Annotated in this window: 55 protein-coding genes (1 of these 55 only partly in view); 35 read left to right on the top strand and 20 right to left on the bottom strand. The window is 60.9% G+C overall.

The genetic code is table 11. The features are described 5' to 3' along the window. The first annotated feature begins 386 nt into the window (after positions 1 to 386). Together CAF87_RS09755 and CAF87_RS09750 are read left to right on the top strand one after the other, a co-directional pair. On the top strand, positions 387 to 587 hold the full coding sequence (locus CAF87_RS09755) for a hypothetical protein (protein ID WP_007957826.1): 201 nt from the start codon (positions 387 to 389) through the stop codon (positions 585 to 587). A 375-nt stretch (positions 588 to 962) separates the two neighbouring features. After that, a complete protein-coding gene (locus tag CAF87_RS09750) occupies positions 963 to 2,438 on the top strand; it encodes an inorganic phosphate transporter (RefSeq protein WP_085729929.1) in 1,476 nt (491 codons plus the stop codon). Between the two features lie 566 nt (positions 2,439 to 3,004). Here CAF87_RS09750 and ccoM read toward each other — a convergent pair. After that, entirely contained in the window at positions 3,005 to 3,121 is a 117-nt protein-coding gene (gene ccoM, locus CAF87_RS29610; protein WP_007959205.1) for a cytochrome c oxidase subunit CcoM, read from the bottom strand. A gap of 145 nt (positions 3,122 to 3,266) precedes the next feature. Beyond that, positions 3,267 to 3,428, bottom strand: coding sequence for a hypothetical protein (locus tag CAF87_RS29255; protein ID WP_167443762.1), 162 nt, complete (start codon positions 3,426 to 3,428; stop codon positions 3,267 to 3,269). Positions 3,429 to 3,613: 185 nt separating this feature from the next. Here CAF87_RS29255 and CAF87_RS09745 point away from each other — a divergent pair, with 185 nt between their 5' ends. From CAF87_RS09745 to CAF87_RS09735, 3 genes are all read left to right on the top strand, one after another. Then, positions 3,614 to 4,480: a LysR substrate-binding domain-containing protein gene (locus tag CAF87_RS09745; protein WP_085729928.1), complete on the top strand. Its 867-nt coding sequence runs from the start codon at positions 3,614 to 3,616 to the stop codon at positions 4,478 to 4,480. Between the two features lie 89 nt (positions 4,481 to 4,569). Continuing rightward, entirely contained in the window at positions 4,570 to 5,040 is a 471-nt protein-coding gene (locus CAF87_RS09740; RefSeq protein WP_085729927.1) for a RidA family protein, read from the top strand. Further along, positions 5,037 to 6,248, top strand: a complete 1,212-nt coding sequence (locus CAF87_RS09735) for an aminotransferase class V-fold PLP-dependent enzyme (protein ID WP_085729926.1) — start codon at positions 5,037 to 5,039, stop codon at positions 6,246 to 6,248. The genes CAF87_RS09740 and CAF87_RS09735 overlap by 4 nt, the downstream gene beginning before the upstream one ends. On the opposite strand, the gene CAF87_RS09730 is transcribed toward CAF87_RS09735, so the two are convergent. Beyond that, on the bottom strand, positions 6,218 to 6,559 hold the full coding sequence (locus CAF87_RS09730) for an aspartate-semialdehyde dehydrogenase (RefSeq protein WP_085729925.1): 342 nt from the start codon (positions 6,557 to 6,559) through the stop codon (positions 6,218 to 6,220). The genes CAF87_RS09735 and CAF87_RS09730 overlap by 31 nt on opposite strands. A 240-nt stretch (positions 6,560 to 6,799) precedes the next feature. On the opposite strand from CAF87_RS09730, the gene rapA reads away from it, so the two are divergent. Next, entirely contained in the window at positions 6,800 to 9,646 is a 2,847-nt protein-coding gene (rapA, locus tag CAF87_RS09725) for an RNA polymerase-associated protein RapA (protein ID WP_085729924.1), read from the top strand. 67 nt (positions 9,647 to 9,713) lie between these two features. On the opposite strand, the gene CAF87_RS09720 is transcribed toward rapA, so the two are convergent. Then, entirely contained in the window at positions 9,714 to 11,063 is a 1,350-nt protein-coding gene (locus CAF87_RS09720; RefSeq protein WP_085729923.1) for an MFS transporter, read from the bottom strand. 301 nt (positions 11,064 to 11,364) lie between these two features. Here CAF87_RS09720 and CAF87_RS09715 point away from each other — a divergent pair, with 301 nt between their 5' ends. Both CAF87_RS09715 and CAF87_RS09710 read left to right on the top strand, forming a co-directional pair. Beyond that, entirely contained in the window at positions 11,365 to 11,718 is a 354-nt protein-coding gene (locus tag CAF87_RS09715) for a YkgJ family cysteine cluster protein (protein ID WP_085729922.1), read from the top strand. Between the two features lie 164 nt (positions 11,719 to 11,882). Beyond that, entirely contained in the window at positions 11,883 to 14,165 is a 2,283-nt protein-coding gene (locus CAF87_RS09710) for a bifunctional diguanylate cyclase/phosphodiesterase (protein WP_085729921.1), read from the top strand. Here CAF87_RS09710 and CAF87_RS09705 read toward each other — a convergent pair. Beyond that, positions 14,056 to 14,952 carry an NAD(P)-dependent oxidoreductase gene (locus CAF87_RS09705; protein WP_170929613.1) on the bottom strand — a complete coding sequence of 299 codons (897 nt, stop codon included), beginning with the start codon at positions 14,950 to 14,952 and terminating at the stop codon, positions 14,056 to 14,058. The two genes, CAF87_RS09710 and CAF87_RS09705, sit on opposite strands and share 110 nt — an antisense overlap. A 197-nt stretch (positions 14,953 to 15,149) precedes the next feature. Here CAF87_RS09705 and CAF87_RS09700 point away from each other — a divergent pair, with 197 nt between their 5' ends. After that, the gene (locus CAF87_RS09700) at positions 15,150 to 17,351 is read left to right on the top strand and encodes a hypothetical protein (RefSeq protein ID WP_085729920.1); all 2,202 of its coding nucleotides are present in this window, start codon (positions 15,150 to 15,152) and stop codon (positions 17,349 to 17,351) included. A 293-nt stretch (positions 17,352 to 17,644) separates the two neighbouring features. Here CAF87_RS09700 and CAF87_RS09695 read toward each other — a convergent pair whose 3' ends face one another. After that, a complete protein-coding gene (locus CAF87_RS09695; protein ID WP_085729919.1) occupies positions 17,645 to 17,950 on the bottom strand; it encodes a DUF2288 domain-containing protein in 306 nt (101 codons plus the stop codon). Between the two features lie 352 nt (positions 17,951 to 18,302). Here CAF87_RS09695 and CAF87_RS09690 point away from each other — a divergent pair, with 352 nt between their 5' ends. From CAF87_RS09690 to CAF87_RS09645, 9 genes are all read left to right on the top strand, one after another. Continuing rightward, positions 18,303 to 19,430 (top strand): branched-chain amino acid ABC transporter substrate-binding protein, encoded by a 1,128-nt coding sequence (locus tag CAF87_RS09690; protein WP_085712959.1) that lies wholly within the window; start codon positions 18,303 to 18,305, stop codon positions 19,428 to 19,430. Between the two features lie 231 nt (positions 19,431 to 19,661). Continuing rightward, entirely contained in the window at positions 19,662 to 20,585 is a 924-nt protein-coding gene (gene livH, locus CAF87_RS09680) for a high-affinity branched-chain amino acid ABC transporter permease LivH (RefSeq protein ID WP_085729918.1), read from the top strand. After that, a complete protein-coding gene (locus CAF87_RS09675; protein WP_085729917.1) occupies positions 20,582 to 21,838 on the top strand; it encodes a high-affinity branched-chain amino acid ABC transporter permease LivM in 1,257 nt (418 codons plus the stop codon). The genes livH and CAF87_RS09675 overlap by 4 nt, the downstream gene beginning before the upstream one ends. Next, positions 21,835 to 22,602 carry a high-affinity branched-chain amino acid ABC transporter ATP-binding protein LivG gene (gene livG / locus CAF87_RS09670; RefSeq protein ID WP_085729916.1) on the top strand — a complete coding sequence of 256 codons (768 nt, stop codon included), beginning with the start codon at positions 21,835 to 21,837 and terminating at the stop codon, positions 22,600 to 22,602. Before CAF87_RS09675 ends, livG begins: the two co-directional genes overlap by 4 nt. Further along, positions 22,603 to 23,304, top strand: a complete 702-nt coding sequence (locus CAF87_RS09665; RefSeq protein ID WP_003222380.1) for an ABC transporter ATP-binding protein — start codon at positions 22,603 to 22,605, stop codon at positions 23,302 to 23,304. Between the two features lie 160 nt (positions 23,305 to 23,464). Then, entirely contained in the window at positions 23,465 to 23,773 is a 309-nt protein-coding gene (locus CAF87_RS09660) for a DUF2282 domain-containing protein (RefSeq protein ID WP_085729915.1), read from the top strand. Between the two features lie 25 nt (positions 23,774 to 23,798). Beyond that, positions 23,799 to 24,686, top strand: a complete 888-nt coding sequence (locus CAF87_RS09655) for a DUF692 domain-containing protein (protein WP_085730115.1) — start codon at positions 23,799 to 23,801, stop codon at positions 24,684 to 24,686. After that, positions 24,683 to 25,441 carry a DUF2063 domain-containing protein gene (locus CAF87_RS09650; RefSeq protein WP_085729914.1) on the top strand — a complete coding sequence of 253 codons (759 nt, stop codon included), beginning with the start codon at positions 24,683 to 24,685 and terminating at the stop codon, positions 25,439 to 25,441. The genes CAF87_RS09655 and CAF87_RS09650 overlap by 4 nt, the downstream gene beginning before the upstream one ends. Further along, on the top strand, positions 25,438 to 25,911 hold the full coding sequence (locus CAF87_RS09645; RefSeq protein WP_085729913.1) for a DoxX family protein: 474 nt from the start codon (positions 25,438 to 25,440) through the stop codon (positions 25,909 to 25,911). Before CAF87_RS09650 ends, CAF87_RS09645 begins: the two co-directional genes overlap by 4 nt. Here the strand turns inward: CAF87_RS09645 and CAF87_RS09640 are convergent. Next, positions 25,902 to 26,816: a LysR family transcriptional regulator gene (locus CAF87_RS09640; protein ID WP_085729912.1), complete on the bottom strand. Its 915-nt coding sequence runs from the start codon at positions 26,814 to 26,816 to the stop codon at positions 25,902 to 25,904. The two genes, CAF87_RS09645 and CAF87_RS09640, sit on opposite strands and share 10 nt — an antisense overlap. Before the next feature lie 103 nt (positions 26,817 to 26,919). On the opposite strand from CAF87_RS09640, the gene CAF87_RS09635 reads away from it, so the two are divergent. Further along, entirely contained in the window at positions 26,920 to 27,519 is a 600-nt protein-coding gene (locus CAF87_RS09635; RefSeq protein WP_085729911.1) for a short chain dehydrogenase, read from the top strand. Between the two features lie 43 nt (positions 27,520 to 27,562). Here the strand turns inward: CAF87_RS09635 and CAF87_RS09630 are convergent, their stop codons facing one another. Next, positions 27,563 to 27,922 (bottom strand): hypothetical protein, encoded by a 360-nt coding sequence (locus CAF87_RS09630; RefSeq protein ID WP_085729910.1) that lies wholly within the window; start codon positions 27,920 to 27,922, stop codon positions 27,563 to 27,565. A gap of 163 nt (positions 27,923 to 28,085) precedes the next feature. On the opposite strand from CAF87_RS09630, the gene CAF87_RS09625 reads away from it, so the two are divergent. After that, a complete protein-coding gene (locus CAF87_RS09625) occupies positions 28,086 to 28,739 on the top strand; it encodes a COG3650 family protein (RefSeq protein WP_085729909.1) in 654 nt (217 codons plus the stop codon). Positions 28,740 to 28,834: 95 nt separating this feature from the next. After that, entirely contained in the window at positions 28,835 to 30,448 is a 1,614-nt protein-coding gene (locus CAF87_RS09620) for an NAD(P)/FAD-dependent oxidoreductase (RefSeq protein WP_085729908.1), read from the top strand. A 66-nt stretch (positions 30,449 to 30,514) separates the two neighbouring features. On the opposite strand, the gene CAF87_RS09615 is transcribed toward CAF87_RS09620, so the two are convergent. Continuing rightward, a complete protein-coding gene (locus tag CAF87_RS09615; RefSeq protein ID WP_085729907.1) occupies positions 30,515 to 31,609 on the bottom strand; it encodes a PLP-dependent cysteine synthase family protein in 1,095 nt (364 codons plus the stop codon). Between the two features lie 246 nt (positions 31,610 to 31,855). Here CAF87_RS09615 and nhaA point away from each other — a divergent pair, with 246 nt between their 5' ends. From nhaA to CAF87_RS09600, 3 genes are all read left to right on the top strand, one after another. Next, entirely contained in the window at positions 31,856 to 33,043 is a 1,188-nt protein-coding gene (nhaA, locus tag CAF87_RS09610) for a Na+/H+ antiporter NhaA (protein ID WP_085729906.1), read from the top strand. Between the two features lie 121 nt (positions 33,044 to 33,164). Continuing rightward, the gene (locus tag CAF87_RS09605; RefSeq protein WP_085729905.1) at positions 33,165 to 34,388 is read left to right on the top strand and encodes an S-type pyocin domain-containing protein; all 1,224 of its coding nucleotides are present in this window, start codon (positions 33,165 to 33,167) and stop codon (positions 34,386 to 34,388) included. A 7-nt stretch (positions 34,389 to 34,395) separates the two neighbouring features. After that, entirely contained in the window at positions 34,396 to 34,650 is a 255-nt protein-coding gene (locus tag CAF87_RS09600; RefSeq protein WP_085729904.1) for a colicin E3-like toxin immunity protein, read from the top strand. 63 nt (positions 34,651 to 34,713) lie between these two features. Here the strand turns inward: CAF87_RS09600 and CAF87_RS09595 are convergent, their stop codons facing one another. After that, positions 34,714 to 35,178: a glycine zipper 2TM domain-containing protein gene (locus tag CAF87_RS09595; protein WP_024776354.1), complete on the bottom strand. Its 465-nt coding sequence runs from the start codon at positions 35,176 to 35,178 to the stop codon at positions 34,714 to 34,716. A 168-nt stretch (positions 35,179 to 35,346) separates the two neighbouring features. On the opposite strand from CAF87_RS09595, the gene CAF87_RS09590 reads away from it, so the two are divergent. Then, positions 35,347 to 35,583 (top strand): hypothetical protein, encoded by a 237-nt coding sequence (locus CAF87_RS09590; RefSeq protein WP_085712943.1) that lies wholly within the window; start codon positions 35,347 to 35,349, stop codon positions 35,581 to 35,583. A 5-nt stretch (positions 35,584 to 35,588) separates the two neighbouring features. On the opposite strand, the gene pdxH is transcribed toward CAF87_RS09590, so the two are convergent. The 5 genes from pdxH to dinG all read right to left on the bottom strand — a co-directional run bounded on the left by pdxH (position 35,589) and on the right by dinG (position 43,315). Continuing rightward, positions 35,589 to 36,236, bottom strand: coding sequence for a pyridoxamine 5'-phosphate oxidase (gene pdxH, locus CAF87_RS09585; RefSeq protein WP_085729903.1), 648 nt, complete (start codon positions 36,234 to 36,236; stop codon positions 35,589 to 35,591). A gap of 24 nt (positions 36,237 to 36,260) precedes the next feature. After that, the gene (locus tag CAF87_RS09580) at positions 36,261 to 37,364 is read right to left on the bottom strand and encodes an OmpA family protein (RefSeq protein ID WP_085729902.1); all 1,104 of its coding nucleotides are present in this window, start codon (positions 37,362 to 37,364) and stop codon (positions 36,261 to 36,263) included. Positions 37,365 to 37,477: 113 nt separating this feature from the next. Beyond that, the gene (locus tag CAF87_RS09575) at positions 37,478 to 38,623 is read right to left on the bottom strand and encodes a serine hydrolase domain-containing protein (RefSeq protein WP_085729901.1); all 1,146 of its coding nucleotides are present in this window, start codon (positions 38,621 to 38,623) and stop codon (positions 37,478 to 37,480) included. A gap of 94 nt (positions 38,624 to 38,717) precedes the next feature. Then, positions 38,718 to 41,075 carry a beta-galactosidase gene (locus CAF87_RS09570; RefSeq protein ID WP_085729900.1) on the bottom strand — a complete coding sequence of 786 codons (2,358 nt, stop codon included), beginning with the start codon at positions 41,073 to 41,075 and terminating at the stop codon, positions 38,718 to 38,720. A 95-nt stretch (positions 41,076 to 41,170) separates the two neighbouring features. Further along, positions 41,171 to 43,315: an ATP-dependent DNA helicase DinG gene (dinG, locus tag CAF87_RS09565; RefSeq protein WP_047292082.1), complete on the bottom strand. Its 2,145-nt coding sequence runs from the start codon at positions 43,313 to 43,315 to the stop codon at positions 41,171 to 41,173. Between the two features lie 99 nt (positions 43,316 to 43,414). On the opposite strand from dinG, the gene CAF87_RS09560 reads away from it, so the two are divergent. Continuing rightward, entirely contained in the window at positions 43,415 to 43,879 is a 465-nt protein-coding gene (locus CAF87_RS09560) for a CopD family protein (protein WP_085729899.1), read from the top strand. Between the two features lie 50 nt (positions 43,880 to 43,929). Here CAF87_RS09560 and CAF87_RS09555 read toward each other — a convergent pair whose 3' ends face one another. From CAF87_RS09555 to CAF87_RS09540, 4 genes are all read right to left on the bottom strand, one after another. Then, positions 43,930 to 44,688, bottom strand: a complete 759-nt coding sequence (locus tag CAF87_RS09555) for a collagen pro alpha-chain precursor (RefSeq protein WP_085729898.1) — start codon at positions 44,686 to 44,688, stop codon at positions 43,930 to 43,932. After that, positions 44,681 to 44,959: a DUF1145 domain-containing protein gene (locus CAF87_RS09550; protein ID WP_085729897.1), complete on the bottom strand. Its 279-nt coding sequence runs from the start codon at positions 44,957 to 44,959 to the stop codon at positions 44,681 to 44,683. Before CAF87_RS09550 ends, CAF87_RS09555 begins: the two co-directional genes overlap by 8 nt. Before the next feature lie 163 nt (positions 44,960 to 45,122). Continuing rightward, positions 45,123 to 45,845 (bottom strand): OmpA family protein, encoded by a 723-nt coding sequence (locus CAF87_RS09545; protein ID WP_085729896.1) that lies wholly within the window; start codon positions 45,843 to 45,845, stop codon positions 45,123 to 45,125. A gap of 88 nt (positions 45,846 to 45,933) precedes the next feature. Next, entirely contained in the window at positions 45,934 to 46,629 is a 696-nt protein-coding gene (locus CAF87_RS09540; RefSeq protein ID WP_085712933.1) for an OmpA family protein, read from the bottom strand. A gap of 199 nt (positions 46,630 to 46,828) precedes the next feature. Between CAF87_RS09540 and CAF87_RS09535 the strand changes: the two genes are divergently transcribed. Genes CAF87_RS09535 through CAF87_RS09520 form a run of 4 tightly spaced genes read left to right on the top strand, consistent with a single transcriptional unit; the run spans position 46,829 to position 48,533 of the window. Further along, on the top strand, positions 46,829 to 47,326 hold the full coding sequence (locus tag CAF87_RS09535) for a DUF6231 family protein (RefSeq protein ID WP_065261926.1): 498 nt from the start codon (positions 46,829 to 46,831) through the stop codon (positions 47,324 to 47,326). Positions 47,327 to 47,330: 4 nt separating this feature from the next. Further along, positions 47,331 to 47,807 carry a YchJ family protein gene (locus tag CAF87_RS09530; RefSeq protein ID WP_085729895.1) on the top strand — a complete coding sequence of 159 codons (477 nt, stop codon included), beginning with the start codon at positions 47,331 to 47,333 and terminating at the stop codon, positions 47,805 to 47,807. Positions 47,808 to 47,838: 31 nt separating this feature from the next. After that, the gene (locus CAF87_RS09525) at positions 47,839 to 48,324 is read left to right on the top strand and encodes an LEA type 2 family protein (RefSeq protein ID WP_085729894.1); all 486 of its coding nucleotides are present in this window, start codon (positions 47,839 to 47,841) and stop codon (positions 48,322 to 48,324) included. A 5-nt stretch (positions 48,325 to 48,329) separates the two neighbouring features. Further along, complete coding sequence (locus tag CAF87_RS09520) at positions 48,330 to 48,533, top strand: SEC-C metal-binding domain-containing protein (protein ID WP_003198420.1); 204 nt, start codon at positions 48,330 to 48,332, stop codon at positions 48,531 to 48,533. Between the two features lie 78 nt (positions 48,534 to 48,611). On the opposite strand, the gene CAF87_RS09515 is transcribed toward CAF87_RS09520, so the two are convergent. Then, positions 48,612 to 49,169, bottom strand: coding sequence for a cysteine hydrolase family protein (locus CAF87_RS09515; protein ID WP_085729893.1), 558 nt, complete (start codon positions 49,167 to 49,169; stop codon positions 48,612 to 48,614). Positions 49,170 to 49,308: 139 nt separating this feature from the next. On the opposite strand from CAF87_RS09515, the gene CAF87_RS09510 reads away from it, so the two are divergent. The 5 genes from CAF87_RS09510 to CAF87_RS09490 all read left to right on the top strand — a co-directional run. Continuing rightward, complete coding sequence (locus tag CAF87_RS09510) at positions 49,309 to 49,953, top strand: glutathione binding-like protein (RefSeq protein ID WP_085729892.1); 645 nt, start codon at positions 49,309 to 49,311, stop codon at positions 49,951 to 49,953. 144 nt (positions 49,954 to 50,097) lie between these two features. Further along, positions 50,098 to 52,548, top strand: a complete 2,451-nt coding sequence (locus tag CAF87_RS09505) for a penicillin acylase family protein (protein WP_085729891.1) — start codon at positions 50,098 to 50,100, stop codon at positions 52,546 to 52,548. 128 nt (positions 52,549 to 52,676) lie between these two features. After that, on the top strand, positions 52,677 to 53,711 hold the full coding sequence (locus CAF87_RS09500) for a ligase-associated DNA damage response exonuclease (RefSeq protein ID WP_085729890.1): 1,035 nt from the start codon (positions 52,677 to 52,679) through the stop codon (positions 53,709 to 53,711). Then, positions 53,708 to 55,393: an ATP-dependent DNA ligase gene (locus CAF87_RS09495; RefSeq protein WP_085729889.1), complete on the top strand. Its 1,686-nt coding sequence runs from the start codon at positions 53,708 to 53,710 to the stop codon at positions 55,391 to 55,393. Before CAF87_RS09500 ends, CAF87_RS09495 begins: the two co-directional genes overlap by 4 nt. Before the next feature lie 219 nt (positions 55,394 to 55,612). Continuing rightward, positions 55,613 to 56,104 carry the 5' portion of a transporter substrate-binding domain-containing protein gene (locus CAF87_RS09490; protein WP_065259277.1) on the top strand. Its footprint extends 291 nt past the window's final position, so 492 of the gene's 783 nt are visible here — the first part of the coding sequence; its start codon is at positions 55,613 to 55,615; its stop codon lies off the right edge, out of view.

Here is a 56,104-nt window from a genome sequence, read left to right as displayed (position 1 = left end):
TTGCGAGTCACAAAACAATCACACGTCCGGAACCGTTTTTAACTTGGCAAAGATAGTCAATCCCGAATCGGCCGCTATAATGCACCTCAGTGGCGCCGCACTTTTATTGCCGTCGACGCCACTCGCTGAGGCGATGTCCATTGCCTTCAGCCCCGGCCAGCACCTGACGATCATCACCATGCACCGCCAGCGCGCTCGCTGAAACAGGAAACTGATGCTGCGTCAGTTTTAATCTGGTGCCGTAGCCGCCTGTAACATGGAAGTCTTGACCGCCCTGCCGATAACACCGCTGCCTGTTCAGGCCGTGGCTAGTTGGCGAACCGGTTCAATTGATTCGTTGCAGTGCGTTTCACCAGACATTTATCTCAACTCATACAGGTAGCACTGTGACGAAAGACGAACTGCGCGCGGAACTTGAGCGCCAGGAACAACGTTACAAGGAAGTTTACGGCGGGGAAGTCACCACCTACGCCGCCCAGCCCGAACCGGAACGCAAAGCCTGGCGTAAACGCCCTACCGTTCAGGATCAGGTCTTCCAGCAAGAACTGAAAAAAATGGAAGAGGAACTCAAAGCCGAAGAGCCTTGATGCCTTCCTTTGAGACTTTCGAGGGTAAGCGTACTCACCGGGTTACAAGCGCGGTGGGCTGACGATGCCTTGCGCGCCCGCTACCCGCGGGCAGCGGCCAACTCCCCTGTATTGCACAGGTTTGGAGCATGTCAGACACGTTTCTCAGATATTTCATACAAGCTTCTGCCCCCTCCCGCACACCGGTCAATTCATCGGTGCTTCGCATTTTTTTCAATTGAATCAACACCTTGCAAAACCCTGCAAAAAGCTTGGGTAATGCACCTTGATACAAATTAATTTGGCTAAGAAGGTTACCGATGAGCAGGTAGGGGATCGATTTCCAGTCTTTTCTGGCATAATCGCGCCCCCTTATGACCGGGTCAGAAAACCTTCATGATCGATTTATTCAGCGGACTGGATGCCTGGGTGCTTGTGAGCCTCCTGCTCGCCCTGACATTTGTCCTCGCCTTCGAGTTCATCAATGGATTTCATGACACCGCTAACGCGGTAGCCACTGTTATCTACACCAAAGCGATGCCGCCTCACCTGGCGGTGTTCTTCTCGGGCGTGTTCAACTTCCTCGGCGTGCTGCTGGGCGGCGTTGGCGTGGCGTATGCCATTGTTCACCTGCTGCCGGTGGAACTGCTGATCAATGTGAACACCGGCCATGGTCTGGCAATGGTGTTCTCGCTGCTCGCCGCCGCTATCGCCTGGAACCTGGGCACCTGGTACTTCGGTATCCCGGCCTCCAGTTCCCACACCCTGATCGGTTCGATCCTCGGTGTCGGCCTGGCCAACGCCCTGATCAACGAGATTCCACTGGCCGACGGCGTAAACTGGCAGAAAGCGATCGATATCGGCGCCTCGCTGGTGTTCTCGCCAATGGCCGGTTTCCTGATCGCTGCGCTGATCCTGATCGGCCTTAAATGGTGGCGCCCGCTGTCGAAAATGCACAAGACGCCTGAACAGCGCCGCAAGATCGACGACAAAAAGCACCCACCGTTCTGGAACCGTCTGGTCCTGGTGATCTCGGCCATGGCCGTAAGCTTCGTGCACGGTTCCAACGACGGCCAGAAAGGCATTGGTCTGATCATGCTGGTACTGATCGGTATCGTGCCTGCCCAGTTCGTACTCGACCTGAACAGCACCACTTACCAGATCGAACGTACTCGCGACGCAACCCTGCACCTGAGCCAGTTCTACAAGCGCAACGCCGATACCCTGGGCGAGTTCCTGGCGCTGGGCAAAAGCGTGGAAGGCGACCTGCCGGAGAAATTCCGTTGCAACCCGCAACAGACCGAACCGACCATCACCGCCCTGCTCGACACCCTCAAAGGTGTAGCGGACTACCACTCGCTGTCGTCGGAAAGCCGCATCGAAGTGCGCCGCTACCTGCTCTGCCTGGACGATACCGCGAAGAAAGTCAGCAAACTGCCTGGCCTCGCCGCTCGTGAAAAAGCCGACCTGGACAAACTGCGCAAAGACCTGACCACCACCACCGAATACGCCCCGTTCTGGGTGATTCTGGCAGTCGCCCTGGCCCTGGGCCTGGGCACCATGGTTGGCTGGAAACGTGTGGTACTGACCATCGGCGAGAAGATCGGCAAGCAAGGCATGACCTACTCGCAAGGCATGTCGGCCCAGATCACCACCGCCAGCCTGATCGGCCTGGCCAACATCTTCAGCCTGCCGGTGTCCACTACCCACGTCCTCTCCTCGGGCGTGGCCGGCACCATGGTCGCCAACAAAAGCGGCCTGCAAGGCGGCACGGTGAAAACCATCCTGCTGGCCTGGGTCCTGACCCTGCCAGCCACCGTCGCCCTGTCGGCCGGCCTGTTCTGGCTGGCGTCGAAGGCGCTGGGTAGCTGATAGATCGCTGTAATGAAAAAGGCGTGATTCGCAAGAATCACGCCTTTTTTGTTGCCTCCAGAAATGGAACGCAGAGCGTCCCGGGCGGCATTCCCACGCAGAGCGTGGGAACGATCAACAACTCCTGCTTCTGCTTTGGCTTCCCACCACTCAACACGATGAGCGTTAGCTCGAGTACCGCTCTTGACGTGCCGGCCCCATCGGTAGGCTGAGTGGAGGGATTTATCCGGGGGTGGGAGCGCAGCGACCTTGCGGCGAAGCCGCATGCATCGAGAGGAGGTGTAGCGAAGCAAACCGTAGGCGATGCCCCCGGATGAATCCCAGAACGAAGGAACGTCGAGCCTCAGCGAGGCGCCGAACGCAGGGGCCAAGCCTTTTGCTTACTTTTTGGCGTTTGAAAAAGTGAGCCGCCGTAAGGGCGGAACCATAGGAAGCCGTTACAAAAAAACGGATATTCACACAAAACAAACCACAACCTGGTCGGCTCAAAGGCCGCCAAGAAGACCAAAAAAAAGGGCAACCGAAGTTGCCCAAAATGCCTTGCGTGCTCATCAAATCCGGAAGAATCAAGGCTTCTTGCGCTTGTTCGCATCCTTCCAGATAAAAAATCCAAACCCTGCAAAAAACAGAACCATCAGGCCTACTGTCAGAACCCCGGCAAACACCACGTTATCGAAAAACATGACTGGCCTCCTGGCCCCTGTTTTGCTGCGATGGAACTAAGTTAACCAATCAGGCAGGCACAGGAATTGACCGGGATCAATGCCGGTCAACACGTGGGAGAAAGGAGGGGAAATAACTGACCTGCATCAAAGGATGCAGGGGAAATCAACGCTTTTTCGGCTTGTTTTTCGACTTTTTCTTCGGTTTTCCCAACGGCATTGCCTGCTCGAAAGCCTTACGCACTTCATTCAGGCGTTTTTCGTTGAGGTCGTGAACCCGCTTGGCGCGTTCGGTGCTGAGGTCGATCAGTTTGTCGTCTTGGCTCATGGCGTTCGATGCATCGCTTGGACTGAATCACAACTGCCGGATCACCGACAGGACTGCGCCAATAATGCGGCCTCGCGCCGACGCTGACCAGTCGTCGACGCAGGCGCTATACAACAAATCGTGTACCGGCCAGCGCTTTTGCCCGCACACTCTGCGCTTTGCGCTGAACCACGAGGATATCTGCCGTGCCCTTGCATCAGGATCTACCGCCGCTGATGGCCCTGCGCGCCTTCGAGGCCGTGGCCCGTCACTTGAGCTTCATCAAGGCTGCCGACGAACTGTCGGTGACGCAAAGTGCGATCAGCCATCAGGTGCATAAACTCGAGGAGTTTCTCGGACAGCCACTGTTCGTGCGCCGCACCCGGGCGATCGACCTGACGCCGGCCGGCGAACAATATTACCGACAGATCGAGCCCGCCCTCGCCGCGATTGCCGCCGCCACCCGCGACTTGCGCGGCGAGCGCTCCACCACTCTGCGCATCGGTCTGCTCGCTTCGTTCGCCACGCTCTGGCTGGCGCCGCGACTGGCGGACTTCAACGCCAAATACCCGAACATCCACGTCGAATTGCTGCCTGCCGTACAACTGGCCGATGTCGACGGTGGCGAAGTGGACCTGGCGATCCGCTACGGCAAGGGCGGCTGGCCGAAAGCCCAGGCACACCGATTCATGACGGAAACCCTGACGCCGGTGTGCAGCCCCGCCTTCAAGGCCAAAGGCGTGCAAAACGGCCCGCTGTTGATGGCCAAGTCGCACCAGCCGTTCGAATGGATCGACTGGCAGCAACACAGCGGCATCGACCTGGCACAAGTGCCCAGCGTGATGCTCCACGACTACAACATCGTGGTCGAAGCGGCGGTGGCCGGCCAAGGCATCGCCATGGGCCGCCAATGCCTGATTGATCGCCGACTCAAGGAAGGTGCACTGGTGCCAGCCTTCGACACCTCACCCATGACCGGCGAAATCGGCTATTGGCTGGTCACTCCGGAGCGCCCGCCAAGCCCAGCGGCTCAGGCGTTCAGCCAATGGCTGGAGCAAGTCATCGACGCATGAGTTTTTTGGATACGTCGAATCAAATCTATCCGTTTGTCGCCCACCCTCCTGCGCCAACATGCTGGAGTCCTCATTCAGGAGGATTTCACATGACCGACTCGATCAAACAACGCGTCCAGCAACTCGGCCTGCAATTGCCCGCACCCAGTCAGCCGGTGGCCAACTACGTCAGCCACGCGATCAGTCAGAATCAGTTGTACATCGCCGGGCAGATTCCCATGCTCGATGGCAAACCTGCCTTTCTTGGACGGCTTGGCGAGGCGATCTCCGACGAAGAAGGGATCAACGCCGCCGAACTTGCCGCATTAGGCCTGCTGGCACAACTCAGCGATGCCTTGGGCGATGACCTGTCGAAACTGGTACGGATCATCCGGCTCGGCGCGTTCATCGCCAGTACTCCCGACTTCCCGCGCCAGGGCGTGATCGCCAACGGCGCCTCGAATCTGCTGGTCAACGTCCTCGGCGACAAGGGCCGCCATGTGCGCACCGCCGTGGGCGTGTCGAGCCTGCCGGCCGGCGTAGCGGTGGAAGTCGACGCGATCTTCGAACTCAAGCCGTGAACGTCGACGAAATCCAGCATCTTCGCGATGCCACGCCCGGTTGCGCGCAGGTGATCCACTTCAATCACGCCGGGGCCTCGCTACCGAGTCAGACTACCCTCGACGCGGTAATCGGACAGTTGCAACGCGAAGCGCTCGGCGGACCGATGGAAACGGCGGACATTCAAGTGCAGCAACGCGCACGAGCAGCCGCAGCCACCCTGCTCAATGCCCAACCCGAAGACATCGCCTTTGCCAGCAGCGGTTCGGCGGCGTGGGGCCAGGCATTCAATGCGCTGGGACCGTGGCACTCGGGTGAGCGGATTCTGGTCGGGCGCCATGAATGGGCCGGCAACCTGGCCTGCATGGCCGAAGCGGTGAAGGCCGGCGCGCGACTGGAAGTGATCCCATGCGATGTTCATGGGGCTGTCGATCCCAAGGCGCTGGCGCAAATGATTGACCGTAATGTGCGCCTGATCGCCCTGACCTGGCTGCCGGCCAATGGTGGCCTGATCAACCCGGCGGCGCAGATCGGAGCGATAGCCCGTCGTCATGGCATTCCGTATTTCATCGACGCCGGACAGGCGCTGGGGCAATTGCCCTGTGACGTCCAGGCCTTGCAGTGCGATGTGCTCAAGGGTGCGGGGCGCAAGTTCCTGCGTGGGCCACGCGGTACGGCGTTGATGTACATCCGACCAGAATTCCTGCAACGACTGTTGCCGGTGCAGCGCGACGTCCTGTCGGCGCCGTGGGACGGCCAGCGCTTTACTTTGCGTGATGATGCCCGCCGCTTTGAAACCAGTGAAGTATCGCTGGCGCTGCTGGCCGGGCTGGCCAATGCGCTGGAGGAACATCAGCGCATCGGAGCAATGGCAATCCGAAAGCGGATCGTTGAACTGAGCCAACCATTGCGCAAGCGTATGAAAGGGATTCCGGGGCTGACACTGCAAGATCTCGGGCCGGCCAACGAACAATCCGGACTGATCGCTTTCACGCTGGAAGGCTGGGATTGCCTGGCGCTGAAGCAGGCGCTGGCCGAGCGGCGAATCAACGTCGGCGTCAATGGCGTGGCCTACACACCGCTGGACATGCAGGCACGTGGGTTGGCGAATATTGCGCGGGTGTCGGTGAGTTATCTGAATACCGAAGAAGAAGTCGAAACATTGCTGACGAATCTGGCTGAACTGGCCGCGCGGCCTCAGATCTCGATGTCGACCCACAAACCCTGACGCGGCTGATCTTCCATGAGCGGCACCACCGGCACGGTGTTGTCGGCATTGAGTTCGGTGCCCGGCACGGCGAGGTGTTCTTCCGGATCGTCGTCGGCTTCGTGCCGGCGACGCTCACGCTCCTGCTGGCGACGCTGTTCTTCGCGCAGCAGATAACCGTCTTCCTCCGGGTCACGCTTTTGCAGGTCGATCGTGCTTTCGTTGGAGCTTTCCTGCACCGGCACCACCGGAGGAATGTCCGGCCGCTGGCGGATCGGGTCCTGCTGGGAAGTGATCGGCACGGCGCTCAAGGGGAGCATCGGTGGCAGCATATGAAGGGTCTCCTGTCAGCAGGCTATCGGCTGCGGCATCGGGGCCTTGAGCCATCGGTCGAAAACTTGTGACCGGGTTGGCACTCAATCGTGCCGCCAGCGCTCCTGAAACCGACGCATGACCTAATCTTCCCTCAGTCGGCCGTCGGCATTTAATGGCCGCAACGACGCCTAATCCTTTGGCCTCAGGGCCTCATTCCGTTAAGATAGCCCGCTTTTTCAAGGTGGGAGTCAGGCAGCATGGCGCAGCAGTATCAACCGGGGCAACGCTGGATCAGTGACAGCGAAGCAGAGCTTGGTTTAGGCACCGTTCTGGCACAGGACGGCCGCTTGTTGACCGTGCTTTACCCGGCCACTGGCGAAACCCGCCAGTACGCGCTAAGGAATGCGCCCCTGACCCGCGTGCGATTCTCGCCGGGCGACTCCATCACTCACTTCGAAGGCTGGAAGATGACCGTGCGCGAAGTCGAGGATGCCGATGGCCTGCTCGTCTACCACGGTCTGAACGCCGAGAACGAAGCCGTCACCCTGCCGGAAACCCAGCTGTCGAACTTCATTCAGTTCCGGTTGGCCAGCGACCGTCTGTTCGCCGGGCAGATCGACCCACTGCCGTGGTTCTCCCTGCGCTACCACACCCTGGAACACACCAGCCGCCAGTTGCAGTCCGCGCTGTGGGGCCTGGGCGGCGTACGCGCACAACCGATCGCGCACCAGTTGCACATTGCCCGTGAAGTCGCCGACCGCATCGCCCCACGGGTATTGCTGGCGGACGAAGTGGGTCTGGGCAAAACCATCGAAGCCGGTCTGGTGATCCATCGCCAACTGCTGTCGGGCCGCGCCAGCCGCGTGCTGATCCTGGTGCCGGAAAACCTCCAGCACCAGTGGCTGGTGGAAATGCGCCGCCGCTTCAACCTTGAGGTCGCACTGTTCGACGAAGAACGCTTCATCGAAAGCGATGCCACCAACCCGTTCGAAGACACCCAACTGGCCCTCGTGGCGCTGGAGTGGCTGGTCGACGACGAAAAGGCCCAGGACGCACTGTTCGCTGCTGGCTGGGATCTGCTGGTCGTCGACGAAGCACACCACCTGGTCTGGCACGAAGAAAAAGTCAGCCCGGAGTACTCGCTGGTCGAACAACTGGCTGAAGTCATTCCCGGCGTGCTGCTGCTCACCGCTACCCCGGAACAACTCGGTCAGGATAGCCACTTCGCCCGTCTGCGCCTGCTCGACCCGAACCGCTTCCATGACCTGGCCGCCTTTCGCGCCGAAAGCGAGAACTATCGCCCGGTGGCCGAAGCCGTTCAGGAGCTGCTGGACAAGGGTCGCCTGTCGCCTTCCGCGCACAAGACCATCCACGGTTTCCTCGGCAACGAAGGTGAAGCCCTGCTGACCGCCGTCAACGATGGCGACAGCGAAGCCAGCGCCCGCCTCGTGCGCGAACTGCTCGACCGCCACGGCACTGGCCGCGTGCTGTTCCGCAACACCCGCGCCGCCGTGCAGGGTTTCCCGGAGCGCAAGCTGCACCCGTACCCACTGCCGTGCCCGGACGAATACCTCGAACTGCCACTGGGCGATCACGCCGAGCTGTACCCGGAAGTCAGCTTCCAGGCCCAGCCGGACGCCAGCGAAGAAGAACGCTGGTGGAAATTCGACCCGCGCGTCGAGTGGCTGATCGATCAGCTGAAAATGCTCAAGCGCACCAAAGTGCTGGTGATCTGCGCCCACGCCGAAACCGCGATGGACCTGGAAGACGCCCTGCGCGTGCGTTCCGGCATCCCGGCCACGGTGTTCCACGAAGGCATGAACATCCTCGAGCGAGACCGCGCCGCCGCCTACTTCGCCGACGAAGAGTTTGGCGCGCAGGTGCTGATCTGCTCGGAAATCGGCAGTGAAGGTCGTAACTTCCAGTTCGCCCACCACCTGGTGCTGTTCGATCTGCCGTCGCACCCGGACCTGCTGGAACAGCGGATCGGTCGTCTGGACCGGATCGGCCAGAAACACATCATCGAGCTGCACGTGCCGTACTTGGAAACCAGCCCGCAAGAACGTCTGTTCCAGTGGTATCACGAGGCGCTGAACGCGTTCCTCAATACCTGCCCGACCGGCAACGCCTTGCAGCATCAGTTCGGCCCGCGCCTGCTGCCACTGCTCGAAGAGGCTGACTATGGCGAGTGGCAAACGCTGATCGACGAGGCGCGCACCGAGCGCGAGCGTCTGGAAGCCGAGCTGCACACCGGTCGCGACCGTCTGCTGGAGTTGAACTCCGGCGGTGCCGGCGAAGGTGAAGCGCTGGTCGAGGACATCCTCGAGCAAGACGACCAGTTCGCCCTGCCGATCTACATGGAAACCCTGTTCGACGCGTTCGGCATCGACAGCGAAGACCATTCGGAAAACGCCCTGATCCTCAAGCCGAGCGAGAAGATGCTCGACGCCAGCTTCCCGCTGGGCGACGACGAAGGCGTGACCATCACCTACGACCGCAACCAGGCGCTGTCGCGCGAAGACATGCAGTTCATCACCTGGGAACACCCGATGGTGCAGGGCGGCATGGACCTGGTGCTGTCCGGTTCGATGGGCAACACCGCTGTCGCGCTGATCAAGAACAAGGCGTTGAAGCCAGGCACTGTGTTGCTGGAACTGCTGTACGTCAGCGAAGTGGTTGCACCGCGCTCGCTGCAACTGGGCCGTTACCTGCCGCCGGCCGCCCTGCGCTGCCTGCTCGATGCCAATGGCAACGACCTGTCGGCCCGTGTGTCGTTCGAAACCCTGAACGATCAACTGGAAAGCGTGCCACGCGCCAGTGCCAACAAGTTCATCCAGGCCCAGCGCGATCAGCTGACGCCACGGATCAACGCCGGTGAAGACAAGGTCATCCCGCGTCACGCCGAGCGCGTGGCCGAGGCCCGCCGTCGTCTGGCAGCCGATACCGATGAAGAACTGGCGCGCCTGACCGCGTTGCAAGCGGTCAACCCGACCGTACGCGACAGCGAACTGGTTGCCCTGCGCAAACAGCGCGAGCAAGGCCTGGCCATGCTCGACAAGGCTGCGCTGCGACTCGAAGCGATCCGGGTGCTGGTGGCGGGTTAAACCGCCCTGCTCCATCGCCACACATGAAAAGGCCCGCAGCGACGCGGGCCTTTTTGTTTGCCTGCGGTTACGCAGTCACCGCAGCGCCCTCTGGCTCGACCACCGCGACCAAACCCTCCTTCATCCGCTTCGCATCCCGCACAAAACACCGCGCCGCCAAAAACAGAAACACCATGGTCAGAAACAGCGCCACCGGGATCAGGTACATCGCGTCATGCAGGCCGACCGCTTTGAAGGCTTCAGTCATCTGCTCGGCGCCCGCCGAAATCATGGCCGACTTGGCAAAGTGATCGGACAATCCACCGACCACCACCGGCCCCAAGCCCCCGCCAAGCAAATACAATCCGGCAAAGAACAACGCCATCGCCGTGGCCCGCAGGCGCGGTTCGACCACGTCCTGAATCGCCGTATACACGCAGGTGTAGAAGTTATAGGCAAACAGCCAGCCGACACTGAACAGCGCGACAAACACACCGATCTCGATCCGCCCGGCGTGCAGTGCCCAAGCGGTGCACACGGTGGAAATGATCAGGCTGAACGCCGCAAACAGCAGCCGCCCGTTAGCCACACGCTGATGGATCTTGTCGGCGATCCAGCCGCCGAGGGTCAGGCCGATCAGCCCGGTCACGCCGACGATCAGCCCCGTGGCCACTGCCGCCTCCTGCAATGGCAGCAGAAAGTAACGCTGAAGCATCGGCACCAGAAACGAGTTACAGGCATACGTGGCAAAGTTGAAGCACAACCCGGCCATCACCAGCCACAGAAAAGTCGGCACCGCGAGAATCCGGCGGATCGGCTTGTCGACTTTCTCCTGCGACACTTGCACGGTCTCCGCCGCGCCGCGCTTGGGTTCCTTGATGAAGAACATGAACACCGCCAGCAGCAACCCCGGCACGGCAGCAATAAAGAACGGCGCGCGCCAGCTGTCGAATGCCTTGACCATCGCACCGATGGTGAAAAACGCCAGCAGCAGGCCCAACGGCAAGCCCAGCATGAAGATGCCCATGGCCCGCGCGCGACGGTGCGCCGGGAACAGATCACCAATCAGCGAGTTGGCGGCAGGCGCGTAACTGGCCTCGCCGATGCCGATGCCCATGCGTACCAGCAGGAAACTCCAGAAACTGCCGACCAGTCCGTTGACCGCGGTCAACGCACTCCAGGTCGCCAGGCCCCAGCCCATCAGCTTACTGCGCGAGCCGGTGTCGGCCATGCGCCCCAACGGCAGGCCGGCGATGGCATAGACGATGGTGAATGCGGTTCCGACGATCCCTAGCTGAAAATCGCTGAGGTGCCACTCCATTCGGATCGGTTCGATGATGATCGCCGGGATGGTGCGATCGAAGAAATTGAACAGGTTGGCGAGGAACAGCAGGAACAGAATGCGCCAGGCATTCGCCGCTTGGGTCGAGTTCTGCATGGGTCCGTCTCTTTTATTGTTATAGGGCTTCACTGCCGACGCATCCGAGCCCGGAACCTGCAATCTAGTCACGCTCGTCGGGACTGTCTGTGATCATTCGTCAGCCTGATAGGGAGCCATGGCACTGTAACGAAACGTAAGCGCTTGAAAAGGCTCGAATCCCCCGAAAACCGGGGGTTTTGCGGAAAAATCCGGCAATGAAAAAATACTTTCGCGCCCCCCTTCCCAACGCCGTGGCAAAGCCTAGAATGGCGCCGGATCCGTCCGGATCCAGCCGATCAATCCCTTTGATGCCCCTCCCATGTCCGATGTCAGTCCGTGTCTGAATTGCGGTGCCTGCTGTTCCCATTTTCGTGTGTCATTTTTCTGGGGTGAATGTGCATCCTCCGGCGGAACCGTGCCTGATGAACTGGTCACCCAGATCACGCCCAGCCGGGTCGCCATGATCGGCACCGACCGCAAGGCGCCGCGCTGCACCGCGCTGGAAGGCGAAGTCGGAAAATCGGTGGCCTGCACGATCTACGACAAGCGTTCCAGCCCCTGCCGCGAGTTCGAGGCGTCGTGGGAAAACGGCGAGCACAATCCCGACTGCGACAAGGCGCGTGCCCGTTTTGGCCTGCCGCCATTGCAACCGCACTGGAACGAAGTGGCCTGAGAAACCGAGCCTGCGAGACTTAGCACCAATCGCTATGACGCTCATGCCAAAATCATTAGAGCCAATGTGCCATCACCGCTTGCGCCCCGAGATCGGCCTCTATACTGCATTCATTCGCCTGCGTAGATGACGCAGTAAGGAAGCACTCAGAGACGGGGCATGCTATGGAGTGGCTTGGTTTGCAGTTTGTTGCCGAGCTGCCGGAGAGCGGGCAGGTCATTCTCAATTGCACACACAATCCCTTGCTGGTGCTGGTCGCCTATCTGGTGGCGTGTGCCGCGAGTTTCGCCACCCTCGATATGGCGGAACGCGTCGGCCATGCTGAAGATCCCGGATCGCGCAGGCTCTGGCGCTGGATCGGCGCCACTTGTCTGGCCGGCGGCATCTGGGCCATGCATTTCATCAGCATGCTGGCGTTCCAGACACCGATCGACATCCAGTACGACCTGGCCATTACCCTGTTCTCCCTGGTGATCGCCGTGCTGGCCTCCTGGCTGGCGATGCACACCCTCAGCGAACCGCAGCCCAGTCTGCTGCAATACTTCAAGACCGCCATCGTCATCGGTCTGGGCATCGCCGGCATGCACTACGTCGGCATGGCCGCCATGCAATCCGCCGCCACCGCCTACTACGAACCGACCTTGTTCGGGCTGTCGATCCTGATTGCCATCGGTGCCAGTTTCGCCGCGCTGTGGGTGGCCGGGAATTTGCGTGAAGGCAGCGGCCTGCACAACCAAATGCTCAAATACGTGGCTACCCTGATTCTCGGGGCCGGCATCATCAGCATGCACTTAACGGGCATGGCAGCGTTGCAACTGGTCCTCCCGGAGGGAAGAATTCCCACACTGAAGGTCGATTCCAGCCACTTGCAACTGGGGCTCACCGTCGCCTTTATCACCCTGCTGATCCTCGGTAGCGCCATCAGCGCCGCACTCGCCGACAAGAAACTGCAGAACAAGGAGCAAGACCTGCGCCGGGTCAACATGCTGCTCAGCCAGCTCGATCAGGCGCGGATGTCGCTGCAACAGGCAGCCAATTACGATGCGCTGACCAACCTGATCAACCGTCGCGGTTTCAACCAGCTCTTTGCTGAAAAGCTCAGCCAGAAATCCACCGAGGGCGGCATGCTCGCGGTGATGTTTCTCGACATCGACCACTTCAAGCGCATCAATGACAGCCTTGGTCATGACGCCGGTGACGAGTTGCTCAAGGTCATCGCCCAGCACATCAAAGGCTCGGTGCGCGGCCATGAAGACGTGGTTGCCCGTTTTGGCGGGGACGAATTCTGCATCCTCATTGGCCTGCGCGACCGTGAAGAGGCGCGCAACCTGGCCCAGCGCATCATGCTCAAGATGAAGGAGCCGATCGAACTGGCGGGGCGGCGCATGGTGATGACCACCAGCATCGGCATCAGCCTGTTTCCCGAAGACGGCACCACCTGCGATGAACTGCTCAAACACGCGGACCTGGCGCTGTATCAATCCAAGGGCGCCGGGCGCAACGGCGTGCACTTTTTCGATTCCAACCTGAAAAACCGCGCCAGCCTGGAACTGCAACTGGAGGAAGAACTGCGCCATGCCCTGCGCGAAGAGAACGGGTTGATGCTGTATTACCAGCCGATCTTCGAATTGAAGACCGGCAAGGTCACCAAGCTCGAAGCGCTGATTCGCTGGCAGCATCCGGTGCACGGCCTGCTGACCCCGGACCGTTTTATCGCCATCGCCGAAAACAACGGCCTGATCGCGGAGCTGGACAACTGGGTGCTGCGCAAGGCCTGCGAAGACCTGGGCGAGCTGTCGCGCCACGGCTGCAGCGACTTGAAAATCGCCTGGAACTGCTCCCCCCTGAATCTGGCCCGGGAAGAACTGGCCAATGAAATCGAATACGCCTTGCGCAGTGCCGGCGTCGCCCCCGAACGGCTGGAGCTGGAGGTGACCGAAAACGCCCTGATGGGCAACATCGCCAACACGCTGGTGCTGTTGCGGCAGATCCGCGCCCTGGGTGTCTCGCTGTCGATCGACGATTTCGGCACCGGCTATTCGTCGCTGGCTTACCTCAAGCGGCTGCCGCTCAACACCTTGAAGGTCGACCGCTCATTTATTCTCGATATTCCCAAGGCCACCGCCGACATGGAAATCGTCCAGGCGATCATCGTCATGGCCCACACCCTGCACTTGCAGGTGGTCACCGAAGGCGTGGAAAGCCTGGAGCAATACGAATTCCTCGAGCGCTCCGGCTGCGACTTCATTCAAGGTTACCTGCTCAGCCGTCCGGTGCCGCTGCACGAACTGCGCCCGGTCCTCGAAGAGATCAATCAACGCAAACACGCCCACTCGATCAATCCGCTGACGCTGGCTCGCGGTACATTTTCACCAGTGTCGATGGATCTTTCTCCAAAAAGCCCTGCGCCCCATGCAGGCGCATCAGTTGTGCGGCCAATCCGCTGATCGGTGTGGCCGAGCCGACTTCTCGGGAAAACTTCACCGCCGTATCGAGATCCTTGAGCAGCGTGCGCACATGCCATTTCACCGGTTCGAAACGGCTTTCGGCCATTTGCGGAGCGAGGATCTGCAGCGGCTTCGAATCGGCAAAACCACCGGCCAGCGCCTTGGCAATCAGGCTGGCGTCGACCCCGGACTGCTCGGCCAGCGCGACCACTTCGGCAATCACCAGCGCATTGCAGGCAACAATCATCTGATTGCAGGCCTTGGTCACCTGGCCGGCACCGATGCCGCCCATGTGCGTGACGCGCTGACCGAGGGTGAGCAACACCGGGCGAACACGATCAAGATCTGCGGCGTCACCACCGACCATGATTGCCAGACTGCCAGCCTCGGCCCCGACCACGCCGCCGGACACCGGTGAATCGAGCCAGGCCATGCCGGTCTTTTGCGCCAGTTCTGCTGCCATCTCGCGAGTCGCTGTCGGTTCAAGGCTGGAAAAGTCCACCAGCAACTGGCCGTTTCTTGCGCCTTCAGCAACACCGGCCGGGCCAAACACTACCTCGCGCACCACGGCCGTGTCGGCCAGGCACAGCATCACCACGTCGGCGTGTCCGCACAGTTCGGCCGAGGTCGCGACTTGCCGGGCACCCGCCTCGACCAGCGGCGCACATTTGTCCGGGTTGCGGTTCCACACCGTCAGCGGATAACCCGCCGCCAGCAGACGCCGGCACATCGGCAGGCCCATCAGGCCGATTCCGGCAAACCCCAACGAAGGTAGCGTTGACATCATTTAGCCTCCTTTTGATTAAAGATCGCCGAATCATGGCCGATCCATCATCAATCAGGAAAGGATTCCCCCGTGCGACACACAGGCAAAGACCCTGACGCACGGGCCAAATACGCGCAGAAAAAAGACGCGAGATTCCCATTCCGTGAGGCTCGACGACAGTGGTCGCCGAGCCAACCAGTCCAGGTAAATGGCGCACAATGACTTCTAAAAACAATCCGGCCACCGCGGTATCCGATCTGACCCTGAGCCCTGCGGCGAACAGCCCTGCCCCGATGAAGCCATTGCCTCCTTCGCGCCCTCTGGGCACCCAGCAATACCTGTACTTCACCGAAACCAACACCGATCGCATCCTCGACAACCTCGACGGCCTGCGTGACCTGGTGTTCCCGCGCCCGCCGCACCTGGAAGGCGACAACGAGCAGCACAACGACCAGGAATTCCCGTCGGTGTGCCTGATCGGCCTCGGTCGCTGCGGCTCCAACATCGCCCTCGACGTGGCGGAGCTGGTGTACAACGCGCGCAAGTTCTACCTCAACGAATTCAACAACGAAGACCGCGTGGCTGACCGTCGCCTGGCCTCCGACAAAGGCTACAGCCCGGCCCAGTGGATCAAGCAGAACCTGCGGATCGGCCCGAACAAATCGACCAAACCGGTGTTCCTGGTGGAACCCTTGGTGATGCTCGGCGACCTCGACAAGGACATTGCCGGGCGCATCCGTTTCTCGCGCAAGGGCGAGAAAAGTGGCTTCCTGCGCGACTACAGCAAAATGAAGATCATGGACTTGTCCGAAGTCCACGCCGGTGGCGCTGGTAACGCGCCGATCCTCGGCCAGTACCTGGCGAAGATCATCCTGAACAAGGACACCCAGCGTTTCTCCAGCCCTGACTGGAAAATGATCCACTCGTACCTGATCGACAGCTGCGGCATCAAGGCCAACCAGTCGCGCCTGTATTTCTCGATCTTCAGTGCCGGCGGCGGTACCGGTTCAGGCATGGCCTCGGAATTCGGCCTGGCCCAGCAGCACTCGTACATGAACAAGACGTTCGACACCAAGCCGATGGACGAGCATGACGGCAAGAGCGGTCATTCGTTCGTGTTCGAGCCGATCTTCACCAGCGGCATCTGCGTGCTGCCGAACATTTCCGACCACCGCAGCGAAATGTCCGAGGCGCTGCACATCAACGCCGGTCGCCTGCTGTGCAAATACCTGTCGGAGGAATGGGATTTCTCGTACAACTTCGCCAACGAAGACAGCAGCGAAGCCAGCGTCATGGGCCGTATCCGCCCATGGAACGCGATGATGCTGATCTCCAACGACATCATGCGTTACGCCGAAGAGAGCGACGACGGCAACATCCAGAACATTGATGTCAATGCGATGGAGAAGCACGCCAACCAGTACATCTCGCAGCAGATCTTCAACATTCTGACGGCCCAGGCAGTCACGACCGACTACGACCAGAACTATTTCCGTCGTGCCGGCATCGATATCGGCGAGACCATTCGCCTGGACGCCAACGATCTGTTCATGAGTCTGGCTGGCCCGGTGGCGATTGCCTACGCAGAATCCGTGGTGCCGGAAACGCCGCCGCCGAGCAGCGACAAATTCAAAGTGTTCGACAAAGAGCCACAGCGCCTGAACATCGACGATCTGTTCTTCCGCTCGATCGACCTGCCGCACTTCAACAAAGTCACCCAGGCCATCGAAGGCATCAGCCTGCTGCCGATCGAATCCAAGCGCTATCGCGCCTCGCTCGAACAGTACAAGAACTCCGGCTATGACGCGGCTGCGCTGCACGACCTGCACTTCTTCAAGAATTGCTCGTCGGTGGTCTCGATCGTCTCGTTGCCCAAAGACTACAAGCTGTCGTACATGGACCTGAACCGGTTGAAGACCCACCTCAACAGCCTGTTCCCCAACACCACACTGAAGCGTTACGCGCTGGTGATCGGCGCCTCGGCCAACCTGTCGCTGACCACCCTGATCGCCAAGAGCCCGTGCCTGTCGGATGACTTCCTGACCCTGATTGTGGCGTTCATCAAGCGCTGCTTCGCGAAGACCCCGTACCGTTTCGACGAGACCCTGGACAACTCGATCCTCGACTTCATCATCAATGAAGAATTCGATGAAGCGCGTATCGATGACCTGCTCAACGAGTTCGAGAACCCGGCGAAGATCCTCGATACCAACTGGTACGCGATCAAACCGATGTACGAGAAGAAGTACCGCGAGCTGATCAACGACAAAGAAAAATTTGTCTCGATCAACGACATCCGCCTGTCGCGAGATTGTGTGAAGAAGTCGATCAAATACCTGCGCGAGATTTACCGTCACCGGATCGGCAAGACCAAGGTCATCTCGCTGAATAACCATACTGGCAAGACTTACTCGGTCTGATCCTGAACCGAGTCGCGCCCTTCGCGAGCAGGCTCGCTCTCACATTGGAAGATGTTTCCTGTGGGAGCGAGCCTGCTCAAGATGAGGCCCTCGAATTCCCCGATTTATCCAACCTTTCCAACATCCCGAAACAATTAAGCAGCCGTTAGGCTGCTTACTAAACTGTGCCCGTTACGTTTACGTCACCGTTATGCCACCCGCGCTTGTGGCATTTCTCTACGGCAACGTGCCATCACGCTACTCGGCTACACACTTTTCCTCGGTCATTATGCGCACCAACAAGGTGCAACCCTTCAGGCCGGCGCCCTTTCCTGGACCAGGATCCACGGCCGGACCACCACCGCCCACATCTCCGGATCACGTTCGAAAATATCCAGCGCCCGCGTTTCAGACAGCTTGGCGACCTTGTCTTCGGCCAGCCAGGCAGCGACTTTCTCGCCCTGATCCGATGCCACGGCCTCGGCCACGGCGATCAAATCCAGGTCGCCATCGACCCACAATAGGGCACCCTGGGCGTAGAAGCGCTCCAGCTCTTTCCAGGTAATAGATGCGGTTTCACCAAGCAGCTTGGCATAGAGGGTGCTAGGTTCTTGATTCATGGGACTGTCCGGAAAAGAAATCGGCGCGAATGATAACGTCGGTGGTCCGGCAGAAAAACCCGGTAGCAAAAGGCTGTACCGAACGAAAAGAGCAGGAAGGCCAGGGAATGCTGATGATCGGGGTATAAGCCCTTTGAACGTCCCGCCGCAATTCTGTCTTTTTCTTTCACTAAAGCGACATCTCCAGAATTTGCCCCTGGGCGCCAGCTTCCCAGGCCAACAACCGGCGCTCTACACTGTACCGGTACAGTTGCCGGGGGCATTTCCGGAAGGTATCGCGAAGATATCCAGCCCGGTTCTGCTGCTACGGCGTCAGGACTCTAAAAAAATACAACAGTAAGAGTGGAGCACTATGACTAAGGCTACTAAGCAGATTTCCAAACTGTTTGCCGCTATGGTACTGGCCGGGGTTGCCAGCCATTCGTTCGCAGCTGACACCATCAAGATCGGTATCGCCGGCCCTAAAACCGGCCCGGTAGCCCAGTACGGCGACATGCAGTTCAGTGGTGCCAAAATGGCCATCGAACAGATCAACGCCAAGGGCGGCGTCGACGGCAAGAAGCTCGAAGCCGTTGAATACGATGACGCTTGCGATCCGAAACAAGCCGTAGCCGTTGCGAACAAGGTCGTCAACGACGGCGTCAAATTCGTGGTCGGTCACCTGTGCTCCAGCTCCACCCAGCCTGCTTCGGACGTGTACGAAGACGAAGGCGTGATCATGATCACCCCGGCTGCCACCAGCCCGGACATCACCAGCCGTGGTTACAAAATGGTGTTCCGCACCATCGGTCTGGACAGCGCCCAAGGCCCTGCCGCCGGTAACTACATTGCCGATCACGTGAAACCGAAAATCGTTGCTGTTCTGCACGACAAACAGCAATACGGTGAAGGCATCGCCACCGCCGTGAAGAAAACCCTGGAAGGCAAAGGCGTCAAGGTTGCCGTGTTCGAAGGCGTCAACGCCGGCGACAAAGACTTCTCCTCGATGATCTCCAAGCTCAAGCAAGCCAACGTCGACTTCGTCTACTACGGCGGCTACCACCCGGAGCTGGGCCTGATCCTGCGTCAGTCCCAGGAAAAAGGCCTGAAAGCCAAGTTCATGGGTCCGGAAGGCGTGGGTAACGACTCCATCTCGCAGATCGCCAAGGACGCGTCCGAAGGCCTGCTGGTGACCCTGCCGAAGTCCTTCGACCAGGATCCGGCCAACCAGAAGCTGGCTGAAGACTTCAAGGCGAAGAAAGAAGACCCGAGCGGCCCGTTCGTGTTCCCGTCCTACTCGGCGGTTGAAGTGATTGCCCAGGGTATCACCGCTGCCAAATCCGAAGACCCTGCCAAAGTGGCGGCCGCCATTCACGCCGGCACCTTCAAGACCCCTACCGGTGACCTGAGCTTCGACGCCAAGGGCGACCTGAAGGACTTCAAATTCGTGGTCTACGAGTGGCACTTCGGCAAACCTAAAACCGAAGTTTCGCCTCAGTAAGGCGCTGCCTGACTGACTGCCAATAAAGCCCACGGCGTGCCGTGGGCTTTGTTTTACGAATGTATTGGGCCGCACTGGCGTGATCCGCCAGTCTCCCCACCTGAAAATCTCAAAACCGTCATCAGCGGTTCGCTGGCAAAACCCGGATTCGAAGTGGATAAAGATCCACGGGGCCGGGCGGGAAAATGACTCCACCAGTGAAATGCGTATCAGGTTTTTAGGAGCGCTGTAATGCCTGACATCTATCACTTCTTCCAACAGCTGGTTAATGGCATGACCATTGGCAGCACGTATGCCCTGATCGCCATCGGCTATACGATGGTCTACGGCATCATTGGAATGATCAACTTCGCCCATGGCGAGGTGTACATGATCGGCTCCTACGTGGCATTCATCGCCATCGCCGGGCTGTCCATGATGGGACTCGACAGTGTTCCGCTGTTGATGACCGCCGCTTTTCTCGCAACCATCGTCGTGACCAGTGCCTACGGTTACAGCATCGAACGGGTCGCCTACCGCCCCTTGCGCGGCAGCAACCGTCTGATCCCGCTGATTTCCGCCATCGGTATGTCGATCTTCCTGCAGAACACGGTTCTGCTGGCGCAAGACTCCAAGGACAAATCCATCCCCAACCTGATCCCCGGCAACTTCTCCATCGGACCAGGTGGCGCACATGAAGTGCTGATTTCCTACATGCAAATCGTGGTGTTCGTGGTGACCCTGGTCGCCATGCTCGGCCTGACGCTGTTCATCTCCCGCTCTCGTCTGGGTCGCGCCTGCCGTGCCTGTGCCGAAGACATCAAGATGGCCAACCTGCTGGGCATCAACACCAACAACATCATCGCCCTGACCTTCGTCATCGGTGCTGCGCTGGCGGCCATCGCAGCCGTGCTGCTGAGCATGCAATACGGCGTGATCAACCCGAACGCCGGCTTCCTTGTCGGCCTCAAGGCCTTCACCGCCGCGGTACTGGGCGGCATCGGCAGCATCCCCGGCGCCATGCTCGGCGGGCTGGTGCTGGGTGTGGCGGAAGCCTTTGGTGCCGATATCTTCGGCGACCAGTACAAGGACGTCGTGGCGTTCGGGCTGCTGGTTCTGGTGCTGTTGTTCCGGCCAACCGGCCTGTTGGGTCGTCCGGAGGTTGAGAAAGTATGACTAGGAATCTTAAACAGGCGCTGTTCAGCGCCCTGCTGGTGTGGGCGGTGGCCTACCCGGTACTCGGTCTGAAGCTGACCATCGTCGGCATCAACCTCGAAGTGCATGGCACCAGTACCTCGACATTGATCACCATTGCCGTCTGCTCTGTGTTGATGTTCCTGCGTGTGCTGTTCGACCAGCAGATCGGCGCGGCGTGGAAATCCTCGCCGAACCTGCCAAAAATGCCGGCCAAGGCCAGCAGCTTCCTGACCCTGCCGACCACTCAGCGCTGGATCATCATTGCGTTGATCATCGGTGCACTGGTCTGGCCGTTTTTCGGTTCTCGCGGCGCGGTGGATATCGCGACGCTGGTGCTGATCTACGTGATGCTCGGCCTGGGCCTGAACATCGTGGTCGGCCTGGCTGGCCTGCTCGACCTCGGTTACGTCGGCTTCTATGCCGTCGGCGCCTACAGTTATGCGCTGCTGTCGCACTACTACGGCCTGAGCTTCTGGATCTGCCTGCCGATCGCCGGACTGATGGCGGCCACCTTCGGCTTCCTGCTCGGTTTCCCGGTACTGCGTCTGCGCGGTGACTATCTGGCGATCGTGACGCTGGGCTTCGGTGAAATCATCCGTCTGTTCCTGCGCAACCTCACCGACATCACCGGCGGCCCGAACGGTATCAGCAACATCGAGAAGCCAACGTTCTTCGGTCTGACCTTCGAACGTAAAGCCGCCGAGGGTCTGCAGACGTTCCACGAATACTTCGGCCTGGAATACAACTCGATCAACAAGGTGATCTTCCTGTATCTGGTGGCGTTGTTCCTGGCGCTGTTCGCGCTGTTCGTCATCAACCGCTTGCTGCGCATGCCTCTGGGCCGTGCCTGGGAAGCGTTGCGCGAGGACGAGATCGCCTGCCGTGCATTGGGCCTGAACCCGACGCTCATCAAGCTTTCAGCGTTCACCCTGGGTGCCTGCTTCGCCGGTTTCGCCGGCAGCTTCTTCGCCGCCCGTCAGGGTCTGGTAACGCCGGAGTCCTTTACCTTCATCGAGTCGGCGACCATTCTCGCCATCGTGGTGCTGGGCGGCATGGGCTCGCAGCTGGGCGTGGTACTGGCGGCGGTCGTGATGATCCTGCTGCCGGAAATGATGCGTGAGTTCAGTGAGTACCGCATGCTGATGTTCGGCGCCCTGATGGTGCTGATGATGATCTGGCGACCTCAAGGTCTGCTGCCCATGCAACGTCCTCACATGGAGCTGCGCAAATGAGCCGCGAGATCCTGAAAGTCGAAAATCTGAGCATGCGCTTCGGCGGTCTGCTGGCGGTCAACGGCGTGGCCCTGACCGTGAAAGAGAAACAAGTGGTGGCGCTGATCGGGCCTAACGGCGCGGGCAAGACCACCGTGTTCAACTGCCTGACCGGTTTCTACAAGCCGAGCGGCGGCAGCATCAAGCTCGATGGCGAGCCGATCGAAGGCCTGCCTGGCCACAAGATCGCCCTCAAGGGTGTGGTGCGCACCTTCCAGAACGTGCGGTTGTTCAAGGACATGACGGCGGTCGAGAACCTGTTGATCGCCCAGCACCGTCACCTGAACACCAACTTTCTGTCCGGCCTGTTCAAGACCCCGGCGTTCCGCAAAAGCGAGCGCGAGGCCATGGAATACGCCGAGTACTGGCTGGACAAGGTCAACCTCAAGGAGTTCGCCAACCGTCCGGCCGGCACCCTGGCTTACGGTCAGCAGCGTCGCCTGGAAATCGCTCGCTGCATGATGACCCGTCCACGGATCCTCATGCTCGACGAACCCGCTGCCGGTCTGAACCCGAAGGAAACCGAAGACCTGAAGGCGCTGATCAGCGTGCTGCGTGAAGAACACAACGTCACCGTGCTGCTGATCGAACACGACATGAAACTGGTCATGAGCATTTCCGACCACATCGTCGTGATCAACCAGGGCACGCCTCTGGCCGACGGCACGCCGGAACAGATCCGCGACAATCCTGAAGTGATCAAAGCCTACCTGGGGGAAGCGTAAATGCTGCAGTTCGAAAACGTTTCCACCTTCTACGGCAAGATCCAGGCCCTGCACAGCGTCAACGTCGAAGTCCGCCAGGGCGAGATCGTGACCCTGATCGGCGCCAACGGTGCCGGCAAGTCCACCCTGCTGATGACGCTTTGCGGTTCACCGCAGGCGCACAGCGGCAGCATCCGCTACATGGGTGAGGAACTGGTCGGCCAGGACTCGTCGCAGATCATGCGCAAGAGCATCGCCGTGGTGCCTGAAGGCCGTCGGGTGTTTGCCCGTCTGACCGTCGAAGAGAACCTGTCCATGGGTGGTTTCTTCACCGACAAGGGCGACTATCAGGAACAGATGGACAAGGTTCTCGGACTTTTCCCACGCCTGAAAGAACGCTTCAACCAGCGCGGCGGCACCATGTCCGGCGGCGAACAGCAAATGCTCGCCATCGGCCGGGCGCTGATGAGCAAGCCGAAACTGCTGCTGCTCGACGAGCCGTCGCTGGGTCTGGCACCGATCATCATCCAGCAGATCTTCGACATCATCGAACAGCTGCGCAAGGACGGTGTGACGGTGTTCCTGGTCGAGCAGAACGCCAACCAGGCGCTGAAAATCGCTGACCGAGCCTACGTGCTGGAAAACGGCCGGGTGGTGATGCAAGGCACCGGCGAAGCGCTGCTGACCGACCCGAAAGTACGCGAGGCGTACCTCGGCGGTTGATGGATCGCTACAAACAAAAAACGGCCTTCGGGCCGTTTTTTTTTTTGCGCTTTGAAAATTATTTTCGCGATCGCTGTAACGCATTCCCAGGTCGTTTCTCTAGAGGGGTAAGCAAGCGCACATCGCTTGTTCCAACCCAAGTTGAAACCGGAGAAACATCATGACTGCTACCACCCGCACCCTGTCCGCCACCGCCCTGGTTCTGGCCCTTGGTTCCGCCCTGAGCATGGCCGCCGTTTCGACCGCCCAGGCTGCCGACAACAGCAACATGGAAAAATGCTTCGGCGTGGCCATGAAAGGTCATAACGACTGCGCCGCCGGCGCCGGTACCACCTGTGCAGGCACGGCGAAAATGGATTACCAGGCCAACTCCTGGAAGTTCGTTCCGAAAGGCACTTGCACCACCACCGAAAGCAAGACTTCGCCGACCGGTTTCGGTCAGATGGAAGCCTTCAAGGCCAAGTCCTGATCCGGAGGCTGCCCGAGTGTCGATCATGATCACTTCCTGCGACCATGCCTCCCCCCGCACTCGGGCAGCCCTCACCGGGCTCCCGCCCCGTGCCGGGCTGGGGCTCAAGACCGGGCACTTTCGTGAAGTGCTCGGCTCTCTACCGGACATCGGTTTCTTCGAAGTCCACGCCGAAAACTACATGGTGGCCGGCGGCCCGTTTCATCATTTTCTGGGTTTGATTCGCGAGGCGTATCCGTTGTCGTTGCACGGTGTCGGCCTGTCCATCGGTGCCGAAGGCCCGCTGGATGTGCAACACCTCAAACGTCTGAGCGCGCTGATCGAGCGGTATCAACCCCACTCCTTTTCCGAACACCTGGCCTGGTCGACTCACGGCCCGGTGTTTCTCAATGACCTGTTGCCTCTGGCCTACGATACGCCGACGCTGAATCGCGTCTGCGATCACATCGACCAGGTGCAGAGCACCCTCAAGCGTCCGATGCTGCTGGAAAACCCGGCGACCTATCTGGCGTTCGAGCGCTCGACGATGGACGAAGCGGATTTCATCCGTGAAGTCATCCGTCGTAGCGGCTGCGGTCTGTTGCTGGACGTGAACAACGTCTACGTCTCTTGCATCAACCATCAGCGCGATCCTCTGGCCTACCTCGACGCGCTGCCGCTGCACGCGGTTGGCGAGATCCATCTGGCGGGGTTTGCCGAAGATACCGACAGCCTCGGTGATCGTTTGCTGATCGACGATCACGGCGCACCGGTCGATCAGGCTGTCTGGTCTTTGTACCGACAGGCGCTGGAGCGCGTCGGCCCGGTGGCGACGCTGATCGAACGGGACAATCAGGTGCCGGCCTTCGACGTGCTGATGGCCGAGGCGCAACAGGCCGACGCGCTTCTGCTTTGCGCGGGAGTTCGACCATGAGCACCCAAGCCGTGTTCAGCGCCGCACTGCTCGATGTCGGCCTGCCCTGCCCCGACGGATTGTGCAGCGCCAACGGGGCCGATCCGGCCAGTCGTTTCGCGGTGTACCGCAACAACGTGCAAGGCTCGTTGAGCAATGCACTGGCCGACAGTTATCCCGTGGTGATGCAGTTGGTGGGAGAGGATTTCTTCCGTGCCATGGCCGGAATTTTCATTCAAAACCACCCACCACAAAGCCCGATGATGAGCGACTACGGCAGTGATCTGGCGGACTTCATCAGCAGATTCGAGCCGGCGTCGAGCGTGCCCTACCTGGCCGATGTCGCGCGGCTGGAGCGCTTACGCACGCTGGCCTATCACGCCGCCGATATCGCGCCGCTCAGCCAGGACCGGATCGCTGCGGCCTTCGCGGATCAGGAAGGCCTGAGTCGCTTGCAAATCGGTCTGCATCCTTCGCTGCATGTGCTCGATTCAGCCTTTGCTGTGGTGGATATCTGGGCCGCGCATCAGCAAGACGCCACATTGGCCGGGATCGATCTGAATCAGGCCCAGCACACGCTGATCCTGCGCAACGGGCTGGAGGTCGAGGTGTTCGCCGTGGATCCCGGCGTCAGCCAGTTCATCCGCCAGCTCAAGGCCGGCCTGTCACTCACCTTGGCGCTGGAATCCACAGAAGCCTTCGACCTCAGCCAAACCCTGGCCCTGTTGATCAGTCGCCAGTCCATCACCCATTTACATCACAAGGTTTCGCCATGAACAGCCTCATTGCCCGCGCCATCGCGCTGCTGGAAAAAATCCCACACAGCCTGATTGCCCTCATCGCGCGTTTTTCCATTGCGGCGGTGTTCTGGAAGTCCGGGCAGACCAAGGTCGAGGGCCTGGCCATCGACCTGATCGACGGCACCTTTCAGATTGGCTGGCCGCATCTGGCCGACTCGACGATTCCGCTGTTCCAGAGTGAATACCACGTGCCGCTGGTGTCACCGGAAATTGCCGCTCACATGGCGGCATTCGCCGAGCACTTTTTCCCGATCCTGATCCTCGTCGGCTTCGCCACGCGATTTTCGGCGCTTGCATTGCTGGGCATGACGCTGGTCATCGAGTTGTTCGTGTACCCCGACGCCTACCCGACTCACGGCACCTGGGCGGCCGTTCTGCTGTACCTGATGACCACCGGACCGGGCAAACTGTCGATCGACCATCTGATCGCCCGACGTTACCGCTGAAGCCGGTCGAGCGCCTCGCCACTACGCTTGAACCAGCCGATCAGGTAGTCCGCCAGCACTTGGGTACGTTTCGGTAAACCGCCCTGATAAGGATGCACCAGGTACATCGGCATACGCCGGGTCTGAAAATCACGAAGGAGCCAGCGCAATCGGCCGTCAGCCAATTCCGCCTGCAACAGATAGGACGGCAGGCGTGCAATGCCGGCGCCGGCCAGTGCGGCTTTCTTCAACAGGTTGTAGTGATTGCTGGCGAACGGTCCCGACACCCGCACTCGCAGCAGTTCGTGCTGCTGGTGATACAGCCACTCTTCGCGACCGCTGTAATGACTGTTAAGCAGACAACGGTGCTCGGCCAGCGCCTGCGGCGTCTGCGGCTCACCAAAACGCTCCAGATACGCCGGACTGGCGCAGGTCATTTCCTGCCAGGCCAGCAAGGGCTTGGCCACCAGTCGCTCGTCGTTGGCGACTTCCGTGCGAATAGCCAGATCGAAGCCGTCGCGGGAGAGATCGCGATAGCTGTTGTTCAACTCAAGCTCGATCTGTACTTCGGGATATTTCTGGGAGAACTCCAGCAACAGTCCATCGAAGAACGTTTCCCCCAGCGACACCGGCACCGTCATACGCACGGGACCGGCCATGTCGTCCTTCAAGCGCGCCAATGCCTGACGCGCCCTTTCGACCTGGACTACAAGCGCCTGAGCCTGCGGTAACAACGCCGCACCGGCCGCCGTCAGGCTGAGCCGACGCGTCGTGCGCTGCAGCAACACCACGGAAAACCGCGTTTCCAGCTGACTGATACGCTTGGACAGTTGTCCCTTGCTGCACCCCAGTTGCTGCGCCGCCAAAGTAAAACTACCCGCCTCGATCAACACCGCAAACGCCGCCAGATCATCCATCTCGCTCATGGATTGTTTCCATTTGAAAACCAAAGGTTGCCCATTAGCGCGCTTATCAGCCGAAAAAACCACTCTAGACTGAAACCTCGTTCAATCACTTGAGGCAAGCACGATGAAAATTCTGTTGATCGGCGCAGGCGGCACCATCGGTTCGGCCGTGGACAAAGAGCTGTCGCAGCGTCACGAAGTCATTCGCATCGGTCGCAACAGCGGCGATTTCCAGGTGGATATCAGCGACAGCGCATCGATTCGCAAGCTGTTCGAGCAGACCGGCAAGTTCGACGCCCTGGTCTGCGCCGCCGGCAACGTGACCTTCGCCCCGCTGGGCGACATGAACGAAGACAGCTTCGCCCTCGGCCTGAAAGACAAGTTGATGGGCCAGGTCAATCTGCTGCTGATCGGCCGCGAATTCGCCAACGACGGCGCATCCTTCACCTTCACCACCGGCGTGCTCAGCCACGATCCGATCCGCAGCGGTGCGTCGGCTGCACTGGTCAACGGCGCGCTCGACAGCTTCGTCCGTGCCGCCGCCATCGAACTGCCACGGGGCCTGCGCGTTAACTCGATCAGCCCGACCGTGCTGGTGGAAGCCATGGGCAGTTACGCCCCGTACTTCCGCGGCTACAAGCCGGTTCCTGCGGCGGATGTGGCATTGGCCTACGCCAAAAGTGTCGAAGGCCTGCAGACAGGTCAGACATTTCACGTGGGCTGAAAAGCCTCGGCATGCGGCGCTGGGTCAGCGTCGCATCAAGGTTTTAATGCTCCAGCAGCGTCGGAAGCAGCTTGCTGGCGACCTCGCGGGGCACGCTTATCATCAGACTCGGGCCTTTGATTACCGATTGAATCGTTGCGCTCGACACTTGAACGCCGTTGATGGACAGCTGCAGGGGTTGATGCAGTCCCTCGGTCGTCACCCGCTGCAGGCGATGCTGCGCATCCGGGTTCAAGGTGACATTGAGCATGACGGCATGCGGATTCGGATCATCGATTCGTTTGAGCTCGAGGCTCATTTCGGAGAAATCCGTCTCCGATGAAAAAGCAATTTCTGCCGCCATCGACGGCCATGCAGCCATCATTGCCAGTACCGCCAAAAGCACCCTGCCTGATCCGTTCATAAAAACCTCGCGTATCGAAAAGGCGGACAAGGTACGGCCAAATGTCCTTCGTCCCGACTTCGAAAGTTAAGCCAAATGTTTCCGGTACGTGGCAAATCCAACTCATGGTTGTGATAAGCGGTCAGCCTGCGTAACGTGGCGGCACTTGTCTGGAGAGCCGAAGATGCGTGTTGCCCGTTCCTTGATCGTTGTTGCCCTGCTCCCTCTGTTTGCCGCGTGCCAGTTGTTCGAGGGTGCGCGGACCAGCGCCTCCCACGTCGGCCAGACGCGGATGCAGGGGCAACTGACCGCTGCCGACGGCAAACTGGTGTTCCAGGCCTGCGGCGAGCAGCGCCAGTACGTGGTCAACGACATCGGCGGCACCAGCGTCCTGCAGGAGGCCGCCACGCTGGCCGACCAACAGGGCAAGCTGTTCGCCGACGTTCGCGGCAAGATCGCCGGTGACCGCCTCGACCTGACCCAGCTGTACCGCGTGGAACGTTCCGGCACTGCCTGTGACGATCCCAATTTCAAACAGTTGATCCTGCGTGCGGCCGGTCATGGTCCGGAATGGAACGTCAAGGTCAGTGGCAAAGGCATGGTCATCGACCGCGAAGGCCAGCCACCGCTCGCCGTGCCTTACGTCGAAGAGCAATTGGGCGACGGTCGTTTCAACCTCAGCAGCGAAGCCAACAACCAGCGCATCGAGCTGTGGGTGGCGCCGCAACGCTGTGTCGACAGTAACAGCGGCAGCGTGCAGCACATGAGTGCCGAGCTGCGTATCGACGGCAAGGTGCAGCGCGGTTGCGGGTATTTCGGCGGTTCGCGCAACGACTGATCGTTTTACCCTCACGGGATCCGGCCGTTGCGGCTTATAATCGCCGCCTTCAAACGCCCTGGCGCAGTTGTGCGCCCCGCGAACCGGATCCTGTCATGTTACGAATCACTGAACTCAAGCTGCCGATCGACCATCCCGACGAAGACCTGCGCGCCGCCATCGTGCAACGCCTGGGTATCGCCAGCGATGACCTGCTCGACTTCACCTTGTTCAAGCGCAGCTACGATGCACGCAAAAAGTCTTCCGAACTGTGCTTCATCTATACCATCGACCTCGAAGTGCGCGACGAGGCCAAGGTGCTGGGCAAGTTCGCCGATGACCGCAACGTCAACGTGGCGCCGGATGTCAGCTACAAATTCGTCGGCCAGGCGCCAAGCGACCTGAGCCAGCGTCCGATCGTGGTCGGTTTCGGCCCGTGCGGGATCTTCGCCGGCCTGCTGCTGGCGCAGATGGGCTTCAAGCCGATCATCCTCGAACGCGGCACCGAAGTGCGTCAGCGCACCAAGGACACTTGGGGCCTGTGGCGCAAAAGCGTGCTCAACCCCGAGTCCAACGTGCAGTTCGGCGAGGGCGGTGCAGGCACGTTCTCCGACGGCAAGCTGTACAGCCAGATCAAGGATCCGAAATTCCTCGGCCGTAAAGTCCTGCACGAGTTCGTCAAGGCCGGCGCGCCGGAAGAAATCCTCTACGTCAGCAAGCCGCACATCGGTACGTTCCGTCTGACCGGCATGGTCGAAACCATGCGTGAAGAGATCCGCGCCCTGGGCGGCGAAGTGCGCTTCCAGGAACGCGTCACCGACGTGCTGATCGAAGACGGCCAACTGGTCGGCGTCGAACTGGCCAGCGGCGAAACCCTGCATTCGAAACATGTGATTCTGGCCCTCGGCCACAGTGCCCGCGACACGTTCCGCATGCTCCACAGCCGTGGTGTGTTCATGGAAGCCAAACCGTTTTCGGTGGGTTTCCGCATCGAACACCCGCAATCGCTGATCGACCGCGCGCGACTGGGCAAATACGCCGGTCACCCGAAACTCGGCGCTGCCGACTACAAACTGGTGCACCACGCCAAGAATGGCCGTTCGGTCTACAGCTTCTGCATGTGCCCGGGCGGCACCGTGGTGGCGGCGACTTCCGAGCCGAACCGCGTGGTTACCAACGGCATGAGCCAGTATTCGCGTAACGAGCGCAACGCCAACTCCGGCATCGTCGTCGGCATCACCCCGGAAGTCGATTATCCGGGCGGTCCGCTGGCCGGGATCGAGTTGCAGGAGCGTCTGGAATCCCACGCCTTCATCCTCGGCGGCAGCGACTACAAGGCGCCGGCGCAACTGGTCGGCGACTTCATCAACGGCACGCCGTCCACCGAGCTGGGCGAGGTTGAGCCGTCGTACAAACCGGGCGTGGCATTGGGGGATCTGGCCCTGGCACTGCCGGACTTTGCCATCGAAGCAATTCGCGAAGCATTGCCGGCGTTCGAGAAGCAGATTCGCGGTTATTCGCTGCACGATGCGGTGCTGACCGGGATCGAGACGCGGACTTCGTCGCCGCTGCGGATCACGCGCAACGAGTCGCTGCAGAGCATGAACGTCAAAGGTCTGTTCCCGGCCGGTGAAGGCGCAGGTTATGCGGGCGGGATTCTGTCGGCGGGCGTTGACGGGATTCGTATCGCGGAAGCTGTGGCGCGTGACATCCTGGGCCTCGAGGCCTGATACGCCTAACCTGAAACGATGCAAAAAACTGTGGGAGCGAATTCGCTCCCACAGTCGTATTCGGCGTCAGATATTGGCGCGCAGAACCGAGGCCGGGAGCACTTCACCCTTCTCGGCACTCGCCGCCACGGCCGCCATCAATCCCTCCAGCTCATAGCCCTGCGCCTTGAGCCACGCCGGATCGTAATAGGTGTCCGCGTAGCGCTCGCCGCCATCGCACAGAATTGCCACGATCGACCCCGACTCCCCCGCCGCTTTCATCTGCTGCGCCGCCATCAGCGCGCCGATCAGGTTGGTGCCGCTCGACCCGCCCACATGCCGGCCCAGACGCTGCGCCAGGTAATGCATGGCCGCCAGCGACAAGGCATCCGGCACTTTGACCATCGCATCAATTACCTTCGGCAGGAACGAAGCTTCCACCCGTGGCCGGCCAATGCCTTCGATCCGCGAACCGTGGTCCAGACGCAGGCTGGCATCACCGGTCTGGTAAAAGTCAAAGAACACCGAACGCTCGGCATCGGCGCACAGCACGCGGGTGCAATGCTGGCGATAGCGCACGTAACGACCGAGCGTCGCAGTGGTGCCGCCGGTGCCGGGGCTGGAAATCAGCCACGCCGGGCATGGATGCTGCTCGTAGCGCATCTGCTGGAAGATCGACTCGGCGATGTTGTTGTTCGCCCGCCAGTCGGTGGCGCGTTCGGCGTAGGTGAACTGGTCGATGAAGTGCCCGTCATGCTCCCGGGCCAGACGCTCGGATTCGGCGTAGATCTGGGTCGGATCGTCCACCAGATGACTCTTGCCGCCATAGAAGGCGATCTGGGCAATCTTCTCCTTGGAGGTGGTCGCCGGCATTACCGCAATGAACGGCAACCCGAGCATCCGCGCAAAGTACGCTTCGGAAATCGCCGTCGAACCGCTGGACGCCTCGATCACCGGCGCGCCGGGCTTGAGCCAGCCGTTACACAACGCGTAGAGAAACAGCGAACGGGCCAGACGGTGCTTGAGGCTGCCGGTGGGATGGCTGGATTCGTCCTTGAAGTACAACTCGATACCCGGAAACCCCGGCAGCGGCAGGGGGATCAGGTGGGTGTCGGCGCTGCGCTGGAAGTCCGCTTCGATGATCCGGATGGCTTCGCGGGCCCACTGTCGGTTGTCGCTCATGGCTGTTGTTCTCGTTGAATCGGGCAGAAGTGCCTTCACAGGCTTAGCCCTCAAGCTTAGGAAAAATCCCACCGCACTGACAGATACAGCTGAGCTTCAATACCTTTGGCAACTGCTAGGCTCTGCTGCAGGTCTGGCAGGCGCCTTGCAACCATATATAACAAAAAAGAATATAACTTTTGTTTTAACAACTAACAGTACGGGTTAGGGTGTCCCACCTTTTGACTTTATCGATGGAGAGCGACCTTGCCTCTGCGTAGCACTTTCACGCGTTTCTTTCAGTTGGAAGCTGCCAGCGGTCTGTTACTGATCGCCGCGGCCATCCTGGCTCTAATCATCAACAACTCGCCGCTGTCGTGGCTGTACACCGGCCTGCTCGACACCCCGGTGGTCGCGCAGATCGGTGCGTTGAAAATCGCCAAACCCCTGCTGCTGTGGATCAACGACGGCCTGATGGCGCTGTTCTTCCTGCTCATCGGCCTGGAAGTGAAGCGCGAAGTGCTCGACGGCCAACTGTCGAAACCTTCACAGATCGTCCTGCCCGGCGCGGCGGCCATCGGCGGCATGCTGGTGCCGGCCCTGATCTACTGGTTCCTCAACCGCGACAACCCGGCCGCCCTTGATGGCTGGGCGATCCCCACCGCCACCGACATCGCCTTCGCCCTCGGCGTGCTGGCCTTGCTCGGCAAGCGGGTGCCGGTGTCGCTGAAGCTGTTCCTGATGACCCTGGCGATCATCGACGACCTTGGCGCCATCGTGATCATCGCGATCTTCTATTCCGGCGAACTCTCGACCCTGTCGCTGGGTCTGGCGGCCGCGTGCATTGCGGCGCTGGTGGCGATGAACCGGCTCGGGGTGGTCAAGCTCGGGCCGTACATGATCATCGGCCTGATCCTGTGGGTCTGCGTGCTCAAGAGCGGTGTCCATGCGACGCTGGCCGGCGTGACCCTCGCATTCTGCATCCCGCTGCGCACGAAAAACGCCGAGCCTTCGCCGCTGCTGACCCTGGAACACGCGCTGCACCCATGGGTGGCCTACGGCATCCTGCCGCTGTTCGCCTTCGCCAACGCCGGTTTGTCGCTGACCGGTGTGACCGCCGAAAGCTTCACCCACCACGTGCCGATGGGCATCGCCGTCGGCCTGCTGCTGGGCAAGACCATCGGCGTGTTCGGCCTGACCTGGCTCGCCGTGAAAACCGGCATCGCCGCCCTGCCCCAGAACGCCAATTGGGGCCAGGTGCTTGGCGTGGCGATCCTCTGCGGGATCGGCTTCACCATGAGCCTGTTTGTCGGCTCGCTGGCCTTCGTGCCGGGTGCCAGTGAATACGCCGGGATGGACCGGATGGGTATTCTCACCGGTTCGGTGTTCGCCGCATTGATCGGTTATGCGGTGACCTTGGCCGCGAGCAGAAAGAACACTGCGCTGCCTTCCTGATGCCGTAGCGAACAATCCCCACGTCTTTAGAGACGCGTCCTACAGCCACGATTTTCCTGCTTCGTTAACGTCGTGCAGCCCCTTTCGAGGGGCTGCCGATGCATGAACGAAAGGACAATAAGTGACTGGTCAAAAGGACTTTCCCCGGGTTCCCAACCCACCGGCAGGCGACGGGCATCACGTCACCTACCGCTACATGACGGCCACCGAGCTGGCCGATCAGGACGGGCGACAAAACAAATACGACGCCATGCTGGCGCGGCAGGAGGCTTTCGAGCGCAGCCGAGAGGTCGCGACGAACAAACCCGAGCCGGTGCGCGCCGGCTGCACGTTCGCCAAGTCGTGCAAGTTGCCGGACGCGATCATCGATTACGCGATTCCTTCGGGGATGGTGCCGACTGACAGCCTGAAAGATTACGGCGAGGTCGCCTGGCTCGGTGCTCGTGAAGTTGACGATGCAGGCCTGCTGAATCTTGAAACCATCAGCGGCAGCACGGTTTCACTCGAAATCGGCAGACTTGCACTCAGGGCACCGGCACTCGCGCTTCCAACGATCACGGCACTCGGGGCTGGCGGAGTTGCCTTACTCTCGGGCCTGGTCGCTGCGCTCTGGACGCCAACCCTCGGCGACAGCGCCCTCTACACCGAAGACCAGTTGCGCGTCCTCAAACAGGCTCGAACCCGCGTGCGCTTGCACGTCGAACAGCAGGCCGACGGCAGCCTCAAGGGTTACGGCTTCTACACCGGCAAGAACCGCGACTGGGAAATGGTCGATGTCGCGCAGTTCGCTGCTCGCGGTAACCGGTTTGTCGCAGACCTCGGCGAAGGCATCGAACTGATCTGGACGCCCGCCGTAGACGGCTCCGACATCCTCGGCATCCCCGCGCTGGAGGCCGCTCCGCAGGCACCGCATATCTGGGTGTACCCACCGACGAAAGCGGCGGACGGGATTCTGGTGAATCCGGTTTATCCGCCGGAGTATCGAGATTTCATATTGGTGTTTCCGGCAGGGTCGGGGGTTAAGCCGGTTTATATTGTTCTAAATGTACGCGGGCATGGCACAGCCAAGGCTGGTCACACCTACCACTCGCCCCCTGAAACAGACGAAATCACTGCGTTTCCAGGATTAAAGAGAGCAAAAAAGAAAACGCCGTACTCGGGTGGGCTCCGGGATCGCTGGACTGACGCAAAAGGTAGAACAATTTATGAATGGGACTTTCTTCACGGCGAACTTGAGGCCTATCGCGCGAGCGACGGTACTCATTTGGGTTCGTACGACCATAGAACCGGCAAGCAATTAGATCCCCCTAAAGGGAAAAAGCGAAGCATCAAAAAGTATTTGTGAGGGATTTATGGGATTGAAAGCCAGACTCGAATGGTATGACAAGGAAACCGAACTCGGCGTAGGAGAAGAATTAACAAAAGACTTCGGCGACGACGGCTCTGTAATCGAATCACTCGGTATGCCAATTGAAAACAATATAAACAACGGCGGGTTCGACGTGCTCTCACACTGGGTGAGTATTCTTCAACCGCACTTTAAGCACGTCATTGATTCATCTTCTTATGACTACCAAATCGCATTCGTCTATCGCGATCACTGGTAAACACCAAACAAAAAACCCCGACCAGTCACCTGATCGGGGTTTTCCTTTACCGCTCGTTCCCGCTTAGTGCGAAACGCGGCTGGTCCCGCCGACGGTCGAAATCCGTACGCGCTCGCCGACGCGGAACACTTCGTTCTCCTGCACTTGCTGCACATAGGCGCGCATGCTGCCGTCGTCTTCGCGCACGGTGATTTCAACACCTTGAGTACGGGTCAGGCCTTCTTCGGTAGCGGAACCGATCAGGCCGCCGGCCACGGCACCGATAACGGCTGCCACGATGCTGCCACGACCACCGCCGATGGCGCTGCCGCCGACACCGCCGACCACTGCACCGGCAGCGCCGCCGATCGGGGTCTTGGTGCCTTCGATTTTCACCGGACGCAGGGATTCGATGGTGCCCATGCGAATCGTCTGCACGCGACGCGCTTCGTCACGGGAGTAGGAGTCACCGGTCAGGCTCGATTGGCAGCCGGTAAGCAACATCGCCATCGTGGAAAAGGAAGCAACCAGCAGAACAGACTTACGCATAGGATCAACTCCAAAGGACAGGTATTCATTAAACTCCGCAGCTTGACGCCTGTCACGGCGCCGCCCGGATAAATTTGGTTTCATTCAGGCCCGGTACAGGGCCTCCACGAACTCACCCAACAGTAGCGCCAAAATACAGAGCTTGCGCCGCCGACCCCAAGGATTTTCATGGATTACTTCATCATTGTCGTCACAACCGTCGCCGGTTTGTACTTCCACTGGTGGTTGTACGTGCGGATCAAACGCTGGATGGACCGCGATCTGGCATTGTCGCTGGCCGGCAAGGATGAAGGCAAACGCGCCTACATGCTCGAACGTCTGGCGCAAGCCCGATCACAGAAGATCAGGCGTCGGGACTTGCCGAAGTGGCTTGAGGCCGCTGCGGCAGGCTATCCCGCTCGGTAGACTGCTTAAGGTGCCAGACGTTCAAGAATCCAGTCGGCGCCCTGCAAACGGTAGTTGAGGCGATCGTGCAGGCGGCTGGCGCGACCTTGCCAGAACTCGATGCGCTCCGGCAGCAAACGGTAACCGCCCCAGTGTTCCGGGCAGTCGGGCTGGGTGTCGGTGAAACGTTGCTCGGTAGCCTTGAGCAAATCTTCCAATTCACCCCGGCCGTTGATCACCCGGCTCTGCGGTGACGCCCACGCACCCAGACGGCTGCCCAGCGGACGCACTTGATAGTAGGCGTTGGACTCTTGCGGCGTGACCTTCACCACTCGCCCTTCGATGCGCACCTGACGCTCCAGGGTCGGCCAGAAGAACGTCATGGCCGCGAACGGATTCGCGGCCAGATGCTGGCCCTTGGCGCTTTCGTAGTTGGTGAAGAAGGTGAAGCCCTGCTCGTCCAGGCCCTTGAGCAGCAGAATGCGGCAGTGCGGACGCCCGTCCGCATCGACCGTGGCCAGGGTCATGGCGTTGGCCTCCACCGGCGCCTGTTCGGTTTTCACCGCGTCGGCGAACCACTGGTGGAACAGCGCAAAAGGCTCGACCGGGGCTTGCGCCTCGGTCAGGCCATCCCGGGTGTAATCACGACGCATATCTGCCAGAGCCTGGGTCATGGCGCATTCCTTTTCGTTAGCGGATCACTGTTTTGCCGCGTCGGTCGCCGCGACTTTCTTGTCGCTGGCAGCGGCTTTGGCTGGAGCGGTTTTCTTCGCCGCGGCCTTCTTCGCTGGAGCCTTGGCTGCAGCCTTCTTGGCCGGTGCCTTTTTGGTGGCCGGGACAGCGGCTTTCTTCGCGGCAGGTGCCGGAGTCACAGGCTTGGCGACTGGCTTGACGTCCTGGGCAGCGACCATGGTCACCGGCTTCGGTGCCGGCATGTTGTACTTGCTCAGCAACGCGACCATGGTGTTCTGCGGAGTTACCAGCAGTTCGACGCGACGGTTCAGGGCACGGCCTTCAACGCTGTCGTTGGCCGCACGCGGGGCATCGGCGCCCATGCCGCGCAGCATCAGGCGATCACGCTGCAAGCCGCTGAGGCGGAAGATTGCCGCCACCGACTGGGCACGTTCCTGGCTGAGTTTGGTGTTGTCTGCTGCGACACCGGCGTTGTCGCTGTGGCCCAGTACCAGGACCGCGGTTTTCGGGTCGGCTTCGAGGATCTTGGCGATATTGGTAAACGGGCTCAGGGTCACCGGCAGCAGCATGGCCGGGCGTTTCGGGTTGAACGAACCTTCAACCGGCGCGGTCACCACGAGGACGTTTTCACGGCGCTCGAATTGCAGGTTGCTGCCCTTGATCGCGTCACGCAGGCGTGGCTCGTAGTCGTCGAGCCAGGCCTGGGTCACTTTCGGGTCAGGCATCGGCACGGCTTTGGCGGTGTCCTGAGACTTGCCGCCGAACGGCCACCACCACTTGCTGCCGGTATCGGCATCAGCCTTGGCGACAACGGCAGGCGCGGCTTGCGGTTTGACTTCTGGCTTCACGTCGGCCTTGGCCTTGTCTGCCAAATCGTCGGAGCCGAACGGCCAGTACCAGTGGCTGCTGCTCTCGGTCTTGGCGACCGGGGCGGTAGCGGCGGGTTTCACCGGTGCGGGTGCAGGTGCCGGAGCCGGCTCCTTGGCCGCGACCTTGTCGGAGGAGCCGAACGGCCACCAGCTGCCGCCATCGGCGTCATTCTTCGGAGTCTGTGCACAACCGGTAATCGCGAAACACAGGGCCAGAGCGATAGTTTGTTTGGACGACATTGGAAACCCACAAAAATTAGTAATGGACAATCAGAGGACTTTCGCCCGGATAAACAGACGCTTTGAATCGAAAAGCCGATTGAGGTTCCGGCCCTGGAACCTCCAATAACGTTTTACAGACAAGTGGCAAGTACCCGCGCCAGCTTCTGCGCGCGCGGATCCATCAAGACGTACGGCCCCAGGGTATTTGTCACAAATCCGAAGGCCACATCGTGCTCCGGATCAGCAAAACCGATGGAACCGCCCGCCCCCGGATGCCCGAACGCCCGTGGACCGAGGCCGTAGGTGGCGTTCGGAACATCAGGTTGATCGAGCATGCAACCGAGACCGAACCGGGTGCGGGTCAGCAAGGTCTTGTCCTCGCCGAGGCTGTGCTCGCGGGTCAGCTCGTCGAGCATTTCGCTTTCCAGCAGGCTGCCGTCGAGCAGACCGGCGTAGAACCCGGCCAGGCTGCGCGCATTGCCGTGGCCGTTGGCCGCCGGCTGCTGCATGCGTCGCCATTCCGGTTTGTTGGTGCTGGTGAGCACCGACGGCGGATTGGTGAAGGCTCGGGTGGTCATGGCGGTGGGTTCACGCATGGTCACTTGCAGCAGGCGCTGGGCGGCGGCATCGCCGACGTTACCTTTGCCACGGGCTATATGCGCGACGCGGTAGAACTCTTCGTCGGCCAGGCCGACATGGAAATCCAGCCCCAGCGGTTTGGCGACTCGGGCCACAATGGATTCACCCGGCCCGCGACCGTCAGCCCGGCGCAGCAACTCGCCGACTAGCCAGCCGTAGGTGATCGCGGCATAACCGTGACCGGTGCCCGGCGTCCACCACGGCGCTTCGGCCGCGAGGGCGTCGACCATGGTTTGCCAGTCATACAAAGCTTCGGGGGCCAACAGTTCGCGCAGGGCCGGCAGGCCGGCCTGATGGCAGAGCAACTGGCGCAAAGTGACGTATTCCTTGCCGGCCGCAGCGAACTCCGGCCAGTAACGGGCGACCGGCGCATCGAGTTGCAACTTGCCTTCGGCCACCAGTTGCAGTGCGGTGACGGCGGTGAAGGTCTTGGTGCAGGAGAACAGGTTGGCGATGGTATCGCTGTGCCAGGCTTCGCTGCCGTCCTTGTCGGCGGTGCCGGCCCAGAGGTCGAGGACGGTTTCCCCGCCGACCCGGATGCACAACGCGGCGCCACGTTCCTGGGGATCGTCGAACAGTGCGGCGAAGGCTTCGCGCACCGCTTCGAATTGAAGCTCGTAATGTCCCTGAATCTGCACCCGCAACTCCCCCGCGAAAACGCTCTACAAAGTGGCCCGCATTGTTCCAGCCCTTGAGGGTTTTGGGAACAGCGGCGGGCCGGGCGGTCCTGCCTTAATGACCGTTGCCGGAGTGCCCGCCGGTATGGCCGGCGCCCTGCCCCGGGCCTTTGCCGGCCTCGCCTTTGCGCCCACCTTCGGTTTCGTGACCGGCCTTGTCCGCTGCCGCAGCAGCCTTCGTGGCCTCTTTGCCAAGCTGATCGATCGTCGCCAGATTGCTCTTGCGCACGGTTTCGACGAAACCCTGGTAAGGCAGATCAGTCACACCGACCAGACCGAAGTGACCGTTTTCACCATCGAGCAGACGCCCGGTCACCGGTTGGTCGAGGTACTGGAACCAGTGCACGCCGACAATCGACGGCTCGCTCAGCGCCTGCTTGAGGAAGTTGGCGTAGGCCGGGCCACGATCCTCTTCCTTGTTCAACGGCGTCACGCCGCCCCAGAACGGGCCGCGATCGGTCGAACCGAAGTTGAACTCGGTGATCAGCACCGGTTTGTCGAGGCTGCGCAGGGCGGCGAAGTCATAACCGTCCTGCGGTTTCAGGGTGTACATGTTGAAGCTCAGCACGTCGCAATACTGCGCGCAGGAGGCCACCGCTTCCGGGGTGCTGATGGCGAAGCGACCGCCCAGCAGCAACTGGTTCGGCGCGTGCCATTTCAGCGAATCGGAAATGGTCTTGAAGTAAGTGTCGGCGAAGACCTTCTGGAAGTATTTGAAGTCAGCCTCGATTTCCGGGTGTTCCGGATTCGGCAGCGGTGCCTCGAACCCCGGGTCTTCCATCAATTCCCACGCCGGCAGATCGATACCCCAGGCCTTCGACAGCCCCGCCTGATTGCGGTACTTGTCGCGCAACTGCTTGAGGAACGCACGCTTGGCCGGTACATCGGTGGTCATTTTCAAGGTGCCGTAGGCCAGTGCGTAACGCGACTTCGGATCATCACCGGGACCGGCCCAGGCCAGTTCGTTGTCGGCGAAGTAGCCGATCAGCCATGGATCGTCGCGATGATCACGGGCGGCAATCGCCACAGCGCGCTCGGTGGCCATGGCGAAACGCGGATCGAACGGGTCAGGCATGCCGCCCCACCAGTCGTTGCCGGTGCTGATGCTGGTGTAATCGCCGACGATCGATAGCGGCAAGGTGTACGGCACGCGCTCGGCGTCGCCCAGTTGCGATGCGCTCCAGTTGCCGACGGTGTTGAAGCCCCAGGCCTGCAGGCGGTCGAGGGTATGGACGGTCCACTTCTGCTCGTCGATGGCGGCCTTGCATGGCGCAGCAGGCGCTTTCTCGGTCGCAGCCGGAGTCGCACAAGGCTCGCCGTATAGGCGCTGCAGGTTGGCGCCATAGAAGTCGTACCAGCGTCCGTTGCCGTAGCCACGGCCCTGACCGGCCCCGTTGCCACCACGGTTGTCGCCTTCGCCGAAGTGACGGGCCAGTGGCTCGTCGGGTTTCGGCAGGGACTCGAACATGTACTCGCGCCCGGCCACGTAGGTCTGGTTGACCTCGGGGCTGACGGTGTTTACGCCCAGCGAATAGAACGGATGGCCCTCCGGCGTCACCAGATACCAGCGACCGTCGAGTTTTTCGGTGCGGAAGAAGCCGCTGGCCTTGAACGTCGGGCCTTTGCTCAAGCCGCCGAACTTGTCCAGCGACGACTTCTCACGTTCGGCCAGCCAGGTTTTCAGCTGTTGCTGTTCCCTGGCGGCGGCGGATTTCAGCTGTTCATCATTGGCGACTTTCTCCGGCCATTTGCTGCGGGTCGACTGACCGTAGGCATCCACCAGATTGCCGTAGGCGGCTTTGATCACCTCGCCCTCGTCCTGCACGCCAAAGCGCTCCAGCAACAGGCTTTGCGCGGCTTTCGGCTGGTCCATCGACAGGCTGACGGATACCACCTGGCTGCGATCCAGTTCACCGGAGCTGCTGGCCAGCAGGATGCGCTGCCCGTCGATGGTCATCGGCATCAGTGGTCCGGCCTTCATGCCCTGGCTCAGCGGCGAAGTGGCGGTCAACGGCACGAGCAAGGTCTGCGCCGGTCCGGCCGGCAGATCAACGCGGCTGACCAGGGTCTTGCCGTCGTTGCTCTGGATCTGTACATAAACGGTCACCGCCCAGTTCATCGCACTCTGGATGCGCAGGCTCATCATCCCGGACTGCGACCAATCCCAGGCACCGGTCTGCGGGGTCAGGCGCAAGGTCGGACGCGCCACCGGGTTGAAAGTCACCCGTCGCAACACTTCGCCCTCGGGGGTCTGCTCGGCGTTGGCTTGTGGCAGGTCGGCGTTTTCGGTCGCCACTTTCACCACGTCGGCGGGGCGGACAAAGTTGAACAAGGTCTGCTGCCCGGCAGGTGCCGCCAGCAAAGGCGCAGCGAAAACCAGGGCAAAAAAGGCAGGCAACGAACGACGAATCATGAGAACGGATTTCTCCCTAACGACCAGCAATGGCCAATGGAAAAGCGATGTCGTAGAGATAGACAACGCGGCGGGCAAAACTGCCCACCGATGTCTCAGGATATTTCACGACGGAAAGGAGGCAACGCATTGAGGATCGCCTTGCCGTAGCGCTGGGTGACCAGCCGCCGGTCCAGCAAGGTGATGGTGCCGCGGTCTTCTTCGGTACGCAGCAGACGGCCACAGGCCTGAACCAGCTTCAGCGAGGCATCGGGCACCGAAATTTCCATGAACGGATTGCCGCCCCGGGCTTCGATCCATTCCGACAATGCGGCTTCGACCGGATCGTCCGGCACCGAGAACGGAATCTTGGCGATCACCACGTGCTCGCAATAGGCCCCCGGCAAGTCCACCCCTTCGGCGAAACTGGCCAGACCGAACAGAACGCTGGAATCACCGCCATCGACCCGCGCCTTGTGCTTGTTCAGGGTTTCCTGTTTCGAAAGGTTGCCTTGAATGAACACTTGCTTGCGCCAGTCGCGGTCGAGACCGTCGAACACATCCTGCATCTGTTTGCGCGATGAGAACAGCACCAGACTGCCTCGCGAGCCTTCGACCAGCTCCGGCAAATCGCGGATGATCGCGGCAGTGTGGGCGGCGGCATCACGCGGATCGGCTTTCAGGTCCGGCACCCGCAACACACCGGCATCGGCGTGATGGAACGGGCTCGGCACCACGGCGGTGACGGCTTTTTTCGGCAGGCCGGCACGCATGCGGAAACGATCGAACGTACCGAGCGCGGTCAACGTCGCCGAGGTCACCAGACAGCCATAGGCCACGTTCCACAGACTGCGGCGCAGGGTTTCGGCGGCGAGGATCGGGCTGGCGTTGACCTCGATGTCGAACAGCGAACCGCTTTCGGCCAGGGTCAGCCAGCGGGCCATCGGCGGGCTGTCTTCCGGGTCTTCGGCGGTGAACGCGGTCCACAGCTCCCAGTTGCCGGACGCACGGGACAACAGGCTGCCGAACAGTGGATACCATTCTTCGGCCTGGTTGCTGGCGATGCCGATGTTGACCTCGCCGTCCATGCCTTCCTTGAGCAGATCGGTCAGACGGGTAAACAGGTCGTTGAGACGTGAGTAGCCTTTTTTCAGCTCGATGCCCATCTCGCGCATGTGCTCGGGAATTACCCCGCCAACGAAGCGATGACGCGGGCGCTCGCGGCCTTCGACATCTTCGCCGGGCTTGAAATCGGCGATCTGTTCGCAGGCGGTGAACATGAACTGCTGCTGGGTCTTGATCTCCCGCGCCAGCTCCGGCACTTGCTCGATCAGCTTGCCGAGGTCGCCCGGCAGCGGATGCTGGGCCAGCAGTTTGGTGAGATTCTTGGCGGTGGTTTCCAGCCAGTCAGCAGTTGAGCGCAGGCGCGTGTAGTGGGCGAAGTGGCCGATGGCCTTGTCCGGTAGGTGATGGCCTTCGTCGAACACGTAAATGGTGTCGCGCGGATCGGGCAGCACCGCCCCGCCGCCCAGCGCCAGGTCGGCCAGCACCATGTCGTGGTTGGTGACGATCACGTCGACCTTGCCCATGCCTTCGCGGGCCTTGTAGAAGGCGCACTGGCCGAAGTTCGGGCAATGACGGTTGGTGCACTGGCTGTGATCGGTGGTCAGGCGTGCCCAATCGGCGTCTTCCAATGCGTTGGGCCAGCTGTCACGGTCACCGTCCCATTTATTGCCGGCGAGCTTTTCGATCATGCTGGTAAACAGCTTCTGACTGGCCTCATCGACCTCGATCTTGAAGCCTTCTTCTTCGAACAACTGAGCGGTGGCGGTCTGTGCATGACCTTCCTGCAACAGCATGTCGAGCTTGGACAGGCACATGTAGCGGCCACGGCCCTTGGCCAGGGCGAAGCTGAAGTTCAGCCCGCTGTTGCGCATCAGGTCGGGCAAGTCCTTGTAGACGATCTGCTCTTGCAGGGCGACGGTCGCGGTGGCGATCACCAGGCGTTTGCCGGCCAGTTTGGCGGTCGGGATCGCGGCCAGGCTGTAGGCCACAGTCTTGCCGGTACCGGTGCCGGCTTCTACCGCGACAATCGCGGGGTCGCCACTGCGCCGGCCTTCGTCGTCGGTGTCGATATCCCCGAGGACCTTGGCGACTTCAGCGATCATCAGGCGCTGGCCGTAACGCGGCTTTAGGCTCTTGGCCTCTAGAAAACGCGAGTAGGCGCCCTGGATCGTGGTTTTGAGTTCAGTGCTGATCATTGAGTGTCGGGCGCAAAAAACGCTGGATAAATTTTCAGTGGTTCGGTTCGGCGGCTATCATACCCCGCTAATCAGTCCCGCGCAGAACGGAGTACCCCAATGACACCTTTTAGCCTCGTTTACCCGCTGCATGTCCTCTCCGCCCTGGTGTGGGTCGGCGGCATGTTTTTCGCCTGGATGGTGCTGCGCCCGGCGGCCGTGAAGGCTCTGGACGGCCCCGGCCGACTGACCCTGTGGGTGGAAGTGTTTCAAGGTTTTTTCCGCTGGGTGTGGGGCGCGGTGATTCTGCTGCCGGTGACCGGGGTGGGCATGTTGCATCTGCAGCACATCGGGTTCGAGACAGCGCCGAAGTACGTTCAGGTGATGATGGGTTTGTACCTCGTGATGACGGCGCTGTTCATCCGGATTCAGGGCTTGATGCTGCCGGAGTTGCGCACAGCGGTTGAAGCGAAGGACTGGCCGGCCGGTGCGGCGGTACTGGGGCGGATTCGCAAGGTCGTGGGGTTCAATCTGTTGGTCGGGCTGGTACTGGTAGCGATTGCCGCAGCGCGGCCGTCGTTCTGAAGTGATGTCGATCGTTCCCACTCAGTGGGAACGATCGGACAGGGAACGGCTTACAGGCGCTGAACGGTGACAGACCCCGCCGCCCCTGCAGGCCCCGGCTGACCATCAGCCCCAGGCTTGCCGCTCTTGCCGCCATCGGCGCGATACACCAGGCAACCCTTGGACTTGCCGCCCGCCCCCGGTTTGCCGCCAGGCCCCGCCGGGCCACCGGCACCACCGGCGACTTCAACCTTGATCAGCTCGGCCGGAAACTCACGAGGCACTTCCAGTCGCACCAGCGCGCCCGGCGCTCCCGGCTGGCCATTGCTGCCGTCACTGCCGTCGAAACCGTGTCCGGCCTGCCCCCAGGTGCAGCCCGGTTCCTGACCGTTGGCCCCGTCGAGCCCGACAAAGCCCGGTGCACCGGTGCCGCCACGTGCATCGACGATCAGTTGCGGTGCATTCAACGCCTTGAATTGCAGATTCAGGTTACGTCCGGCACGGGCCGCTTTTTCATAGGTTCCCGGCGCGCCGCGAGCGGTGATGCGGCTGCCTTCGGCAAGCGCGGCGCGGGTGACTTTCAGATCCAGCGCCGCTTCGCCCGGCACGATGGCGATACGCGCTTCGCGGCCCAACTGCAACTCGCCGACGCTCAACTCAGTCACGTTCGAGGGCACCAGCAAAGTGCCGTAATCGGCGACCACCAGTTTTTCCAGTTGCAGGGTGCTGGTGGTGTTGGGCAAACGCATCAGGGAATTGGGCTCGACATTCACTACCTGGGCACAGGCCAGGGGACTGATGAATGCAGCGAGCAGGCAGAGTTTACGCATGGGAAGCCTCCGGAGCGGCCGGGGCCGGGATGGTTTGCAGGTGGAAAACGCCGAACAGCAGGACACGGCCACGATCACGCCACGGGTGCGGCCGACCTTTGAGGCTGGCGCTGCACAGCAGCACTTCAAGGACGTGGACGGCCAGCAGCAGGATGCCAGCCAGATTGACCAGCAGATGCAACGGATGAACAAACGGCACCAGCTGATTGGCCAGTACCACGCAGCAGAACACCAGGGTCAACAATCGCCCCAGGCCACAGAACACCTTCATACGCTCCCCCGTGTTGCGAATTATTCTTTGGGCGCACAGTAACGGCTTCCGTACGGGATAAGCCAGAGGGTCAAATAAAAAAGTTCCGGGCACTCGTCGGATGGCTGCCGGTTCGACGATGGTCGTCGACCGACAGCTCTAGCCTGCGGACTACAGAAGAGTCCTAGCGATTGATGTGCAGTTCCACGCGACGGTTTTGCGCGCGCCCTTCTTCGGTCTCGTTGTCGGCGACCGGTTCACGCTCGCCACGCCCTTCACTGGTGAGTTTTTCCGGCGCCAGCCCCTGGCTCAGCAGGTAGGCCGCCACACTGCTTGCACGTCGCTCCGACAGGGCCTGGTTGTAGGCATCGGTGCCCTTGCTGTCGGTGTGGCCGATCACCTTGGTGCTCACCACGTCGGCATTGCGCAGTTTGTCCATCAGCGCATCGAGCTGGCTTTTCGCGGCCGGGGTCAGGTCGGACTTGTCGAACGCGAACAGCACGTTGCCGGCATCGCTCAGGGTGATGACTTCGGATTGCGGGGCCGGTTCGGCCGGTTTCTCGGTGACCGGGTATTGCGGCAGCGGACAGCCGCGATGGTCGACAGGGGTGTTGGCCGGGGTGTCAGGACAACGGTCGCGACGGTCGAACACGCCATCGCCGTCTTCGTCGCCATCCTGGGCATAACAGATCAGCCCGCCGGTGAGGATACCCAGTGCCGCACCGCCTGCGGCCCAGCCACCGTTTTCAATGGCGCCGAGCCCGCCGCCGACCAGCCCGCCAATGACGCTGCAGATCGGCCAGGTACGTTGATTGAGGGGGGCAGTGCCATCGCTGTGGGTAGCGCAGCCGGTCAACAGGCTGCCTGCCAGCAGCACCGGTAAGACGGACCGTGAGAGAACACTCATATGAAAGCTCCTGTGTCACCGGCCCATACCGGTTACACAGGAGTAAAGACCCGCATCCGCGACTGCACAAGCCGCGGATGCGAGGGGGCTAGCGTTCGATTTTGATTTCCGTGCGACGGTTCAGCGCACGGCCATCGGCGGTTTTGTTGTCCGCCACTGGCTGGCTTTCACCGGCACCGGTCACCGAAACGAAGCTGGAACGTGGCACACCGTCATGGATCAGGTATTCCACCACCGAATGCGCCCGACGATCCGACAGTTTTTTGTTGTAGGCATCACTGCCCACGCTGTCGGTATGACCGGTCACGGTCAGCCGCGCTGTGCTCGATTCCTGTTTCAGGCGCGTGGCGACCTTATCGAGTACCAGCTTGTCGGAAGGCGTCAGGGTGGCCTTGTCGAACTGGAAGTGCACATCGCGGATGACGATGGTTTCTTCCTTGACCACTACAGCTTCTTCAACCACGGGTGCAGGGGCCGGGAATGGGCAGCCGTCTGCGTCGACCTTGGTGCCGCGAGGCGTGTGCGGGCACTTGTCGCGACTGTCCGGCACACCGTCGCCGTCTTCATCGCCATCGCCATGCACCCAGCAATAGGCTGCCGCCGTACCGCCAACGAGTAATGCGCCATAGCCTGCCCATGCAGAGCTTTCCGTCGCGCCGAGACCCGCACCGACGACACCGCCGACTGCCGCACAGGTCGGCCAGTCGGTTTTCTGCAAACCTGCGCAACCAGTCAACACACTGGTTAGCAGAACCAAGGGTAATGCTGTCCGAACTATGCTCATCTAGTTTTCTCCTGAGGGATCGGCTTAGAACCGATTCAGGGAGTAAAGACCGGAGTTTTAATCTCCGCCAGCAATAGGCCAACGCTGTTTGCGAGCGTGTTCACAGGACTTCGAGGCATTTGCCGCAAACCCGCAGAACAGAGATCTAGGCCTCGACGCTCGGGCAGGCTAGTCTTGGCGATCTGATTGAGGAGCTTCGATGAACGTCGCGATTTCTTCCCGCACGCCACAGCAGGCGCTGGCCGCTCTGCTCGACCGCTACGCCCCGGCACGTCTGCTGCTGATCGGCGCCAGCGAATTTCCGGCGCTAGCCGCTTTCAAGGATGCACATCCGGACACTTGCGTCGCCCACGCCGCGCCCGGCGCCTTGCCGGCGGACCTGGCCGCACAGCGCTTCGATCTAGCGCTGGTGGTCGATTGCCTGGAGCATTTGCCCAAACGTGATGGCCTGAATCTGCTCGGCGGGATCCGTAACCTCAACGCCAGCCGCATCGCCGTGCTGGCCGACCTGCCGGCCAGCGGCTGGCAGGAAACCGATTTCTATTCTCTGGCTCTGCAGGCCAGCGAACGCTTCGCCCGGGATGAGCAGGTGCTGACCCTGTTCACCTATGATCTGCTTGACTACAAACAAGTCCCCGACTGGCTCAACTCACGGTTCTGGGCCAATCCGGAAAACTTCGGGAAATACTGGTGGTAATGCAATGAGTACAGCCATTTGCCCTTGCGGCAGCGGCAACCTGCTGGATGCCTGCTGCGGCCATTATCACGCCGGCCACCCGGCACCGTGCGCCGAAGCCCTGATGCGTTCGCGCTACAGCGCCTACGTGCTGGGCCTGATCGATTATCTGGTGGCGACCACTCTGCCCGCCCAGCAGACAGGGCTCGATCGCCAGTCGATCAGCGCCTGGAGCGCCTCGAGCACCTGGCTCGGGCTCGATGTCGAAAGTTCGGAAGTCTTCGGCGGCCAGCCGGAACACGCCTTCGTCACCTTCACCGCGCGCTGGCATGACAGTCAGGGTGAGCACAGCCACCGCGAGCGCTCTTCGTTCGTACAGAACGGCGGGCGCTGGTACTTCATCGACCCGAGCGTGCAACTCAAACTGGGGCGCAACGACGCCTGCCCGTGCGCCAGCGGCCAGAAGTTCAAGAAATGCTGTGCGGGGTATTTCGGCAGCTAAGGCTAGACTGGGCAGCAAAGGGAGTTAAACCATGCTCGGTCATTGGCGCACATTTCAGGTCCTCTCACTGCTCGTGTTTCTGGGGCTCGCCGGCTGCGCGTCCTGGTTCAGCGACGACTCCCTCGACCCCGCCGTGCACCTGGTGAAAGTCGAAGTGGTGCGCGCCAGGCTGCTGGAACAGAAATTCATCCTGCACTTTCGCATCGACAATCCCAATGACAGCGAGCTGACCGTGCGCGGCCTGGAATACCGCGTACACCTGGCGGACATGCTGCTGGCCGAAGGCGAGCATGAGCACTGGATCACCGTCGGGGCCAAAAGCAGTGCTTTCTATAAGGTGCCGATCCGTACCAACCTGTGGCCGAAGGTCAAGGACGTGGTGAAAATGCTGAAGAATCCGCACCAGCAGGTTCCCTACCGACTGCAGGGCGAGATGGAAACCGGTTTATTCATCGCTCACTACGTGCACCTGGAACGCAATGGCGTGATAATCCCCGCCGATTTGATTACGGAGTGACCCCGATGACCCAGCAACCTCATGTCCATGGCCCAGACTGCAACCACGATCATGACCATCACCATGATCACGACCATGGCCATGTCCACGGCCCGAACTGCGGCCACGCCCACCAGGAGCCGGTGCGCAACGCCCTTAAAGACGTCGGCCGCAACGACCCTTGCCCGTGCGGCAACGGCAAAAAATTCAAGAAGTGCCACGGCGCTTGATGTTTCGGGCGGACTTTCGTTTCGCCCGATAGATCGCTATCGCGGGCCAGCTCGCGATAGCACCCTCCTCCGCAGCTTTCAGCCTGCTGCCAGAACCTGCTCGGTATCGACCACCGTCGCATACTCCCCATGCAGATTCCCCAGCGACATGGCATGCACCTCTTCAGCCGTACGCAACGTACCGAAGTAATCAGCCTTGTCGAAGGTAAAGCACGCATCCTCCGCCACCCACGCCTCGAACCCCAGGTTGCCCGCCGTGCGCGCCGTGGACTCCACCGAGTTGTTGGTCGCCACGCCGACAATGACCAGTTGTCCGATCCCGGCTTCACGCAACTTCACTTCAAGCTTTGTTGCACAAAACGCATCCGGCACCTGTTTCTGGATCAGCCATTCGCCGTCATGCGGCAAAAACCTGTCCTGAAATTCCACCCCTGACTGCTCTGGCCAGAACACTGATTCCGGCGAGCGCGACAGATGTTGCACATGAATCACCGGCCGCCCGCTGCGCCGCCAGAAACCCAGCAAATCGAGGATCCGCTCTTCGGCCGACGGATTATTCCGCCGCCCCAGACGCGGCTCCAGAATGCCTTTTTGCTGGTCGATGATGATCAGTGCAGCGTTGGCCTGAAGCTCCATGGCGATTTTTCTCACGCGGGGTCATTGAATTTCCCGTACTTGAGCATCACCTCCTGTCACTAAGCAAGCTATCGAACGCACACAGGACAACCTGAAGCCGGCGTTTGCTGTCCGTACCCTTCCTGATTTGGAGCTTTCCATGATCGACCTGTATTACTGGACCACGCCCAACGGCCACAAGATTTCCCTGTTCCTCGAAGAGGCCGGCCTGCACTACAACGTGCACCCGATCAACATCAGCCAGGGCGAGCAGTTCCAGCCACACTTCCTGAAAATCGCGCCGAACAATCGCATCCCGGCGATCGTCGATCATGAGCCGGCTGATGGCGGCGAGCCATTGTCGCTGTTCGAGTCCGGGGCGATTCTGTTGTACCTCGCCGAGAAGACCGGGAAGTTCCTGCCCAAGGATCTGCGTGGCCGTCAGGTGGCGCTGCAATGGCTGTTCTGGCAAATGGGCGGGCTGGGGCCGATGGCCGGGCAGAACCATCATTTCAGCCAGTTCGCCCCGGAAAAAATCCCCTACGCGATCAAGCGCTACATCGATGAAACTGCGCGCTTGTACGGGGTTTTGGACAAGCAACTGGCCAACCATGAGTTCGTCGCCGGCAGCGAATACAGCATCGCTGACATGGCGATCTACCCGTGGATCGTCTCCCACAAATGGCAGAGCCAGAACCTGGAAGACTTCCCGAACGTGCAGCGCTGGTTCAACCACATCAAGGATCGCCCGGCGACCGTGAAGGCCTACGCGCTCGTACAGAAGATCAATCCGCCGAAGGCTTGAGTCACCCGGCCTGATCGTTCCCGTGCGCGGGAACGATCAACGGGAAGAAATAACCGCTTGCCCCGCTTGCGCGGCCCCCTCCTGCTCACTAACGTAGCGGCTTTATTGCGCCCCCAGCCTCTACACCCCCGCAGGAGCTTTGCCATGGCCTCGCCAGCCCTTTCACATTTTCTTCCCCGGTTCGGCGTTGCCGCAGCAGTGACCGGTGTCTTGAGCCTCTCCGGTTGCCAGACCTGGAACGCACAGGACACCCTCCCGCCAACCTCCGGCGTGCAGCCGCTCAAGGGCCTGGCGCAAAACGTTTCGGTACGCCGCAATGCCATGGGCATGCCGCTGATCGAAAGCAACAGTTTCCACGACGCCTTGTTCGCCCTCGGTTATGTGCACGCCAGCGACCGCATCAATCAGATGGTCACCCTGCGCCTGCTGGCCCAGGGGCGTCTGGCGGAAATGTCCGGCGCGTCGATGCTCGACGCCGACCGCTACATGCGCGCCGTCAACCTGAAGAAAAGCGCTGGCGAGCTGTACAAGGCGTCGTCGCCACGGCTCAAGCGCTTCTTCGAAGTCTATGCGCGGGGCGTCAACGCCTACCTGTTCCGCTACGCCGACAAGTTGCCGGGGGATCTGGCCTCCAGCGGCTACAAGCCTGAATACTGGAAACCGGAAGATTCGGCGCTGATTTTCTGCCTGCTGAACTTCAGCCAGTCGGCCAACCTGCCGGAAGAAATCGCTTCGCTGGTGCTGGCGCAGACCGTCACCACCGACAAGCTCGCCTGGCTGACCCCGTCCGCCCCCGACGAAAACCTGCCGCTGGCCGAAGCCGACAAACTGCAAGGCATCAAGCTCAACGGGCAGATTCCGGGCCTGAGCGAGCTAAGCAACGCCAGCGAACAACTGGCGGCGATGAACCTGCTCGGCGCCAGCACTTCGAACAACTGGGCGATTGCCCCGCAACGCAGCCGCAGCGGCAAAAGCCTGCTGGCCAGCGACAGCCACGGCCCGCTGGCCGCACCGTCGCTGTGGAGTTTCGTGCAGATTCACGCACCAAAATATCAGGCCGCCGGCGTGACCGTGGCCGGTCTGCCGATGGTGCTCGGTGGCTTCAACGGCAAAGTGGCGTGGAGCGCGACCAGCGTGTTCGGGGACAACCAGGACCTGTTCCTGGAAAAAATCCGACGCCAGGGCAGCAGCCTGAGCTACGAGGTCAACGGCAAATGGCAACCGCTGGGCGTGCGCAACGAAACCTACTTCGTCAAAGGCCAGCGGCCGATTCGTGAAGCGGTGTACGAAACCCGCCACGGTGCGCTGCTCAACAGTGCCCAAGCCGCTGCTCAAGGCGCAGGTTTCGGCCTGGCCTTGCAGACGCCGAGCTTCACCGACGACAAATCCCTCGATGCGTTTTTCGATCTGAGCCGCGCGCAAACCGCTGAACGCGCCTCGGACGCCAGCCGGGAAATTCGCGCCATCGCGCTGAACCTGGTGTTTGCCGACGCCAGCAATATCGGCTGGCAGGTCACCGGGCGCTTCCCGAACCGCCGCGAAGGAGAAGGCCTGCTGCCGTCGCCGGGCTGGGAAGGTCGATACGACTGGGACGGTTACGCCGACCCGATGCTGCACCCCTACGATCAGGACCCGGCGCAGGGCTGGCTCGGCACCGCCAACCAGCGCGTCATCCCTCACGGCTACGGTATGCAGTTGTCCAATTCCTGGGCCGCGCCGGAGCGTGGCGAGCGCCTCGCGGAACTGGCCGGCAGTGGCAAACAGGACGGTCGCAGCATGATCGCCATGCAATACGACCAGACCACCACCTTCGCCGCCAAGCTGAAGAAAATGTTCGAAGCCCCGGGCATGGCGCAGCCGCTGAAACAGGCGATCGACGCCCTGCCGGAAGCCGACCGCAGCAAGGCCCGCGAGGCCTACACCCGCTTGATGGCGTTCGACGGCAAGCTCAGCCCGACCTCCGCCGATGCGGCGATCTACGAGTTGTTCCTGCAGGAAAGCATGAAGCAGATCTTCCTCGACGAACTCGGCCCGCAAAGCAGCCCGGCGTGGAAAGCGTTTATCGCCAATGGCGATCTGTCCTACTCGGCACAAGCCGACCACCTGCTGGGCCGTGAGGACAGTCCGTTCTGGGACGACGCCCGCACCCCGCAGAAAGAAGACAAACCGGCCATCCTCGCCCGCAGCCTCGCGGCAGCGATCAGCGCCGGCGACAGCCAACTGGGTGGCGACCGCAAAGCCTGGCAGTGGGGCAAACTGCACCGCTACGAGTGGAAGAATGCCAACGGCCAGACCGTTCGCGGTCCGATCGCAGCGGGCGGTGACCACACCACTCTGAACACGGCGGCGTTTGCCTGGGGTCAGGACTTCAACACCACCCGGGCGCCGTCGATGCGTTTCATCGTCGACTTCAGCCAGAGCGAACCGCTGATGGGCCAGAACGGCACGGGGCAATCGGGTAACCCGGCCAGTCCGAACTACCTCAACGGGATCGATCCATGGCTGAAGGGCCAGTACATCGGCTTGCCGATGCAGCCGCAGAACTTTGAGCGGGTGTATGGCAAGACGCGGTTGACCCTCACTCCCGGCAAGTAAGCGCGATCCCCTTGTGGGAACCAGTCTTCTGGCTCCCACAAGGGTTTTGTGATGACCCGATAAAACAATCGAACTTCTGACTTCACGCCAACCTCATAGCTAACAAGTCCCTCCATTCCGGTAACGCCATGGACCTTGTTATCGCCCGCCCCGAAGGCCTGTACTGCCCCGCCGGGGATTTCTACATTGATCCGTGGCGCCCGGTCGAACGTGCGGTGATCACTCATGCCCACGGCGATCACGCCCGCACCGGCAACGCACACTATCTGGCCGCCAGCGCCGGCGAAGGCATTCTGCGTGCGCGCCTGGGTCAGGACATCAACCTGCAAACACTTGAGTACGGTCAACGCCTGAATCACCACGGCGTCACCTTGAGCTTTCACCCCGCCGGACATGTGCTGGGCTCGGCTCAGGTGCGGCTCGAATACGGGGGAGAAGTCTGGGTTGCGTCCGGTGACTACAAGATCGAACCCGACGGCACCTGCGCGCCGTTCGAACCAGTGCGCTGCCACACCTTCATCACCGAATCGACCTTCGGCCTGCCGATCTACCGCTGGCAGCCGCAAGCGCAAGTATTCAGCGAGATAAACCAGTGGTGGCAGGCGAATATCGAGGCCGGCAAAACCAGCGTGCTGTTCTGCTATTCCTTCGGCAAGGCCCAGCGCATCCTCCACGGTATCGACGAAACCCTGGGCCCGATCCTCAGCCATGGCGCGGTGGAACCGCTGAACCGGGTCTATCGCGAGGCCGGCGTGTACCTGCCACCGACGATCTACGCCGGCGACGTTAAGAAAAACGATCCGCTGATGCGTCAGGCGCTGGTCATCGCCCCGCCTTCGGCCGGTGGCAGCAGCTGGATGCGGCGTTTCGGCGATTACAGCGACAGCTTCGCCAGCGGCTGGATGCGTCTGCGCGGCACCCGCCGGCGGCGCGGCGTGGATCGCGGTTTCGTGCTCTCCGATCACGCCGACTGGCCCGGCCTGTTGTGGGCCATCGAACAGACCGGTGCCGAACGGGTGATGGTCACGCACGGCTCGATCAGCGTGCTGGTCCGGCACCTGCGCGAAAAAGGCCTGGACGCTCAAGGCTTCAACACCGAATACGGCGATGATGAACAGGACAACCTCGCCGTCGAACCTACCGTTGCCGAGGTGCAACCATGAAGGACTTCGCCGGGTTGTACGCCGAACTCGACGCCACCACTTCCAGTAATGCGAAACTGGCAGCCATGCAGGCCTACTTCGCCCAGGCGGAACCACAAGATGCCGCGTGGGCGGTGTACTTTTTGTCCGGCGGGCGACCACGGCAACTGGTGCCCGTACGGATTCTGCGCGAACTCGCCGTCGAAGTGTCCGGGCTCACGCCATGGCTGTTCGAGGAGAGCTATCAAGCGGTCGGTGATCTGGCGGAAACCATTTCGCTGGTATTGCCGGAAAGCCCGCACACCTCCGAAGCCGGCCTCGCCGAATGGATCGAGCAAAAGCTGTTGCCGCTGCGTGGTGAAACCCCGGAATACCTTGCTCGTCAGTTACCGGCGCTGTGGGCGCAACTCGACCGGCCGAGCCTGATGCTGTGCATCAAACTGATCACCGGCAGTTTTCGGGTCGGCGTGTCCAAATTGCTGGTGACCCGCGCCCTGGCCTCAATGGCCGGACTGGACAGCAAACGCGTGGCGCAACGGCTGGTGGGTTACACCGACCTGTCCAACCGGCCGAACGCCGCCAGCTACCTGAAACTGATCGCCCCCGAATCCAGCGATGAGCACTCTCAGCGCGGCGGCCAGCCTTATCCGTTCTTTCTCGCCCACGGATTGTCACAACCGGTCGAACAGTTCGAAGCCCTGCTCGGCCCGGCCAGTAACTGGCAAGTTGAATGGAAGTGGGACGGCATCCGCGCACAGGTGGTCAAGCGTGACGGGCGGCTTTGGATCTGGTCACGTGGCGAAGAACTGGTGACCGAGCGCTTTCCCGAACTCGACTCGCTGGTTGAGGGTTTGCCTGACGGCACGGTGATCGACGGCGAAATCGTAGTCTGGAAAAACACCCGGCCTGACGCCGAAGCCTTTGATCCAGATTCGACAGCGCCACCGGCGGTACAACCCTTCGCCATGCTCCAGCAACGGATCGGTCGCAAGACCCTGGACAAAAAGATCCTCGAAGATGTGCCTGTGGTCGTCCTCGCCTATGACTTGCTGGAATGGCAAGGTGAGGACTGGCGCAGCCAGCCCCAATCCCGACGCCGCGAACAGCTGGAGCGCGTCATCGCACAGTGCAATAACCCGTTGCTGCTACCCTCCCCTGTGCTGACCGGCAGCGACTGGCTCGACCTCGCCCGCCAGCGCGAAGCCTCTCGACGACTGGGCGTCGAGGGCATGATGCTCAAGGCCCGGGACGCGATGTACGGCGTCGGTCGCACCAAGGACATGGGGGTGTGGTGGAAATGGAAGGTCGACCCGTTCAGCGTCGACGCGGTGCTGATCTACGCCCAGCGCGGCCATGGCCGGCGCGCCAGCCTTTACAGCGATTACACCTTTGCGGTGTGGGACGGCCCGCCCGGCGCCAGCCCGCGCGCACTGGTGCCCTTCGCCAAGGCCTATTCCGGGCTCACGGACGCGGAAATGCGCGAAGTCGACAGCATCGTGCGCAAGACCACCGTGGAAAAATTCGGCCCGGTCAGCAGCGTGACGCCCAGCCTGGTGTTCGAACTGGGTTTTGAAGGCATCGCCCTGTCGCGCCGGCACAAGAGCGGCATCGCCGTGCGCTTTCCGCGCATGCTGCGCTGGCGTCAGGACAAGACCGTCGACGAAGCGGACAGTCTGGCGACCTTGCAGGATCTACTGGCCTGATTCCTGTCCCCCGAAACCCCTTCCTGCGCTTAAAAGGTGCAACGCTTTTACTGTGCCCGTTTTCGGGCACTTTTCCTGCTGCGCCCTCACTTCCTACACCTTTTAAAACACTTGTTCGGGACTCTGGTTCGGAAATTGCTACTTTCTATAAGTCGTAAGCGTTCCAGTAACAATAATTCTGCGCCACAAGCGCTCATATTGGTTCTTAGGGATTGAATAATGAAAAAAGCATTGCTGACCCTTTCTGCACTGGCGTTGTGCATGGCCGCCGGTTCCGCACTGGCCAAGGAATACAAAGAGCTGCGTTTTGGCGTTGACCCGTCCTACGCGCCGTTCGAGTCGAAAGCGGCCGATGGCAGTCTGGTGGGCTTTGACATCGATCTGGGCAACGCGATCTGCGCCGAGCTGAAGGTCAAGTGCAAATGGGTCGAAAGCGACTTCGACGGCATGATTCCGGGCCTCAACGCCAATAAATTCGACGGTGTGATCTCGTCGATGACGGTAACACCGGCCCGTGAAAAGGCCATCGACTTCTCCAGCGAGCTGTTCTCCGGCCCGACGGCCTACGTGTTCAAGAAGGGTTCCGGCCTGACCGATGACGTCGCTTCGTTGAAGGGCAAATCCGTCGGTTACGAGCAAGGCACCATCCAGGAAGCCTACGCCAAGGCCGTGCTGGAGAAGGCCGGGGTGAAAATCCAGGCCTACGCAAAC

It is taken from the genome of Pseudomonas sp. R38(2017), from assembly GCF_002112395.1.
GTDB lineage: Bacteria > Pseudomonadota > Gammaproteobacteria > Pseudomonadales > Pseudomonadaceae > Aquipseudomonas.
The sequence above is the reverse complement of the archived record's forward strand: the minus strand, read 5'-3'. Positions and strand labels throughout refer to the sequence as shown.

Excerpts from the sequence above, each read along its gene's own strand:
- CAF87_RS09750 (WP_085729929.1), top strand. The coding sequence starts at position 963 with ATGATCGATTTATTCAGCGGACTGGATGCCTGGGTGCTTGTGAGCCTC.
- ccoM (WP_007959205.1), bottom strand. The coding sequence starts at position 3,121 with ATGTTTTTCGATAACGTGGTGTTTGCCGGGGTTCTGACAGTAGGCCTG.
- CAF87_RS29255 (WP_167443762.1), bottom strand. The coding sequence starts at position 3,428 with ATGAGCCAAGACGACAAACTGATCGACCTCAGCACCGAACGCGCCAAG.
- CAF87_RS09740 (WP_085729927.1), top strand. The coding sequence starts at position 4,570 with ATGACCGACTCGATCAAACAACGCGTCCAGCAACTCGGCCTGCAATTG.
- CAF87_RS09730 (WP_085729925.1), bottom strand. The coding sequence starts at position 6,559 with ATGCTGCCACCGATGCTCCCCTTGAGCGCCGTGCCGATCACTTCCCAG.
- rapA (WP_085729924.1), top strand. The coding sequence starts at position 6,800 with ATGGCGCAGCAGTATCAACCGGGGCAACGCTGGATCAGTGACAGCGAA.
- CAF87_RS09720 (WP_085729923.1), bottom strand. The coding sequence starts at position 11,063 with ATGCAGAACTCGACCCAAGCGGCGAATGCCTGGCGCATTCTGTTCCTG.
- CAF87_RS09715 (WP_085729922.1), top strand. The coding sequence starts at position 11,365 with ATGTCCGATGTCAGTCCGTGTCTGAATTGCGGTGCCTGCTGTTCCCAT.
- CAF87_RS09710 (WP_085729921.1), top strand. The coding sequence starts at position 11,883 with ATGGAGTGGCTTGGTTTGCAGTTTGTTGCCGAGCTGCCGGAGAGCGGG.
- CAF87_RS09705 (WP_170929613.1), bottom strand. The coding sequence starts at position 14,952 with ATGATGTCAACGCTACCTTCGTTGGGGTTTGCCGGAATCGGCCTGATG.
- CAF87_RS09700 (WP_085729920.1), top strand. The coding sequence starts at position 15,150 with ATGACTTCTAAAAACAATCCGGCCACCGCGGTATCCGATCTGACCCTG.
- CAF87_RS09695 (WP_085729919.1), bottom strand. The coding sequence starts at position 17,950 with ATGAATCAAGAACCTAGCACCCTCTATGCCAAGCTGCTTGGTGAAACC.
- CAF87_RS09690 (WP_085712959.1), top strand. The coding sequence starts at position 18,303 with ATGACTAAGGCTACTAAGCAGATTTCCAAACTGTTTGCCGCTATGGTA.
- livH (WP_085729918.1), top strand. The coding sequence starts at position 19,662 with ATGCCTGACATCTATCACTTCTTCCAACAGCTGGTTAATGGCATGACC.
- CAF87_RS09675 (WP_085729917.1), top strand. The coding sequence starts at position 20,582 with ATGACTAGGAATCTTAAACAGGCGCTGTTCAGCGCCCTGCTGGTGTGG.
- livG (WP_085729916.1), top strand. The coding sequence starts at position 21,835 with ATGAGCCGCGAGATCCTGAAAGTCGAAAATCTGAGCATGCGCTTCGGC.
- CAF87_RS09665 (WP_003222380.1), top strand. The coding sequence starts at position 22,603 with ATGCTGCAGTTCGAAAACGTTTCCACCTTCTACGGCAAGATCCAGGCC.
- CAF87_RS09660 (WP_085729915.1), top strand. The coding sequence starts at position 23,465 with ATGACTGCTACCACCCGCACCCTGTCCGCCACCGCCCTGGTTCTGGCC.
- CAF87_RS09655 (WP_085730115.1), top strand. The coding sequence starts at position 23,799 with ATGATCACTTCCTGCGACCATGCCTCCCCCCGCACTCGGGCAGCCCTC.
- CAF87_RS09650 (WP_085729914.1), top strand. The coding sequence starts at position 24,683 with ATGAGCACCCAAGCCGTGTTCAGCGCCGCACTGCTCGATGTCGGCCTG.
- CAF87_RS09645 (WP_085729913.1), top strand. The coding sequence starts at position 25,438 with ATGAACAGCCTCATTGCCCGCGCCATCGCGCTGCTGGAAAAAATCCCA.
- CAF87_RS09640 (WP_085729912.1), bottom strand. The coding sequence starts at position 26,816 with ATGAGCGAGATGGATGATCTGGCGGCGTTTGCGGTGTTGATCGAGGCG.
- CAF87_RS09635 (WP_085729911.1), top strand. The coding sequence starts at position 26,920 with ATGAAAATTCTGTTGATCGGCGCAGGCGGCACCATCGGTTCGGCCGTG.
- CAF87_RS09630 (WP_085729910.1), bottom strand. The coding sequence starts at position 27,922 with ATGAACGGATCAGGCAGGGTGCTTTTGGCGGTACTGGCAATGATGGCT.
- CAF87_RS09625 (WP_085729909.1), top strand. The coding sequence starts at position 28,086 with ATGCGTGTTGCCCGTTCCTTGATCGTTGTTGCCCTGCTCCCTCTGTTT.
- CAF87_RS09620 (WP_085729908.1), top strand. The coding sequence starts at position 28,835 with ATGTTACGAATCACTGAACTCAAGCTGCCGATCGACCATCCCGACGAA.
- CAF87_RS09615 (WP_085729907.1), bottom strand. The coding sequence starts at position 31,609 with ATGAGCGACAACCGACAGTGGGCCCGCGAAGCCATCCGGATCATCGAA.
- CAF87_RS09600 (WP_085729904.1), top strand. The coding sequence starts at position 34,396 with ATGGGATTGAAAGCCAGACTCGAATGGTATGACAAGGAAACCGAACTC.
- CAF87_RS09595 (WP_024776354.1), bottom strand. The coding sequence starts at position 35,178 with ATGCGTAAGTCTGTTCTGCTGGTTGCTTCCTTTTCCACGATGGCGATG.
- CAF87_RS09590 (WP_085712943.1), top strand. The coding sequence starts at position 35,347 with ATGGATTACTTCATCATTGTCGTCACAACCGTCGCCGGTTTGTACTTC.
- pdxH (WP_085729903.1), bottom strand. The coding sequence starts at position 36,236 with ATGACCCAGGCTCTGGCAGATATGCGTCGTGATTACACCCGGGATGGC.
- CAF87_RS09580 (WP_085729902.1), bottom strand. The coding sequence starts at position 37,364 with ATGTCGTCCAAACAAACTATCGCTCTGGCCCTGTGTTTCGCGATTACC.
- CAF87_RS09570 (WP_085729900.1), bottom strand. The coding sequence starts at position 41,075 with ATGATTCGTCGTTCGTTGCCTGCCTTTTTTGCCCTGGTTTTCGCTGCG.
- dinG (WP_047292082.1), bottom strand. The coding sequence starts at position 43,315 with ATGATCAGCACTGAACTCAAAACCACGATCCAGGGCGCCTACTCGCGT.
- CAF87_RS09560 (WP_085729899.1), top strand. The coding sequence starts at position 43,415 with ATGACACCTTTTAGCCTCGTTTACCCGCTGCATGTCCTCTCCGCCCTG.
- CAF87_RS09555 (WP_085729898.1), bottom strand. The coding sequence starts at position 44,688 with ATGCGTAAACTCTGCCTGCTCGCTGCATTCATCAGTCCCCTGGCCTGT.
- CAF87_RS09550 (WP_085729897.1), bottom strand. The coding sequence starts at position 44,959 with ATGAAGGTGTTCTGTGGCCTGGGGCGATTGTTGACCCTGGTGTTCTGC.
- CAF87_RS09545 (WP_085729896.1), bottom strand. The coding sequence starts at position 45,845 with ATGAGTGTTCTCTCACGGTCCGTCTTACCGGTGCTGCTGGCAGGCAGC.
- CAF87_RS09540 (WP_085712933.1), bottom strand. The coding sequence starts at position 46,629 with ATGAGCATAGTTCGGACAGCATTACCCTTGGTTCTGCTAACCAGTGTG.
- CAF87_RS09535 (WP_065261926.1), top strand. The coding sequence starts at position 46,829 with ATGAACGTCGCGATTTCTTCCCGCACGCCACAGCAGGCGCTGGCCGCT.
- CAF87_RS09530 (WP_085729895.1), top strand. The coding sequence starts at position 47,331 with ATGAGTACAGCCATTTGCCCTTGCGGCAGCGGCAACCTGCTGGATGCC.
- CAF87_RS09525 (WP_085729894.1), top strand. The coding sequence starts at position 47,839 with ATGCTCGGTCATTGGCGCACATTTCAGGTCCTCTCACTGCTCGTGTTT.
- CAF87_RS09520 (WP_003198420.1), top strand. The coding sequence starts at position 48,330 with ATGACCCAGCAACCTCATGTCCATGGCCCAGACTGCAACCACGATCAT.
- CAF87_RS09515 (WP_085729893.1), bottom strand. The coding sequence starts at position 49,169 with ATGGAGCTTCAGGCCAACGCTGCACTGATCATCATCGACCAGCAAAAA.
- CAF87_RS09510 (WP_085729892.1), top strand. The coding sequence starts at position 49,309 with ATGATCGACCTGTATTACTGGACCACGCCCAACGGCCACAAGATTTCC.
- CAF87_RS09505 (WP_085729891.1), top strand. The coding sequence starts at position 50,098 with ATGGCCTCGCCAGCCCTTTCACATTTTCTTCCCCGGTTCGGCGTTGCC.
- CAF87_RS09500 (WP_085729890.1), top strand. The coding sequence starts at position 52,677 with ATGGACCTTGTTATCGCCCGCCCCGAAGGCCTGTACTGCCCCGCCGGG.
- CAF87_RS09495 (WP_085729889.1), top strand. The coding sequence starts at position 53,708 with ATGAAGGACTTCGCCGGGTTGTACGCCGAACTCGACGCCACCACTTCC.